This is a genomic window from Streptomyces iakyrus (assembly GCF_000717055.1).
Taxonomy (GTDB): Bacteria; Actinomycetota; Actinomycetes; order Streptomycetales; family Streptomycetaceae; genus Streptomyces; species Streptomyces iakyrus.
Genome location: NZ_JNXI01000019.1, coordinates 1 through 57,288, shown reverse-complemented (window position 1 = coordinate 57,288; position 57,288 = coordinate 1). Strand labels below are relative to the sequence as shown.

General features: G+C 71.6%; 49 protein-coding genes. 30 read left to right on the top strand and 19 right to left on the bottom strand.

Annotation, left to right across the window (positions count from 1 at the left end):
• The first annotated feature begins 224 nt into the window (after positions 1–224).
• From OO68_RS28370 to OO68_RS28360, 3 genes are all read left to right on the top strand, one after another.
• Entirely contained in the window at positions 225–779 is a 555-nt protein-coding gene (locus OO68_RS28370; RefSeq protein WP_033312018.1) for an ATP-binding protein, read from the top strand.
• 251 nt (positions 780–1,030) lie between these two features.
• The gene (locus OO68_RS28365; RefSeq protein WP_033312017.1) at positions 1,031–1,735 is read left to right on the top strand and encodes an LPXTG cell wall anchor domain-containing protein; all 705 of its coding nucleotides are present in this window, start codon (positions 1,031–1,033) and stop codon (positions 1,733–1,735) included.
• Positions 1,736–1,794: 59 nt separating this feature from the next.
• Positions 1,795–2,784, top strand: coding sequence for a hypothetical protein (locus OO68_RS28360; RefSeq protein WP_033312016.1), 990 nt, complete (start codon positions 1,795–1,797; stop codon positions 2,782–2,784).
• 58 nt (positions 2,785–2,842) lie between these two features.
• Here OO68_RS28360 and OO68_RS28355 read toward each other — a convergent pair whose 3' ends face one another.
• Positions 2,843–4,348: a peptide MFS transporter gene (locus tag OO68_RS28355; RefSeq protein ID WP_033312015.1), complete on the bottom strand. Its 1,506-nt coding sequence runs from the start codon at positions 4,346–4,348 to the stop codon at positions 2,843–2,845.
• 513 nt (positions 4,349–4,861) lie between these two features.
• Here OO68_RS28355 and OO68_RS28350 point away from each other — a divergent pair.
• On the top strand, positions 4,862–5,539 hold the full coding sequence (locus tag OO68_RS28350; RefSeq protein WP_033312014.1) for a response regulator transcription factor: 678 nt from the start codon (positions 4,862–4,864) through the stop codon (positions 5,537–5,539).
• A 36-nt stretch (positions 5,540–5,575) separates the two neighbouring features.
• Positions 5,576–6,847 carry a sensor histidine kinase gene (locus tag OO68_RS28345; protein ID WP_033312013.1) on the top strand — a complete coding sequence of 424 codons (1,272 nt, stop codon included), beginning with the start codon at positions 5,576–5,578 and terminating at the stop codon, positions 6,845–6,847.
• A gap of 10 nt (positions 6,848–6,857) precedes the next feature.
• Here the strand turns inward: OO68_RS28345 and OO68_RS28340 are convergent, their stop codons facing one another.
• Positions 6,858–7,370 (bottom strand): GtrA family protein, encoded by a 513-nt coding sequence (locus tag OO68_RS28340; RefSeq protein ID WP_033312012.1) that lies wholly within the window; start codon positions 7,368–7,370, stop codon positions 6,858–6,860.
• 162 nt (positions 7,371–7,532) lie between these two features.
• Between OO68_RS28340 and OO68_RS28335 the strand changes: the two genes are divergently transcribed.
• The 4 genes from OO68_RS28335 (at position 7,533) to OO68_RS28320 (ending at position 11,744) form a co-directional block, all read left to right on the top strand.
• Positions 7,533–8,672, top strand: coding sequence for a 5-(carboxyamino)imidazole ribonucleotide synthase (locus OO68_RS28335; RefSeq protein ID WP_033312011.1), 1,140 nt, complete (start codon positions 7,533–7,535; stop codon positions 8,670–8,672).
• On the top strand, positions 8,669–9,196 hold the full coding sequence (gene purE / locus OO68_RS28330) for a 5-(carboxyamino)imidazole ribonucleotide mutase (protein WP_106974440.1): 528 nt from the start codon (positions 8,669–8,671) through the stop codon (positions 9,194–9,196). The genes OO68_RS28335 and purE overlap by 4 nt, the downstream gene beginning before the upstream one ends.
• A 5-nt stretch (positions 9,197–9,201) precedes the next feature.
• On the top strand, positions 9,202–10,380 hold the full coding sequence (locus OO68_RS28325) for a dipeptidase (protein WP_033312009.1): 1,179 nt from the start codon (positions 9,202–9,204) through the stop codon (positions 10,378–10,380).
• A gap of 227 nt (positions 10,381–10,607) precedes the next feature.
• A complete protein-coding gene (locus tag OO68_RS28320; RefSeq protein WP_033312008.1) occupies positions 10,608–11,744 on the top strand; it encodes a dipeptidase in 1,137 nt (378 codons plus the stop codon).
• A gap of 11 nt (positions 11,745–11,755) precedes the next feature.
• Here OO68_RS28320 and OO68_RS28315 read toward each other — a convergent pair whose 3' ends face one another.
• Together OO68_RS28315 and OO68_RS28310 are read right to left on the bottom strand one after the other, a co-directional pair.
• On the bottom strand, positions 11,756–12,154 hold the full coding sequence (locus tag OO68_RS28315) for a VOC family protein (RefSeq protein ID WP_033312007.1): 399 nt from the start codon (positions 12,152–12,154) through the stop codon (positions 11,756–11,758).
• 14 nt (positions 12,155–12,168) lie between these two features.
• Positions 12,169–12,540 carry a VOC family protein gene (locus OO68_RS28310; RefSeq protein WP_033312006.1) on the bottom strand — a complete coding sequence of 124 codons (372 nt, stop codon included), beginning with the start codon at positions 12,538–12,540 and terminating at the stop codon, positions 12,169–12,171.
• A 116-nt stretch (positions 12,541–12,656) separates the two neighbouring features.
• On the opposite strand from OO68_RS28310, the gene OO68_RS28305 reads away from it, so the two are divergent.
• Positions 12,657–13,169, top strand: coding sequence for a CGNR zinc finger domain-containing protein (locus OO68_RS28305; RefSeq protein WP_033312005.1), 513 nt, complete (start codon positions 12,657–12,659; stop codon positions 13,167–13,169).
• A 122-nt stretch (positions 13,170–13,291) separates the two neighbouring features.
• On the opposite strand, the gene OO68_RS28300 is transcribed toward OO68_RS28305, so the two are convergent.
• A complete protein-coding gene (locus tag OO68_RS28300; RefSeq protein WP_033312004.1) occupies positions 13,292–14,635 on the bottom strand; it encodes a UDP-glucose dehydrogenase family protein in 1,344 nt (447 codons plus the stop codon).
• Positions 14,636–14,823: 188 nt separating this feature from the next.
• Between OO68_RS28300 and OO68_RS28295 the strand changes: the two genes are divergently transcribed.
• The 3 genes from OO68_RS28295 to OO68_RS28285 all read left to right on the top strand — a co-directional run bounded on the left by OO68_RS28295 (position 14,824) and on the right by OO68_RS28285 (position 17,739).
• The gene (locus tag OO68_RS28295) at positions 14,824–15,981 is read left to right on the top strand and encodes an acyl-CoA dehydrogenase family protein (RefSeq protein ID WP_033312003.1); all 1,158 of its coding nucleotides are present in this window, start codon (positions 14,824–14,826) and stop codon (positions 15,979–15,981) included.
• Between the two features lie 194 nt (positions 15,982–16,175).
• Positions 16,176–16,727: a hypothetical protein gene (locus tag OO68_RS28290; RefSeq protein WP_033312002.1), complete on the top strand. Its 552-nt coding sequence runs from the start codon at positions 16,176–16,178 to the stop codon at positions 16,725–16,727.
• Between the two features lie 43 nt (positions 16,728–16,770).
• Positions 16,771–17,739 carry a tyrosine-type recombinase/integrase gene (locus tag OO68_RS28285; protein WP_157852756.1) on the top strand — a complete coding sequence of 323 codons (969 nt, stop codon included), beginning with the start codon at positions 16,771–16,773 and terminating at the stop codon, positions 17,737–17,739.
• Between the two features lie 33 nt (positions 17,740–17,772).
• Here OO68_RS28285 and OO68_RS28280 read toward each other — a convergent pair whose 3' ends face one another.
• Complete coding sequence (locus OO68_RS28280) at positions 17,773–18,978, bottom strand: phospholipase D-like domain-containing protein (RefSeq protein WP_033312001.1); 1,206 nt, start codon at positions 18,976–18,978, stop codon at positions 17,773–17,775.
• A gap of 236 nt (positions 18,979–19,214) precedes the next feature.
• Between OO68_RS28280 and OO68_RS28275 the strand changes: the two genes are divergently transcribed.
• Positions 19,215–19,580 carry a four-helix bundle copper-binding protein gene (locus OO68_RS28275; RefSeq protein WP_033312000.1) on the top strand — a complete coding sequence of 122 codons (366 nt, stop codon included), beginning with the start codon at positions 19,215–19,217 and terminating at the stop codon, positions 19,578–19,580.
• Positions 19,581–19,640: 60 nt separating this feature from the next.
• On the opposite strand, the gene OO68_RS28270 is transcribed toward OO68_RS28275, so the two are convergent.
• Positions 19,641–20,939, bottom strand: coding sequence for an LCP family protein (locus tag OO68_RS28270; RefSeq protein ID WP_078625499.1), 1,299 nt, complete (start codon positions 20,937–20,939; stop codon positions 19,641–19,643).
• Positions 20,940–21,058: 119 nt separating this feature from the next.
• Between OO68_RS28270 and OO68_RS28265 the strand changes: the two genes are divergently transcribed.
• Positions 21,059–21,616 (top strand): acyl-CoA thioesterase, encoded by a 558-nt coding sequence (locus OO68_RS28265; RefSeq protein WP_033311998.1) that lies wholly within the window; start codon positions 21,059–21,061, stop codon positions 21,614–21,616.
• A 7-nt stretch (positions 21,617–21,623) separates the two neighbouring features.
• On the opposite strand, the gene OO68_RS28260 is transcribed toward OO68_RS28265, so the two are convergent.
• Positions 21,624–23,102 (bottom strand): LCP family protein, encoded by a 1,479-nt coding sequence (locus tag OO68_RS28260; RefSeq protein ID WP_078625498.1) that lies wholly within the window; start codon positions 23,100–23,102, stop codon positions 21,624–21,626.
• 126 nt (positions 23,103–23,228) lie between these two features.
• On the opposite strand from OO68_RS28260, the gene OO68_RS28255 reads away from it, so the two are divergent.
• Positions 23,229–24,266 carry a glycosyltransferase family 2 protein gene (locus OO68_RS28255; RefSeq protein ID WP_033311996.1) on the top strand — a complete coding sequence of 346 codons (1,038 nt, stop codon included), beginning with the start codon at positions 23,229–23,231 and terminating at the stop codon, positions 24,264–24,266.
• 150 nt (positions 24,267–24,416) lie between these two features.
• On the opposite strand, the gene OO68_RS28250 is transcribed toward OO68_RS28255, so the two are convergent.
• The 5 genes from OO68_RS28250 to OO68_RS28225 form a co-directional block, all read right to left on the bottom strand.
• A complete protein-coding gene (locus tag OO68_RS28250) occupies positions 24,417–26,078 on the bottom strand; it encodes an LCP family protein (protein WP_078625497.1) in 1,662 nt (553 codons plus the stop codon).
• A 225-nt stretch (positions 26,079–26,303) separates the two neighbouring features.
• Positions 26,304–28,064: an LCP family protein gene (locus tag OO68_RS28240; RefSeq protein WP_033311994.1), complete on the bottom strand. Its 1,761-nt coding sequence runs from the start codon at positions 28,062–28,064 to the stop codon at positions 26,304–26,306.
• Between the two features lie 229 nt (positions 28,065–28,293).
• Positions 28,294–30,036 carry an LCP family protein gene (locus tag OO68_RS28235; protein ID WP_033311993.1) on the bottom strand — a complete coding sequence of 581 codons (1,743 nt, stop codon included), beginning with the start codon at positions 30,034–30,036 and terminating at the stop codon, positions 28,294–28,296.
• 241 nt (positions 30,037–30,277) lie between these two features.
• Positions 30,278–31,381 (bottom strand): LCP family protein, encoded by a 1,104-nt coding sequence (locus OO68_RS28230; RefSeq protein WP_245237204.1) that lies wholly within the window; start codon positions 31,379–31,381, stop codon positions 30,278–30,280.
• Positions 31,382–31,622: 241 nt separating this feature from the next.
• Entirely contained in the window at positions 31,623–32,393 is a 771-nt protein-coding gene (locus tag OO68_RS28225) for a TIGR03089 family protein (protein ID WP_033311991.1), read from the bottom strand.
• Between the two features lie 149 nt (positions 32,394–32,542).
• On the opposite strand from OO68_RS28225, the gene OO68_RS28220 reads away from it, so the two are divergent.
• Both OO68_RS28220 and manB read left to right on the top strand, forming a co-directional pair.
• The gene (locus tag OO68_RS28220; protein ID WP_033312139.1) at positions 32,543–33,973 is read left to right on the top strand and encodes an N-acetylmuramoyl-L-alanine amidase; all 1,431 of its coding nucleotides are present in this window, start codon (positions 32,543–32,545) and stop codon (positions 33,971–33,973) included.
• Between the two features lie 144 nt (positions 33,974–34,117).
• Positions 34,118–35,200, top strand: a complete 1,083-nt coding sequence (gene manB, locus OO68_RS28215; RefSeq protein ID WP_033311990.1) for a mannose-1-phosphate guanylyltransferase — start codon at positions 34,118–34,120, stop codon at positions 35,198–35,200.
• Positions 35,201–35,381: 181 nt separating this feature from the next.
• Here manB and OO68_RS28210 read toward each other — a convergent pair whose 3' ends face one another.
• The 4 genes from OO68_RS28210 to OO68_RS28195 all read right to left on the bottom strand — a co-directional run bounded on the left by OO68_RS28210 (position 35,382) and on the right by OO68_RS28195 (position 39,263).
• Entirely contained in the window at positions 35,382–36,383 is a 1,002-nt protein-coding gene (locus OO68_RS28210; protein ID WP_033311989.1) for a DNA-3-methyladenine glycosylase family protein, read from the bottom strand.
• 62 nt (positions 36,384–36,445) lie between these two features.
• Positions 36,446–37,765, bottom strand: a complete 1,320-nt coding sequence (locus OO68_RS28205; RefSeq protein WP_033311988.1) for a coenzyme F420-0:L-glutamate ligase — start codon at positions 37,763–37,765, stop codon at positions 36,446–36,448.
• Positions 37,762–38,721 carry a 2-phospho-L-lactate transferase gene (cofD, locus tag OO68_RS28200; protein ID WP_033311987.1) on the bottom strand — a complete coding sequence of 320 codons (960 nt, stop codon included), beginning with the start codon at positions 38,719–38,721 and terminating at the stop codon, positions 37,762–37,764. The genes OO68_RS28205 and cofD overlap by 4 nt, the downstream gene beginning before the upstream one ends.
• A gap of 35 nt (positions 38,722–38,756) precedes the next feature.
• Entirely contained in the window at positions 38,757–39,263 is a 507-nt protein-coding gene (locus OO68_RS28195; RefSeq protein WP_033311986.1) for a cysteine dioxygenase, read from the bottom strand.
• 659 nt (positions 39,264–39,922) lie between these two features.
• Here OO68_RS28195 and OO68_RS28190 point away from each other — a divergent pair.
• From OO68_RS28190 to OO68_RS28180, 3 genes are all read left to right on the top strand, one after another.
• Positions 39,923–40,186, top strand: coding sequence for a WhiB family transcriptional regulator (locus OO68_RS28190; protein WP_010034659.1), 264 nt, complete (start codon positions 39,923–39,925; stop codon positions 40,184–40,186).
• Between the two features lie 162 nt (positions 40,187–40,348).
• Positions 40,349–44,017 carry a glycosyltransferase family 2 protein gene (locus OO68_RS28185; protein WP_078625495.1) on the top strand — a complete coding sequence of 1,223 codons (3,669 nt, stop codon included), beginning with the start codon at positions 40,349–40,351 and terminating at the stop codon, positions 44,015–44,017.
• Positions 44,014–45,546, top strand: a complete 1,533-nt coding sequence (locus OO68_RS28180; RefSeq protein ID WP_033311984.1) for a DUF5719 family protein — start codon at positions 44,014–44,016, stop codon at positions 45,544–45,546. Before OO68_RS28185 ends, OO68_RS28180 begins: the two co-directional genes overlap by 4 nt.
• Before the next feature lie 48 nt (positions 45,547–45,594).
• On the opposite strand, the gene OO68_RS28175 is transcribed toward OO68_RS28180, so the two are convergent.
• The gene (locus tag OO68_RS28175; protein WP_106974439.1) at positions 45,595–46,050 is read right to left on the bottom strand and encodes a metallopeptidase family protein; all 456 of its coding nucleotides are present in this window, start codon (positions 46,048–46,050) and stop codon (positions 45,595–45,597) included.
• A 294-nt stretch (positions 46,051–46,344) separates the two neighbouring features.
• Here OO68_RS28175 and OO68_RS28170 point away from each other — a divergent pair, with 294 nt between their 5' ends.
• From OO68_RS28170 to OO68_RS28140, 8 genes are all read left to right on the top strand, one after another.
• Positions 46,345–46,767 carry a DUF3499 domain-containing protein gene (locus OO68_RS28170; RefSeq protein ID WP_031110158.1) on the top strand — a complete coding sequence of 141 codons (423 nt, stop codon included), beginning with the start codon at positions 46,345–46,347 and terminating at the stop codon, positions 46,765–46,767.
• A 212-nt stretch (positions 46,768–46,979) separates the two neighbouring features.
• Positions 46,980–48,344, top strand: coding sequence for a phosphomannomutase/phosphoglucomutase (locus tag OO68_RS28165; RefSeq protein WP_033311982.1), 1,365 nt, complete (start codon positions 46,980–46,982; stop codon positions 48,342–48,344).
• A gap of 70 nt (positions 48,345–48,414) precedes the next feature.
• Entirely contained in the window at positions 48,415–48,585 is a 171-nt protein-coding gene (locus tag OO68_RS44440) for a Trm112 family protein (RefSeq protein WP_078625493.1), read from the top strand.
• Positions 48,586–48,694: 109 nt separating this feature from the next.
• Positions 48,695–49,822, top strand: a complete 1,128-nt coding sequence (locus OO68_RS28160) for an SIS domain-containing protein (RefSeq protein ID WP_033311981.1) — start codon at positions 48,695–48,697, stop codon at positions 49,820–49,822.
• A gap of 54 nt (positions 49,823–49,876) precedes the next feature.
• A complete protein-coding gene (manA, locus tag OO68_RS28155) occupies positions 49,877–51,028 on the top strand; it encodes a mannose-6-phosphate isomerase, class I (RefSeq protein ID WP_033311980.1) in 1,152 nt (383 codons plus the stop codon).
• 152 nt (positions 51,029–51,180) lie between these two features.
• On the top strand, positions 51,181–52,155 hold the full coding sequence (locus OO68_RS28150) for a cation diffusion facilitator family transporter (RefSeq protein ID WP_033311979.1): 975 nt from the start codon (positions 51,181–51,183) through the stop codon (positions 52,153–52,155).
• A gap of 322 nt (positions 52,156–52,477) precedes the next feature.
• A complete protein-coding gene (gene ahcY / locus OO68_RS28145; protein WP_033311978.1) occupies positions 52,478–53,935 on the top strand; it encodes an adenosylhomocysteinase in 1,458 nt (485 codons plus the stop codon).
• A 134-nt stretch (positions 53,936–54,069) separates the two neighbouring features.
• Positions 54,070–54,684 (top strand): hypothetical protein, encoded by a 615-nt coding sequence (locus tag OO68_RS28140; RefSeq protein ID WP_033311977.1) that lies wholly within the window; start codon positions 54,070–54,072, stop codon positions 54,682–54,684.
• Positions 54,685–54,721: 37 nt separating this feature from the next.
• Here OO68_RS28140 and OO68_RS28135 read toward each other — a convergent pair whose 3' ends face one another.
• The gene (locus tag OO68_RS28135; RefSeq protein ID WP_033311976.1) at positions 54,722–55,744 is read right to left on the bottom strand and encodes an RDD family protein; all 1,023 of its coding nucleotides are present in this window, start codon (positions 55,742–55,744) and stop codon (positions 54,722–54,724) included.
• A 128-nt stretch (positions 55,745–55,872) separates the two neighbouring features.
• On the opposite strand from OO68_RS28135, the gene OO68_RS28130 reads away from it, so the two are divergent.
• Entirely contained in the window at positions 55,873–56,880 is a 1,008-nt protein-coding gene (locus tag OO68_RS28130) for a stage II sporulation protein M (protein ID WP_033311975.1), read from the top strand.
• Positions 56,881–57,288: the final 408 nt, after the last annotated feature.

Here is a 57,288-nt window from a genome sequence, read left to right as displayed (position 1 = left end):
CGGCGCCTCGGACATCCCCCTGTGACCGGTGTGTCGGTCCTGTCACGTCATTCGTGCGGAATACATGGGTGTTCCACTCGCCCGCCCGGGCAGGAGACATCCTGAACCTGTCGGTCGCCAGGGATACGGGGGTGCCGCGAAACCGCCGCGCCGCGCGCTGCGTGACCGACCGTGCAGAGAATTTTTTGAATCGTGAACTGGTGAATCGGTGAGGTGAAGCGCTGATGAGCACCACCCGGCCTTACTCGCCGGGCGACCGCGGGCCGGAGCCCGGCGGCGCTTCCGGGGCGTCCGAGGGTGGCGTAGCGGCGGCCGGTGCGTCCGGCGAGGGCGTGGGTGCGTCGTCCGGGGCCGTGGCGCCGCCGGGGGGCCCGCAGGTGCGCCGGCTGAGCTTCGGCGACGAGAGTGGCGTCGTTCCGCTGGCCCGCGACTTCACCCGCCAGGCGCTGTACGCGTGGGGCTGGCTGCCCGCCGCCTCCGCCGATCAGCGGGCCGCCGCCGAGGACGTGCTGCTGGTCGTCTCCGAGCTGGTCACCAACGCCTGCCTGCATGCCGAGGGGCCGGACCAGCTGAACATCACCTGCGACAACAAGGTGATCCGCGTCGAGGTCGCGGACCGGGGAACCGGCCAGCCGGCCCCCCGTACCCCGCACCGCGCTGGCCGCCCGGGCGGACATGGCATGTTCATCGTCCAGCGCCTGTGCCTGGACTGGGGGGTCGTCCGTACGCCGGGCGTCTCCGGCAAGACGGTGTGGGCGGAGCTGGGCGCACCCGCCTGATATCGGGCAGATCTCGCGCTTTCGGGTCCGCTTTCCGGATCCGGATATATCGTCGCGATTTAGTGCGTAGGTGTCTGTCCCTGTGCGCACCTGTCGGATTTTCCGGCCGGTGCGGCGCCCGCCGTGCGGCCGAACGGGTGACCGTGCCGCCGCGGATCCGGTGTGCGCCGTGTCTTCCTTCCTCAGGGCCCCGGGCGTACCTTGACGGCCCTATCTGATGCGCCGTCAGGAACAGGAAGGGGAGCGGCACCGTGTCGTACCGGAAACGAACCGCCGTGCTCGCGTCCGCCGCGGCCCTGGCCGGCTCGGCGGTGTGGATGGCCGCCCCCGTCGCCCGGGCCGAGGTCGTCGACGTCAACTACCAGTGCAAGACGCCGATCGGCGACAAGAGTGCCGTCTCGCCCATCGACATCAAGGGCGTCGAGCGGGGCGACGGCTACCGCATCACCATGTCCTGGCAGAAGGGCGTCTCCTCCAGCCCGGTCGAACTGGGCAAGGGCGCGATGACGCCGAGCGCCACCATCGCCCTGGGCGGCGCCGACAGCGGCACCCTGGCGGTGACCGGCCCCGCCAACGACGCCGCGATCCCGGCCAACACACCCATCAAGATCAGCGACCTGAGCGGCACGTACACGCCGAAGAAGAGCGGCGAGGTCACCTTCACGGCCGGTGTGCTCACCATCAAGGCGCTCGGCACGACGACCACGTGCACCCCGACGAACGACCCGGGCCCCTCCCTCACCCTCGATGTCACGGCCGCGAGCGGCGGCGGCACCACCACCGGCTCCGCCCAGGGCGGCGGCTCCGGCCCGGACAGCGGTGCCGGACTCCCGCAGACCGGGCCCGAGGACTCGGCCGTCGCCCTCGGCACCCTCGGCGGCACGGTCCTGCTCGCCGGAGCGGCAGGTGCCCTGTGGCTGACCCGGCGTCACCGGCAGGCAGGGACGGGCCGTTGAGCGCCGCACACCCTCGCCGGCCGGTGCACCGCTGAGCGCAACGACCGCTGGAGCCGCCGATGCCGCCCGCCGTCCGTCCTACGTATGGGTCACTGCCGGTGCTGCTCGCGCTGCTGATGGTCCTGGCGGGCGCCGGGCCCGCAGGGGCGGCGGAGCGGCCCGTGGTCGAACTGTCCGCGTCCCAGGCCGGGACGGGCGGTTCCGTCACCGTCAGCGGCAGCGGCTGGCGGCCCCGTGCCCTGCTGACGCTGCTCGTGTGCGGGCAGGCCGAGCCGAAGCGGGGGGTGACCGGCGGCACCAACTCCTGCGCCAACGCCGACGGCCGGGCCGTCACCACCGACGCGGAGGGGCGCTTCCGCCGTGCACTGCCCGTCGTCGAGCCGCCGGTGCCGTGCCCCTGCGTGGTGCACGTGGCGACCGTGACGGGGGCGGCGGCCGAGGCCGACGCGGCCCTCCAGGTCGCCGGGCACACCGTCGAACCGCTGCCGGCGGACGCGGCCGGCGGGCGGCTGTCCCTGCTCGCGGACACCAGGCTGCGGGGCTCCGGCGGTCTGCTCACCTGGTTCGGCTCCCCGCCCGCCCGGACGCTCGTGGTCACCGTCGGCAACGTCGGCACGTCCCCCGTGCGCGACCCGGTCTTCCAGGTCGGCACCGCGCACGGCGTGTTCGCCCCCGAGTGGCAGGACCAGCGGTGGCGGGGCTCGATCCGGCCGGGCGGCAAGGCCCGGATCGAGTTGCCCGTGGAGCTCGCGGCCGGGGCGCACGGCGACTACACCGTGACGCTGAAGTACGGCGGCAAGGTGCTCGCCGAACACCCCTGGGGCGTGGGCCGGCCCTGGGGCGTGACGCTGTTCTGGGTCCTCGTCCTGCTGGTCGTCCCCGCGGCGCTGTTCCGGGCCGCACTGGCCGTGGTCGACCGGGTGCACCCGCGCCGCCCCGGCCATGCGGCCCGGCCGGCCCGCCGTCTGCGGCTGCCCGCCGCCCGCAGGTCCGCGGCCCCGCCCTGGTTCGCCCCGGAAGCCGACCGGTCCGAGGCGCGAAACCCATGACGAAGGGCCGCCGCACCACGGGGTGCGGCGGCCCTTCTCCTGCATCAGGTGACCGGCGTCAGCGGACGTCGCCCATCATGGCCTTGACCTTCTTGCGGTACATGTACACCGCGAAGCCGGCGACCACGGCCAGTGCCGCCTCCAGCGCCACGAAGCCCGTCTTGTCGAGGTTGACCCCGCCGACGGCGGGGTTGGACAGCAGCGCGGTGACGGAGTCGCCCGCGGTGACCGCGAGGAACCAGACGCCCATCATCTGCGAGGCGTACTTCGCCGGTGCCATCTTCGTCGTCACGGACAGGCCCACCGGCGACAGGGTCAGCTCACCCACGGTCTGCACGAAGTAGATCGCGACCAGCCACATCGCCGCGGCCTTGTGCCCGCCCTCCGCGATCGACAGCGGGGCGAGGAACAGGAAGAAGGACGCACCCACCAGCACCAGGCCGGAGGCGAACTTCACGATGGTGCTCGGCTCCTTGCCGCGCCGGTTCAGCCACAGCCACAGCCAGGCGAAGACGGGCGCCAGCGCCATGATCAGGACCGGGTTGACCGACTGGTACCAGGAGACCGGGAACTCCCAGCCGAAGATCGTGTTGTCGGCCTTGTCGCTGGCGAACAGCGAGAGGGTGGAGCCGCCCTGGTCGTAGATCATCCAGAAGACGGCGGCGGCGACGAAGAACCAGATGTACGCCGACACCTTGGAGCGCTCGCCGGAGTCCAGGTCCTTGTCGCGCAGGATGCGGGTGATGACCAGGATCGGCACGATCAGGCCGAGCAGCGTCAGCGGGATGAGCGCCCAGTTCAGGGTGAAGTGGCCGGTGCCGCCGACCAGGCCGTAGAAGACCACGGCGACGGCCAGCCAGATCAGGCCCTTGCGCAGGGTGGACGCCTTCTCGGCGGGCGTCAGCGGGGTCGGGACCACGCTGCTCCTGGCGTCCAGGTGGCGGCTGCCGAGCAGGAACTGCACGAGGCCCAGCGCCATGCCGAGCGCGGCCAGCGCGAAGCCCAGGTGCCAGTCGACGCTCTCGCCGACGGTGCCGATGACCAGCGGCGCGATGAAGGCGCCGAGGTTGATGCCGATGTAGAAGACCGTGAAGCCACCGTCGCGGCGGGGGTCCTCGGGGCCGTCGTAGAGGTGGCCGACCATCGTGGAGATGTTGGCCTTCAGCAGACCGGAACCGATGGCGACCAGGCCCAGGCCGACGTAGAAGCTCGCGGCGGCGGGCAGCGCCAGGCACAGGTGGCCGAGCATGATGACCACGCCCGCGACGGCGACCGTCTTGCGGGGGCCGAGCACACGGTCGGCGAACCAGCCGCCGGGCAGGGTGAGCAGGTACACCAGCGACAGGTACACGGCGTAGATCGCCGTCGCCGTGCCCGCGCTGAGGTGCAGGCCACCGGGGGCGACCAGGTACAGCGGGAGCAGGGCCCTCATGCCGTAGTAGGAGAAACGCTCCCACATCTCGGTCATGAACAGAGTGGCCAGTCCGCGGGGGTGGCCGAAGAAGGTCTTCTCGGAACCGGGGGTGCCCGGTCGGGCCGAGTCCTTCGTCAGGCTGGACGCCATGGTCGTTCCTTGCTGCTCGGGACGCGCCCCGCGACAGCGGTGGTGCGCCCGGTGGGGGCTGCCGGCACCGGTGGGCATGGCCGTCCGCCCGACGCCTACGGGGGTCCGCTCCGGGTCACGGAGCGGTGGGCGGTCGCCACCGGGATCCACGCCTCTACGCGCGTCGCCGCACGAGGAGGCCCGGCCACAGGTCGTTTCTCTCGGGGCCGGCGGGAACCGGCCCGCACACAAAAGAGACCTTCAGGGCAAGAGGCCTCCGAAGGTCGCCGTGGTGCTACAGGCGTCGATTCACCATACGGCAGGACACCGCCGCATATGGAAGGACTTGAGACTCGGATCACAGGTGCAAAGGGAACCGTACACACGGAATCCAAGGTCTTTACCCGGATCACACCTGAAAGGCAGAGGTCCGCACACTTACCCCGGCCACGTAAGAAACGGGTATGCCAACGGTAAGAATCAAGGCTTCCGGTCACACCCCAGCTCAGGGCGTCGCAGGTCTACCATCACCTCATGACCCGTGTACTGCTCGCCGAGGACGATGCGTCCATCTCGGAGCCGCTGGCCCGCGCTCTGCGCCGGGAGGGCTACGAGGTCGAGGTCCGCGAGGACGGACCCACCGCTCTCGACGCCGGACTGCAGGGCGGCATCGACCTGGTCGTGCTCGACCTCGGCCTGCCCGGCATGGACGGTCTGGAGGTGGCCCGCCGCCTGCGGGGCGAAGGCCACGCCATCCCGATCCTCATCCTGACCGCGCGCGCCGACGAGGTGGACACCGTCGTCGGGCTCGACGCGGGCGCCGACGACTACGTCACCAAGCCGTTCCGGCTCGCCGAGCTGCTCGCGCGCGTGCGGGCCCTGCTCCGGCGCGGCGCCAGCGAGCCGCAGCAGCCGCCCGCCACCCACGGCGTGCGCATCGACGTCGAATCCCACCGCGCCTGGATGGGCGAGGAGGAGCTCCAGCTCACCGCGAAGGAGTTCGACCTGCTGCGGGTGCTGGTGCGCGACGCGGGCCGGGTCGTCACCCGCGACCAGCTGATGCGGGAGGTCTGGGACACGACCTGGTGGTCGTCGACCAAGACCCTGGACATGCACATCTCCTGGCTGCGCAAGAAGCTCGGCGACGACGCTGCCAACCCGCGCTTCATCGCCACCGTGCGCGGTGTGGGTTTCCGCTTCGAGAAGAGCTGAGCCGCGAGGCAGGCACGGGCGATCGGGTAACAGGACATGCGCCGCCGACTGATCCAGTCCACGCTCGCCGTGGTGCTGGTCGTGATCGCCGTCTTCGGCGTCTCGCTCGTCATCGTCGAGACCCGGACGATCAGCAACAGCGCCCAGGAGCGGGTGGAGTCCGAGGCGGTGCGGCTGGCCAGCATCGTCGACAGCCGGCTCTTCGGGGCGCAGCAGGTCGACGCGGAGGTGCTGCGCGACCAGGTCACGCAGGACCACTACTACGCGGTGATCCGCCTCCCCGGGGAGGCGCCCATCGAGGTCGGCACGAAGCCCGCCGGGGACGTCATCAGCGCGACCGCGCCCGGTGAGGAGGGCGAGACGGTCACCGTCCAGGAGCCGCGCTCCTCGGTGACCCGGGAGGTCGGCCGGACGCTGCTGATCATCGCGCTGGTCGCGCTGCTGGCGGTGGTCGCCGCGGTGCTGCTGGCGGTCCGCCAGGCGAACCGGCTGGCGTCGCCGCTGACCGACCTCGCGGAGACCGCCGAGCGGCTCGGCTCGGGCGATCCGCGCCCCCGGCACAAGCGGTACGGAGTGCCCGAGCTGGACCGCGTGGCCGACGTGCTGGACGGCTCCGCCGAGCGCATCGCCCGCATGCTGACCGCCGAACGCCGGCTGGCCGCGGACGCCTCCCACCAGCTGCGCACCCCGCTCACCGCGCTGTCGATGCGGCTGGAGGAGATCACCCTCACCGACGACCCGGACACCGTGAAGGAAGAGGCGACGATCGCGCTGACGCAGGTCGAGCGGCTGACGGACGTCGTGGAGCGGCTGCTGACGAACTCCCGCGACCCGCGCACCGGCTCCGCCGTCTCCTTCGACCTCGACGAGGTCATCCAGCAGCAGCTCGCCGAATGGCGCCCGGCTTACCGCAGTGCGGGGCGGGCGATCGTCAGCTCCGGCAAACGGCATCTGCGGGCGGTGGGCACGCCCGGTGCGGTCGCGCAAGTCCTGGCCGCACTGATCGAGAACTCCCTCATGCACGGCGGCGGCACGGTGGCCCTGCGCACCCGCGTCACCGGCAACCAGGCGGTCATCGAGGTGACGGACGAGGGCCCCGGGGTCCCCGCCGACCTCGGCGCGCGCATCTTCGAGCGGGCGATCAGCGGCCGCAACTCCACGGGTATCGGCCTGGCGGTGGCCCGTGACCTGGCGGAGGCCGATGGCGGCCGTCTGGAGATGCTCCAGACCAAGCCCCCGGTCTTCGGCCTGTTCCTGTCCCGCACGGCCCTGTCCAAGCCCCAGGACGACGAGCCGATGGTCCGCTAGGCGGCTGGGGCTAGGGGACCTGCTGCCTCGCCTTGCGGGGGCCGGCCGGGTCGTTCTGCGGGACCGAGGCCGGGCCCGGCGCCGCCGGCGCCTCCCGGGCGGGGAGCGCGCGGAAGACCCACGAGCGGTAGGACCAGAAGCGGAACAGGGTCGCGACGCCGATGCCGAGGAACTTGAAGACGTTGTTCTGGAGCGGGGTGTTCCAGCCGAAGCCGTACGTGGCCGCGTAGAGGACGCCGTTCTCGATGACCAGGCCGATCGCGCTGAACAGCAGGAACAGGGTCATCTCACGGGTACGGCGGGTCTTGTCGCGGTCGCGGTACGTGAAGTAGCGGAAGCCGACGTAGTTGAAGACGATCGCGACGACGGTGGCGATGACGCTCGCGCGCACCACCTGGAGGTCGGTGGTGTGCCGCACCAGGTTGAAGACGACGAGGTTGACCAGCACCCCGGCACCGCCCACCGCACCGAATTTGGCGACCTCGTGGACGAGCCGCCGGAGCCGAGAGGCACCATGTCCCATGGCCGTGCAGGCCCCCGTCCGTGTGTCGGCGTCAACCCAGCCATGCTAACCACCCTCCCGCGCGATCTTCCTGTGGATGCCCGGGGACGGCCGGAGACGGTCCGGACGGGCCGGGGGAGGGCGGGAAACCGGCCACCCTGGCGCGGCCGATACCCTGAGGGAGTGACGTTCCCCGTAGTCGGCATGGTCGGCGGTGGCCAGCTCGCTCGTATGACACACGAGGCGGGCATCCCGCTGGGCATCAGGTTCAAGCTCCTCAGTGACACCCCGCAGGACTCCGCTGCGCAGGTTGTGAGCGATGTCGTCGTCGGCGACTATCGCGACCTCGACACGCTGCGCGAGTTCGCCCGTGGGTGCGATGTGATCACCTTCGATCACGAACACGTACCCACCGAGCACCTCCGGGCCCTGGAGGCGGACGGCATCCCCGTGCGCCCCGGCCCCGACGCGCTCGTGCACGCCCAGGACAAGGGGGTGATGCGCGCGAAGCTCGACGCGATCGGCGTCCCCTGCCCCCGGCACCGGATCGTGTCCGACCCGCAGGACGTGGCCGCGTTCGCGGCGGAGGGCGACGGATTCCCGGTCGTCCTCAAGACCGTCCGCGGCGGCTACGACGGCAAGGGCGTGTGGGTCGTGGACTCCGTCGAGGAGGCCGCCGACCCGTTCAGGGCCGGTGTCCCCGTCCTCGCCGAGGAGAAGGTCGACTTCCTGCGCGAGCTCGCCGCCAACGTGGTCCGCTCCCCGCACGGCCAGGCCGTCGCTTACCCGGTGGTGGAGTCGCAGCAGGTGAACGGCGTCTGCGACACGGTCATCGCCCCGGCGCCCGACCTCGACGAGGGCCTCGCCGTCCGCGCTTCGGAGATGGCGCTGAACATCGCCAAGGAGCTCGGCGTCGTCGGGCACCTCGCCGTCGAGCTGTTCCAGACCCGCGACGGACGCATCCTCGTCAACGAGCTCGCGATGCGCCCGCACAACTCCGGCCACTGGTCGATGGACGGCGCCGTCACCAGCCAGTTCGCCAACCACGTCCGCGCGGTCCTCGACCTGCCCCTCGGCGACCCGCGCCCGCGTGCCCCGTGGACGGTCATGGTCAACGTCCTCGGCGGCGACTACCCGGACATGTACTCCGCGTACCTGCACTGCATGGCCCGCGACCCCCAGCTCAAGATCCACATGTACGGCAAGGACGTGAAGCCCGGCCGCAAGGTCGGTCACGTCAACACCTACGGCGACGACCTCGACGACGTGCTGGAGCGCGCCCGTCACGCAGCCGGCTACCTGAGAGGCACCATCACCGAATGAGCCCTGTTGTTGGCATCGTCATGGGGTCGGACTCCGACTGGCCCGTCATGGAGGCCGCCGCCAAGGCCCTCGACGAGTTCGAGATCGCCTACGAGGTCGACGTCGTCTCCGCGCACCGCATGCCGCGCGAGATGGTCGCCTACGGCGAGCAGGCCGACGCCCGCGGGCTCAAGGTGATCATCGCCGGGGCGGGCGGCGCCGCCCACCTGCCCGGCATGCTCGCCTCCGTGACCCCGCTGCCGGTCATCGGCGTGCCCGTGCCGCTGAAGTACCTCGACGGCATGGACAGCCTGCTGTCCATCGTGCAGATGCCGGCCGGTGTGCCCGTCGCCACGGTCTCCGTCGCCGGGGCCCGCAACGCCGGTCTGCTCGCCGCCCGCATCCTCGCCGCGCACGACGAGGAACTGCGCGGCCGCATGCGCGAGTTCCAGCAGGAGCTCAACGACCAGGCCACCGAGAAGGGCAAGCGCCTGCGCTCCAAGGTCGAGGGCGCCGGCGGATTCGGCTTCGGCGCCGGGAAGTGACGACGATGCCCTCCCTGGAGGCGGCCCGGGAACTCCTGAGCGAGTTCCCGGTCGTCGACGGCCACAACGACCTGCCCTGGGCACTGCGCGCACAGGTCCGCTACGACCTCGACGCGCGGGACATCGCCACTGACCAGAGCGCCCACCTGCACACCGACATCCCCCGGCTGCGCGCGGGCGGGGTCGGCGCGCAGTACTGGTCGGTGTACGTCCGCACGGACTCGCCCGACCCGGTCGCCGCGACGCTCGAACAGGTCGACTGCGTGCGGCAGCTGCTGGCCCGTCACCCCGGCGACCTGCGCCCCGCGCTCACCGCCGCCGACATGGAGGCAGCGCGCGGGGAGGGCCGCATCGCCTCGCTCATGGGGGCGGAGGGCGGCCACTCCATCGCCAACTCCCTGGGTACCCTGCGCGGTCTGTACGGCCTCGGCGTGCGGTACATGACCCTCACCCACAACGACAACGTCGACTGGGCGGACTCCGCGACCGACGAGCCGAAGGCCGGCGGCCTCACCGCGTTCGGCCGCGAGGTCGTCCGGGAGATGAACCGGCTCGGCATGCTCGTCGACCTCTCGCACGTGGCGGCGACGACGATGCGGGACGCGCTCGACGCGAGTTCGGCCCCGGTGATCTTCTCCCACTCCTCCGCACGGGCCGTGTGCGACCACCCGCGCAACGTCCCCGACGACGTCCTGGAGCGGCTCCCCGCCAACGGCGGCATGGCGATGGTGACGTTCGTGCCGAAGTTCGTGCTCCAGGCGGCCGTGGACTGGACGGCCGCGGCCGACGAGAACATGCGCGCCCACGGCTTCCACCCCCTCGACACCACCGCGGAGGCCATGAAGGTCCACCGCGCCTTCGAGGAGCGCCGGCCGCGCCCGGTCGCGACGGTGGCGACGGTCGCCGACCACCTGGACCACATGCGCGAGGCGGCCGGCATCGACCACGTCGGCATCGGCGGCGACTATGACGGCACGGCCTTCACCCCCGACGGCCTCGCCGACGTCTCCGGCTACCCGAACCTCCTCGCGGAACTGCTCGACCGCGGCTGGTCCAAAGCCGATCTGGCCAAACTGACCTGGAAGAACGCGGTCCGGGTCCTGGACGCGGCACAGGACGTGGCCCGGGCGCTTCAGCCGACGCGGCCGCCGTCCAACGCCACGATCGAGTCACTGGACGGCTGAGTGCCGAGGGCGGGGTAGTCGGTTTAGCCGGTCGCCCCGCCCGTGTCCGCATGCACGTCGGGGCGGGTGGCACGTGCGGATCGGTGAACTGGCCCGGCGCACCAACGCGACTGGTCACCGAACTCACCGCCGAGCGCAGCCGTACTCCGAACGCCCCGCCCACCAGGAACCACTTCCCGCTCCGTGCGACGGTGACCGTACCTCACGAACGACCGTACGGAGCCGCCATGGCAGACCTCCAGGACGACCTGCGCCCCACCGCCGCGGCCGCAGGAGAGTTCGACGAGCCGGCCGAGCCGTACCCGGACGAGGGCATCGTCACGGCGGAGTCCTACGAACCCGTCTCCGACCCGGACGACGCGCCCATGACCCGGGCCCGCGCCATCCTCGCCGCGCACCCCGTCGCCGACGGCTACAACGGACTGCCCTGGGCGCTCAAGCGCCTGTCCTGGTACGACCTGGAGGACGGCGAGAGCACCGTCGACACGGATGTGCCCCGGCTGCGCAGCGGCCATGTGGGCGCTCTCTTCTGGTCGTTGCACCTGCCCGAGGGCCTCGACGGCGACCGGGCCGTCGGCGCCACCCTGGAGCAGCTGGACCTGGCCAAGACCGTCGTACGGACCTGTGAGGAGGGACTGCGGCCGGCCTGCACGGCCGGGCAGGTCGCGGACGTGCGCAACTGTGGCCGCGTCGCCGTGCTCCTCGGCCCCGCCGGGGCGCCGGCCCTGGGCGACTCGCTCGGCATCCTGCGCCAGCTGCACCTGCTCGGTCTGCGCGTCCTCACGCTGACCGGGGTGTCCTGGGCGAGCGAGGCGGGGCTGACCCGGTTCGGCGAGGAGGTCGTGCGCGAGATGAACCGCCTCGGCGTGATCGCGGACCTCTCCGGCGCCTCCGCCCCGACCCTGCGCCGCGTCCTGAGCCTGTCCCGGGCGCCCGTGCTGTGCAGTCGCTCCGCCGCCCGCACCCTGCGCCCCCACCCGGCCAACCTCCCCGACGACCTGCTGGCGGAGCTGGGCGCGGCCAGGGGACTGTGCCTGGTGCCGCTGACCGCCGAGCAGACCGGCCCGGCCGTCCGCGATGTCGCCGACCACCTCGACCACATCCGCACCGTGGCAGGGGCGCAGTGCGTCGGGCTGTCCGGCACCTACGACTCCGGAGCCGCCCACCCGCAGGAGCTCGGCGACACCTCCTGCTATCCGCGGCTGATCGCCGAGCTGCTGCGACGCGGCTGGGAGGAAGCCGATGTGGCCCTGCTGACCTGGGGCAACGTGCAGCGCGTGCTGCGCGGCGCCGACTTCACGGCCCGCGCCGCACAGCAGCGACGCGAACCGTCGACGGCGACGATCTCGGAGCTGGACGCCTAAGGGGCTTCTGATCAGCCGGACTCGATCCGGCACAGGCAGAACGGGTGCCCCGCCGGGTCGGCGTAGACGCGGAAGTCCTTCTTCACGTCGTCCTCCTTGTCCAGCACCCGCGCGCCCAGCGCCAGCACCCGCTTCTCGGCCGCGTCGATCTCGTCCCAGGTGGACCCGGCGTCGAAGTCCAGGTGGAACTGCTGGGCGTTGCGGTCCGCCCGCGGCCACTCCGGCGGGGTGTGGCCGGGGGAGCGCTGGAAGGCGAGCCGGGGCCCGCCGGGAACGCGCAGCACAACCCAGTCGGGGTCGTCGTCCTCCTGCTCCGGCGTGCCGCCGACGACCTCGGCGTAGAAGCGGGCCAGCGCGTCGGGGTCGGGGCAGTCGACGACCACGGAACGGAAACGTGCCACGGCGGACATGGGACCTCCGGGGGTCAGCAGGCGCAGAGGCAGAACGGGTGCCCGGCCGGGTCGGCGTAAACCCGGAAGGTCCGCTCCCGGTCCTCGGCGTCCAGCGGCTTCGCCCCGAGGGCCAGCACGCCCTTCTCGGCCGCGTCCAGGTCGTCCACCACGAGATCGAGGTGGAACTGCTGCGCCCCGTCGGGGGACGGCCACGTCGGAGGCACGTACCCGGGGGATGCCTGGAAGGCCAGCGGTGTACCGCCCGGCACCTTCAGGTCGACCCATTCCTCCTCCCCGTCGGTCTCCACCGTCGGCGTGCCGCCCAGCACCTCGGCGTAGAAGCCGGCCAGTGCGCGCGGGTCGGGACAGTCCAGGACGACGACACCCAGCTTGGCGAGAGTCATGGCTTCCTCCTCGAAGTGGCCGTTACCCGCAGAGCAAGGTAACCGGTAACCGTTACTGCATGCTCCCCCATGGGCGGTAACATCGCAAGGGGAATCGCGAGAGGTACGGTCCAGCCATGACGGAGAGATCGCCCGCGCCCGGCGGCCTGGCCCTGGTCGAGGCCCTGGTGAACACGCTGGACATCGAGTCCGGCGCCGACGCGCTGGACACCCCCGAGGGCCGGGCGCGCCTCGGCATCACCGCGGAGGGCACGGACCGGGCCCGCACCCTGCGCGAATCCCTGCGCGCGACCCTCCTCGCCCACGCCGGCCACCCGCCGCACCGCGAGGTCACCCCCCTCGGCACGCTGCTGGCCGAGGCCCCGCTCCTCGTCACGGTCGACGCGGCGGACGGCTCGGCCGCCCTCACCCCCGCCGACGACCGCTCGCTGCACGCGCGCGTGGCCGCCGCCGTCGCGGAGGCCCTGGTCGCCGGCACCTGGATCCGCCTCAAGGCATGCGAGGCCGCCGACTGTCACTGGGCCTACTACGACCGCAGCCCGGCCGGCCGGGGCCGCTGGTGCTCCATGCAGGTCTGCGGAGCCCGCGCCAAGATGCGCCGCTACCGGGCCAAGGAGGCAGAGGGATAGGGACCCCGCCGCACTGCCGGGTGGTGCAGAATGCACGAAGACGCCGGTTCGGCCGACTGAGCCTCGGCCGAACCGGCGTCACCTGTCTCCGCGTGTCGTGTTTTCCGCGTCCGCTCGCGCGCTCAGGCCTTCGGACGCCCCATCGCCCGGTACGTCCAGCCGGCCTTGCGCCAGCGCTCCGGGTCCAGGGCGTTGCGCCCGTCCAGGACGAGGCGGGTCGCCGCGACCTCGCCGAGCGCCTCGGTGTCCAGCTCGCGGAACTCCCGCCACTCCGTCAGGTGCAGCACGATGTCGGCGCCGCGCACGGCCTCCAGCGCCGAGTCGGCGTAGCCGAGGGTCGGGAACACCCCGCGGGCGTTGTCCATGCCCTTCGGGTCGTACACCGTGACCTGGCCGCCCTGGAGGTGGATCTGCCCGGCGACGTTCAGCGCGGGGGAGTCCCGCACGTCGTCCGAGTCGGGCTTGAACGTCGCGCCCAGCACCGCCACCCGCTTGCCCAGGAACGGCCCGCCGCCCAGCGCCTGCCGGGCCAGCTCCACCATCTGCCCGCGCTGGCGCATGTTGATCGAGTCGATCTCCCGCAGGAACGTCAGCGCCTGGTCCGCGCCCAGCTCACCGGCGCGCGCCATGAACGCCCGGATGTCCTTCGGCAGACACCCGCCGCCGAAGCCGATCCCGGCCCGCAGGAACTTCTTCCCGATCCGGTCGTCGTAGCCGATGGCCTCCGCCAGCTTCGCGACGTCACCGCCCGCGGCCTCGCACACCTCCGCCATCGCGTTGATGAAGGAGATCTTCGTGGCGAGGAAGGAGTTCGCGGAGGTCTTCACCAGCTCCGAGGTCGGGAAGTCCGTGACCACGAACGGCGAGCCCTCGGCGATGGGCGTCGCGTACACCTCCCGCAGCAGCTTCTCGGCCCGCTCGCTGCGCACGCCCACCACGAGACGGTCGGGGTGCAGCGTGTCGTTGACGGCGAAACCCTCGCGCAGGAACTCCGGGTTCCAGGCCAGCTCGGCGTCCTCGCCGGCGGGCGCGTGCGCGGCCAGGTAGGACGCGAGGCGGTCCGCGGAGCCGACCGGCACGGTCGACTTGCCGACGACCAGCGCCGGACCGTGCAGGTGCGGGGCCAGCGAGGCGATCGCGGAGTCGACGTAGCTCATGTCGCAGGCGTACTCGCCGTGCCGCTGCGGGGTGTTCACACAGACGAAGTGCACATCGCCGAAGGCGCCGATCTCGGCCCAGTCCTGGGTGAAGCGCAGCCGGCCGCTGGAGCCGTCGATGCCGGCGACGTGCTTGCGCAGCAGCTCCTCAAGCCCCGGCTCGTACATCGGGGCCTCGGCCCGCTCCAGCTTCTCGATCTTCTCGCGCACGACGTCGAGGGCGAGCACTTCGAAGCCCAGCTCGGCCATGGCCGCCGCGTGTGTCGCGCCGAGATAACCGGTGCCGATCACGGTGATCTTCAGGGCCATGGGTGCTCCAGGGGTCTACGGCATGCGGTGCGCGCCCGAGCATAGCCGGGGCATGGCAGCGCGCTTCACTGGGCAACTTCTCCGCTGTCGCCTAGCTCACGTATCACTCGGGTGGGCGACCCCATAAACTTTTGATTACTTAACGGTAGTTAGCGTCAGCATCGCAGCGTTTTGGAGCGTGAGAGACCTTGGCCGGATCGGCTGACTTCGACCTGTACCGCCCGTCCGAGGAGCACGACATGCTCCGTGACGCCGTCCGCTCCCTGGCCGAGGCGAAGATCGCGCCGCACGCCGCCGCGGTGGACGAGGAGGCCCGCTTCCCGCACGAGGCCCTCCAGGCGCTGGTCGCGAACGACCTGCACGCCGTGCACGTGCCCGAGGAGTACGGCGGCTCCGGCGCCGACGCGCTGGCCACCGTCATAGTGATCGAGGAGGTCGCGCGGGTCTGCGCCTCGTCCTCCCTCATCCCGGCCGTCAACAAGCTGGGCTCCCTGCCGGTGATCCTCTCCGGCTCCGAGGACCTGAAGAAGAAGTACATGACCCCGCTCGCCAAGGGCGACGGCATGTTCTCCTACTGCCTCTCCGAGCCGGACGCCGGCTCCGACGCCGCCGGCATGAAGACCAAGGCCGTCCGCGACGGCGACTTCTGGGTCCTCAACGGCGTGAAGCGCTGGATCACCAACGCGGGTGAGTCCGAGTACTACACGGTGATGGCCGTCACCGACCCCACCAAGCGCTCCAAGGGCATCTCCGCCTTCGTCGTCGAGAAGTCCGACGAGGGCGTCTCCTTCGGCGCCCCCGAGAAGAAGCTCGGCATCAAGGGCTCCCCGACCCGCGAGGTCTACCTCGACAACGTCCGCATCCCCGCCGACCGCATGATCGGCGAGGAGGGCACCGGCTTCGCCACGGCGATGAAGACCCTCGACCACACCCGCATCACCATCGCCGCCCAGGCCCTCGGCATCGCCCAGGGCGCCCTCGACTACGCCAAGGGCTATGTCCAGGAGCGCAAGCAGTTCGGCAAGCCGATCGCCGACTTCCAGGGCATCCAGTTCATGCTCGCCGACATGGCGATGAAGATCTCGGCCGCCCGCGCCCTGACCTACCAGGCCGCAGCCGCCTCCCAGCGCGTCGACGCCGACCTCACCTACCTGGGCGCCGCCGCCAAGTGCTTCGCCTCGGACGTGGCGATGGAGGTCACGACGGACGCGGTCCAGCTCCTCGGCGGATACGGCTACACCCGGGACTACCCGGTGGAGCGCATGATGCGCGACGCCAAGATCACACAAATATACGAAGGTACAAACCAGGTCCAGCGAATCGTGATGGCACGCAATCTGCCGTAACACCTCGTTCACTTCGCGACTGAAGGGCGCCCGGCGACAGGGCGCCCTTCACTCTTTACGGTGAGTCGATACACGGAACATGGCAGAGCCCGTGTTTCACCTCTTACCTTTTCGTGTGCCGGGGACTTCCCGGTACACGGCGGCCGTAGCCGCGCTACTTTCGACCCGTGATCGCAGCACATTCACATGGGGCAATGCCCAAGGGCTGGCGGCTGGACGGCGAACAGCTCGTGCACGAAGCTGAATTGCACGGCTGGAAACTGACCGTCGTCATGCTGCTCAGCGCCCCATGGGACGGCCCGACGAGCCTCCGCATCGATCCGCCCGACGACCCCCGCGCCGAGGTCGACACTGACGGCATCACGGCGGAGCTCATGCGATCGATCTCCCTGGCGGAGATCCGCAGGACCGCGAAGCAACTATGGGGTCGCCTCGGCCGGTCGGCTGATAAGGCCGTCACTGCCGCGGTGCTCGATCGGGTCGAGACGGAGCGTGAGTACGCGCTGATGGCCCGTGAGTACGTGCACCTGGTCCACCAGGGTTATCGAAGTCCCGTAACACGGCTGGCGACCGCCTGGGGACTCAGCCGGAACACCATCAGCGGTCGTATCCGGCGAGCTCGTGCCATGGGCTTCCTCGACGGGCCGCCGGGCAGGCCGGCGGACCGCCTGACCGAGAAGGCCAGACGGCATTTGGAGGGGGACGACGCGCGTGTTGCGGAGCGGGGCCGGACCGACGGGGGGTAAGCCGCTTGCGGCGGTCTTCGAGCAGTGGGCGACCACGAGAGGGGTGGAGAACAGCAGCATCAAGCAGTATCGGACGATTCTCGCCAGGTCCGTGGAACCCTTTTTCGGTATCGATGGCATCGAGGGCATCACCCCGGCCCAGATCGAGAAGTGGGTCGAGTGGATGATCCATCAGCGCGGGTACAAGCCGTCCACCCTTCGATTCCGATTCAATGTCCTCAGGTCTGTTTTCGACTGGGCGATGGAAAATGGGCTGACCAGCACCAACCCATGCAGGTCAGTGCAACTCCCCGTCAGCCGTTCGCGGACACATCGGGACCAGCGAGCGGACGTTTACGTTCCCGGCAACGGCAGGGTGCTCTCCGTTACCGCGGCTGCGCCGGAGCGGTACCGCTGCATGTTCTGGCTCATGGCCGGCTGTGGGCTGCGGCTCGGGGAGGCCATGGGACTTGGTCGTGATCGCATCTCCTTCGCCGACCGGCTGATCACCGTCGATCGGCAGGTCGCGTGCGACCGTGACACCGGATCGGGGCGGTACGGGAGCTTGCGGCTGCGACACGTCAAGTGGCGTGAGGAAGGCGAGCAGGGGCGTCGGGTGCCGCTCCCGGACGTAGTGGCTCTGGCACTGCCCCGCCACCTCCGGGACCACGGCACCTGGGGCGAGGAGGAGCTGCTGTTCCCCAACGCGACAGGCACCGGCTTGCTGTATCCGTACTACTGGTACGGGAGGATCTGGCGTCCCGCACTCGCCGCTGCCGCCGTCGACTACTTCAAGCCCCACAGCCTCCGGCACTTCTACGCTGCGTCGCTTCTGAGCCAAGGTGTGGCGGTCTCAGAAATTTCGGCGTGGCTGGGGCACAGCTCGGTGAGCTTCACAGAGCGGTACTACGCAGATCTGCTGCCGGACGCGCCGGACCGGGCCCGGCTGGCGATCGATGGCGCCTTGGGAGCCACCAGAGAGCAGTCGACCGCCCGGACCACGGTGCCCGGCGGTCAGGTGGCTTCCGCCTAGGTGGCCATCCTGCGGAGTACCCAACACCCGCACTCACAGGAAGCGCCGGATCGGGGTCACCGCGGTCTCCGCGAGGCGCATGGGCAGGGGCCGCCGCTTCCAGCGGCGGGGGTCGATCGGCTCGCTCCGCTGCCGGTCGGCCTCGAAGTCGGCGTCGAGTTCCGCCGTGAAGTCCTCGTCCAGGACGGCCAGGACGACCTCCTCGTCGTGCTCCATGGAACGGCGGTTGAAGTTGGTGGAGCCGATGAGGGAGCAGACCCCGTCCACGGTCATGATCTTCGTGTGGAGCATCGTCGGCTGGTACTCCCGCACCTCCACACCGGCGTCCACGAGCGTCTGGTAGTGCTGCCGCCCGGCCAGCAGGCACGCCCGCTGGTCGGTGTGCGGGCCGGGAAGCAGGATCTCGACTCGCACACCGCGGCGGGCCGCCGCGGCCAGCAGGTCGATGAAGTAGGTGTCGGGGGCGAAGTAGGCGGTGGCCAGCCGCAGGCGCTCCTGCGCGGAGGTGATCAGGACCCGCAGGACCGTCTGCATGTCCTGCCACCCGAAGGAGGCCGACCCCCGTACGACCTGGACCGTGGCCCGCCCCGGCTGCGCCTGGGCGGTGAAGCGGTCGTGGTCGTCGTAGAGGTCGTCGTGGCACTCGGCCCAGTTCTGTGCGAAGGCCGCGGCGATGCCGTCCACGGCGGGGCCGCGGACCTGTACATGGGTGTCGCGCCACTCGTCCGGGTTCCGGGCGTCACCGCACCACTCCTCCGCGATGCCCACGCCTCCGGTGAAGGCCGTGTGCTCGTCGGTGACCAGCACCTTGCGGTGACAGCGGTGGTTCTGCCGCATCGGCGACAGGCGCGTGGGTCTGCGGAACCAGGCGACCTGGACGCCTGCCTCGTCCATGGCGTCCAGCAGGTCCCGCTCTATCTCCTTGGCCCCGAAGCCGTCCAGCAGCAGCCGCACCCGGACACCCGCGCGGGCCCGCTCGGCCAGGGCGGCGGCGAACTCGTGGGCGACCTCGCCGCGCCAGTACACGAACGTCATCATGTCGACGGTGTGCTCGGCGGCCCGGATGGCGGCCAGCATCGCGGGGAAGATCTCGTCCCCGTTCCGCAGCGGCACCAGCTCGTTGCCCTCGGTCGCGGCGATGCCGATCAGCCGCTCCAGCCGTCTGCGCAGCCGCTGCTTCTGCGCCTCCGCGCCGTCGGCACCCGAGGTCCGCGGTTCGTCGTACATCTGCTGTGTCATGTGTGGGTCTCCCCCCTGCACGGTTTCCTGCCACCCCGCCCTCGCCGCGCCCCGGCGCGCCTGCAACCCCTTTTTGCCGCTGCCGGAGCTTTCACACAGAGGCCGCTGAGTCGTGCCTCACAAACGGAGCGGGGCACACTCGGGCGGCTCCGCCCTGTGGTGCTCATGGGGCCGGAGGCGTAGGACGAGAGGAGCGGGCGCCGATCCGCGGCTCCCGCCACCCCTGGGAGGACGTCATGACCCAGCAACCCGCCACCGCCACCCCGCTGAGCAAGGAGATGCAGGACTGCGTCCAGGCGTGCATGACCTGCCACAGCGTGTGCGAGGAGACCATGAGCTCCTGTCTGCAGATGGGCGGTCCGGCCCAGATGCAGATCATGCGCACGGTCATGGACTGTGCCGAGATGACGCGCATGTGCGCCGACATGATGATGCGCCGCTCGCCCCTCATGGCCGAGATGTGCGCGATGTGCGCCCGCGCCTGTGACATGTGCGCCGAGGCGTGTATGTCCATGCCGGAGGACGCGCAGATGATGCGCTGCGCCGAGGCCTGTCGCCGCTGTGCCGAGATGTGCCGCTCGATGTCGGCCGCCTCGATGTGAGCACCGCCTCACGACGAAGGGGGCACCCGCCCGGGTGCCCCCTTCGCGCTGTCTGCCCGCTCAGTTGCCCGAGACGGTGACCGGGTCGTCGTTCTTCAGCTCGTTCACCAGGGTCTTCACCTTCGCGGTGTTCCACTGGAGGTTGCCGTTGGGGCTGTTGCCCGCGATCGGCATGTTCATCGACTTGCCCTCGCCGCCGCTGACGCCCTTCATCGCCCAGAACATCGACGCCAGGTCGAACAGGCTCATGTCCTTGTCGACCACGAGGGTGTCCAGGCCGGCGCTCATGGTCGGGTACAGCTTGAACGGGTTGAGGACCGTGCCCGGCGTGGCGACCTGGTTGGCCAGCGCCGACAGGAACTTCTGCTGGTTCTTCGTGCGGTCCAGGTCGGAGCCCCTGAGGGCGTAGCGGGTGCGGACGAAGGCGAGGGCCTGCTCGCCGTCGAGGGTCTGCGTGCCCTTCTTGAGGTCCGCGCCGGACTTGGTGTCCTTGATGTCCTGCGGGATGTTCATCTCGACACCGCCGACCGCGTCCACGATGTTCGCGAAGCCGGCGAAGCCGATCTCCACGTAGTGGTCGATGTGCAGGCCCGTGTTGGCCTCCACGGTGCGGACCAGCAGCTCCGGGCCGTCCTCGGCGTAGGCCGCGTTCAGCTTCGTCTGGCGGCCGGTGGACGGGTAGAACTTGCCGGAGTCGGAGCCCTTGAACGACGGGATGGTCACGTTCGAGTCGCGCGGGAGCGAGATCAGGGTCGGGGCGCCGCCGCCGGTGTGCAGGATCATCATCGAGTCCGTGCGCTTGCCCTCGGCGGACCCGGTGTGCAGCTTCTTCTTCTCCTCGGCCGACATGCCCTTGCGGCTGTCGGAGCCGACGATCAGGTAGTTCGTGCCCTCGCCCGCCTCCGGACGGTCGATGACCTTCGACAGGTCGACCTCGCGGTTGAGCTTGGAGTCGGCCCAGAAGTACGTGCCGACGCTCGTCACGACCAGCAGCGTCACCAGCGTGATGGCCGTCACCTTGATGCGGCGGCGCCAGTTCGGCGCGGGGCGCGGCTCGTAGAGGCCGTCACCCGGGCCGCCGGGGCCCCTGCCGCCGGGAGAGCCGTAGACCTGGCCGGTGTTGTAGCCGCTGTCGTATGCGTCGGGGCCGTGGCCGCCGCCGTCGACGTAGGACGGCTGCGGGGGCACTCCGCCGCCGTACGCCGGGGCGCCGCCGTATCCCGCCTGCCCGGGCGATGCCGCCGGACCGCGGCGGACCTGTCGCATGACACGGGCGCTCTCGGGCTGCGCGCTCGAGCTGCCGCGTCCGTATCGGCTGCCGCGGTTGTCGCCGGAAAATCCCTCGGGCCAGTCATTCATGCGCCCCAGTGTGCAGGTCCCCGTAGTGCGCCATACAAGAGTCGTCGGAAAATCAGAGCACGGCTGTGGCGAAGCTGACACAAATCCCCCACGTGCGGCCTCGGCTTAAGGTAGAGGCCATGACAGACCAGGCCCCAGCTGCGGATTCCGGCAGTCCGGATATCCCGGGCAAGCCGACCTCGGCGTCCCGCACCACCCTCAGCCACATCATGACCCACAACGACACGAACCTTCTGGGGACCGTGCACGGCGGGGTGATCATGAAGCTGGTCGACGACGCGGCGGGAGCCGTGGCCGGACGGCACTCCGGCGGGCCGGCGGTCACCGCGTCCATGGACGAGATGGCGTTCCTGGAGCCGGTCCGCGTCGGTGACCTGGTGCACGTCAAGGCGCAGGTGAACTGGACCGGCCGTACCTCCATGGAGGTCGGCGTCCGGGTCCTGGCCGAACGCTGGAACGAGTCCGCCCCGGCCACGCAGGTCGGTTCCGCCTACCTCGTCTTCGCCGCGGTCGACGCCGACGGCAAGCCCCGCCGGGTCCCGCAGGTCCTCCCGGAGACCGAGCGCGACAAGCGCCGCTACCAGGAGGCCCAGATCCGCCGCACCCACCGCCTGGCCCGCCGCCGGGCGATCATGGACCTGCGGGAGAAGCGGGCGGCCGAGGGCTTCGAGGACTGACGCGCGCCTACGAGCACGCTACCTCGTCGCCCCGCACCACCCCGAACTCGCCCTGCCCCGGGTCCTCGGCCCGCACCTTCCGCACGCGTTCGAAGTCCGCGCCGGCGATCACCTTCAGGGTCGGGCCGAGGCCGTTGACCGCCCGGAGCTCACTGCCCGGCAGAGCCGCCGCGAGGGACTGGGCGGAGCGGTCCCAGCGGGGGTCGTGGACGATGATCGTGCGCCGGACGTCGCGGGTGGCGGAGTTCACCGGAGCCTTGGTCGTGCGGAAGCCGGTCGAGGCCAGGGCCGCGTCCACCCGGCGGCCCAGGCCGGCTGTGCGGGTGCCGTTCTCCACCTGGACGCGGATCTGCTGCGGGGCGACCGGGACGATCCGGGCCGCGCCGCGCGACTGGTGCACCGACAGCGGCTGGTCCTGGCGCAGGGCGTGGAAGAGCCGCTCGGACTTCTCGGCGTCCCACTTCAGCGTGGATCCGACGCCCTTCACGGCGAAGGCCATCCGCTCGATCGGGACGGTCGTGAACTCGGAGGAGGAGGGGGAGAAGTTCCGCATGGCGCGGGCCAGGTCCAGCATCTCGTCCGTGCCGAAGCTCTTGTCGGCCCGGACCGAGCCGAGCACCGCCCGCGTCACGTCCCGGAACTTCATCGGGTTGAGGAGGATCCCGGACGAGGTGAGCCGCTCCACGAGAGCCGCCATGAAGCGCTGCTGGCGCTTCATCCGGCCGAGGTCGGACGCCCCGTCGACGTGGCGGGCGCGGACGAACTGGAGCGCCTGCCCACCGGCGAGTGTGTGCCGCCCGGCCGGCAGGTTCAGACCGGTGTAGCTGTCCCGCAGGGGCTCAGCGGTGCAGATCGGCACGCCCCCGACCACGTCCACCGTCTTCATGAAGCTGGTGAAGTCGACCTCCAGGTAGTGGTCGATCTTCACCTTGGTCATGCTCTCGACCGTGCGCACGGTCAGCTGCGGTCCGCCCTCGGCGTACGCGGCGTTCAGCTTGACGGGATGGCCGTTGTGCCGCTTGCCCGACACCCGGTCGACGTGCGCCGGCGTCACCGCGTACGAGTCGCGCGGCAGGCTCACCACGCTCGCCCGTTCCCGGTCCTCGGAGATGTGCACGATCATGATCGTGTCGGTGCAGTGGCAGGGGGCGCCGCCCAGCCGGTACTTCTGGCGCTCCTCCCTGCTGATCTTCTCGCGGCCGTCGGTGCCGACCATCAGGATGTTCATGCCGTGGCCCGCCTGCGGGCGGTTCTTCATGTCCCTGAAGGGGTCGACCCGGGTGATGTCCGCGTCCAGGCTGGTCATCACCGCGTGTCCGATGCCGGCGGAGGCGAGGACCACCACGGACAGCGTGGTGACCGCCCGCATGCCCCAGCGCGGCCGCCGCGCGGGCGGTGCCGGCCGGTGCGGAGCGCGGCGGGGGGCGGCGGGCTGGGGGCGGCTGGGAGCGGCGCTGGACCGAGGGGACCGCGGCGGCGTGGGCATGGGGCACCTCCGGACGACGGCCGTACGTGGGATCCGTGAAACCGTAGGCCGATACGATCTGCGGCCCGCGCCACCGCCCCGGCGGCGCGCAAGGGTGTCCCCCGTTCGCGGTAACGTGAGCCCCCTATGAACGCCAATCCCGACGTGCGGCACCCCGCCGTTTCCGTGATCATGCCCGTCCTCAACGAGGAGCGGCATCTGCGGGGAGCAGTCCAAGCGATCCTCGCGCAGGAGTACGCCGGCGAGATGGAGGTCGTGATCGCCCTCGGTCCGTCCACGGACCGCACGGACGAGATCGCCGCCGAGCTCGTGGCCGAAGACGCGCGTATCCACACCGTCCCCAACCCCACCGGCCGTACGCCCGCTGCGCTGAACGCGGCGATCAACGCCTCCCGGCATCCGATCGTCGTCCGCGTCGACGGGCACGGCATGCTCTCGCCGAACTACATCGCGACCGCCGTACGGCTCCTGGAGGAGACCGGCGCGCAGAACGTCGGCGGCATCATGCACGCCGAGGGCGAGAATGACTGGGAGCACGCGGTCGCCGCCGCGATGACCTCGAAGATAGGGGTCGGCAACGCCGCCTTCCACACCGGTGGTCAGGCGGGCCCGGCCGAGACCGTCTACCTGGGTGTGTTCCGGCGCGAGGCGCTGGAGCGGCAGGGCGGTTACAACGTGGAGTTCATCCGCGCCCAGGACTGGGAGCTGAACTTCCGCATCCGTGAGGCCGGCGGGCTGATCTGGTTCTCGCCCGAGCTGAAGGTGTCGTACCGGCCTCGGCCGAGCGTGAAGGCGCTGGCCAAGCAGTACAAGGACTACGGCCGCTGGCGGCACGTGGTGGCCCGCTACCACGAGGGCTCGATCAACCTGCGCTACCTCGCCCCGCCGACCGCCGTGTGCGCGATCGGGGCCGGCATCCTGGTGGGCGCCCTGCTGACGCCCTGGGGCTTCGTGGTGCCCGGCGGCTACCTCGCGGCGATCCTGCTCGGTTCGGTTCCGGCGGGCAAGGGCCTGCCCCTGAAGGCGCGGCTGCAGATCCCCGTGGCGCTGGCCACGATGCACATGTCGTGGGGCTGGGGCTTCCTGACCAGCCCGCGGGCGCTGGCGAAGAAGGTCATCGCCTCCCGGCGCCCCGCGGTGCGCGCCGACGCCGCCGCGAGCTGACCCGACGCGGCCACGGGCCCCCTTCCCGGACGGGGAGGGGGCCCGCGGTCTGCGCGGACGGGATCCTGCGCGGCAGCGTCCCGTCCGGCCTGAACCAGCCCTTCACGCCACCGGCCGGACGGCGCGCTCGGCTCACTCAGACCGCGGGGTTCACCACTGGTAGGGCTTGTACACGTCCATGCACTCCGTCTTGTCCGCGCTCAGCGCGTCCGCGGAGTCGGGCAGATCGCCCGCCTCGGGCGCCTTCTGCTTCGGGTAGGCCGTGCCCTCCCGCCAGTCGCTGCCGATCGTCAGCGTGGTGGTGACGTCGTCCGTGGCCCGCACCTGGCTGCTCGGGATGCCGACCGCCTTCGCCACCGACAGCGCGTTGGCACGGCCCTGCTCGCCCGTGCTCTTCGGGTACGTCACCTGGGTCCGGGCGTGCGGGTCCTGCCGGCTCGCGGCGACGGCCTGGGTGAAGCCCTCCTGCTGCAACGCCGCCACGATCGCGGCGGCCCGATGCGGAACGGCGCGCAGCTCGTCGCTCGCCGTCCCGTTGACGACCGTGACCGACAGCCCGGCGGCAGGCGCCGCGGCCGGACCCGTGGCCTGCACCGACGCCGGGGACGGACCCGAGGCCGTGGCCGCGCGGGCCTTTCCGGCCTTGTCGAAGGAGACGTCGTCGCGGAGCATCGCCCACATCTTGTCGGCGTCCTCCGGCTTGGGCACCAGGTGGTTGCGGTTCAGGGGGTCCTCGATCCACGGCATCGTCGTCATCGTGATGCGGTTGGTCGGGACCGACTTCAGCTGCATGCCGACGTCGTACAGCTCCTTGACCGTGCCGATCTCCTCGGACACCGTCAGCGCCTTCGTGCCCGCCTCGGCCAGGCCCATCAGACGGCCGGTGTCGGTGAAGACGTTCTGCTCCTTCAGCGTCCGGATCATCGCGTTCATGTACATGTGCTGTGCCTTGGCGCGCAGCGGGTCACTGCCCCAGGCGTGGCGGGTGCGCAGCCACTGCAGCGCCTCCTTGCCCTGCACCTTGTGCGTGCCGGCCTTGAGCTTCAGTCCGGAGCCGCCGCGCTGGCCGGACAGCGGCCGGTCCCACACGTTCTGGTTGACGCAGACCGGGACACCGCCGACGGCGTCCGCCATGTCCACCACTCCGGCGAAGTCGACCATCATCCAGTGGTCGATGTACACGCCGGTGAGGTTCTGCCAGGTGGCCAGGGTGCAGCCCGGGCCGCCGCGCTGGAGCGTCTCGTTGATGATCGTGTTTTTGGCCGGGTAGGTCTCCCCGGTGTCCGGGTCGACGCACTTGGGGATGTCCACCCGGGTGTCCCGCGGGATGCTCACCACGGACGCGCTCTCGCGGTCGGCCGAGACGTGCAGGAGCATCTGCACGTCCGCCAGGGGCTTGCTGCCGACGTTGTCCCTGCTGCCGCCGAGCTTGACGTTCTCCGCGGAGTTCCGGCTGTCGGAGCCGATCAGCAGGATGTTGAGCGGGGTCTGGCCCGCCGCGTTGGGCCCGGTCTTTTTGACGTCGGACTCGCCGCTGTTGCGTTTGCCCTTGTCGATGTTGCCGTTGAGATGGCGGTAGTAGAGGTATCCGGCGCCGGCCGTCCCGAGTATCAGTACGGACAGCACGAGCGCGAACCAGCGCACTATCCGGCGTCCGCCGCCGCGTCGCCGGCCATGCCGACGGCCCTGGCCGCCCCCTCCCTCCGCGCCCCCGCCCGCGGCGGACGCCGCCGTCCCCGGACGTTCGTCCTGGGCCAGGCCGCCGCCCGACTCACGCCGGGTGCCGCCTCCGCGCACGTCACTCTGCGCCATGCCCCTGCCTCCCCACCCCTACGGCCGACCCACGGGTCCGCCCCGCGTCGTTCGGATCGCGGGCGCCCCGTGCCCGCCCCGGACCACGGGTTCCCCCGGTGTTCCGCGGCGCACGGCCGTCCCCGCTACTGGTTGGACCACTGACATGCCCGGTCGGATGTACACCCGGCCGATTCGTCCGGGCATGCTCCGTCCGCCTGTTAGACGCAGGACGGGACGGTCAGGTCACTTCGCGCACTCGACCTTGTCGGCCGTGGCCTTCTGGACGTCCTCCGGAACCTTCGCCGGAGTGGTGAGGGGCACGCCCGCCCCTTCGAAGTCCTTGCCGAGGGTCAGTGTCATCGCGGGCACGCCCTGGGAGTTGGTCACGCTCTTGCCCGGCTTGAGCGCGGCCCCGGACAGGCCCATGATCTCCGCAAGCCGGCGTGCCTGGTCCGCTTCGTCGGGTCCGTACTCCAGCGTCGTCCGGGCCAGGGGCTGTTCGGCGTTGCCCGCGTTCTCGGACTTCGTCACGCCCTCCTGGACCTGCAGCCAGCTGAGGGTCTCCTGGGCGCTGCCGGCGACGGCACCGCCGTTGAGGATCCGCACCCGCACCTCGGAGGCCGGGGCCTTGCTGCCCTTCAGCCGGGCGGCCTCGGCGGCCTTCTCCTTCTTCTTCTGCTGCTTCACGTCGGTCAGCGACACGTCGTCCCGGACCATCGCGAAGAGCTGCTGGGCCTGCGGCTCCTTCAGGACCACCGTGGCCTTGACCTTCTCCGCGGGGTTGTCGACGACGGGCACCGTGGCGAACGTGAGGTTCTTGGTGTCGAACTTCCCCAGCTCGGCCCCGAGATCGGCCAGCTTCTTGATCGTGCTGATCTGGGAGTCGACGGTCAGCGCCTTGGTGCCCGCCTCGGCCAGCTTGATCATCTTCGACGGGCTGGTGAGGGTGTCGTTGGACTTCAGCTTGCGCAGCATCGAGCCCAGGAACTGCTGTTGCAGCTCGATCCGGCTCAGGTCACCGCCGAAGCCCACGGAGTGCCGGGTGCGGACGAAGGCCAGCGCCTGCTCGCCCTCGATCGTGTGCTCGCCCTTGGGCAGGTCGAGCTTGGAGTCCTTGTCCTTGATGTCCTTGGCCAGGCACACGTCGACCCCGCCCACGGCGCTGGTCAGCGTCTTGACCGCGTTGAAGTCGGCCACCATGAAGTGGTCCATCTTCAGCCCGGTGAGCTCGGTGATCGTGCGCATGGTGCAGCTCGGGGTGCGGTCCTCCTGCCCGAGGCTGTTGTTGAAGCGCGTGCGCTGCTGGCCCGGGATGATCTTCTCGGTGCCGTCCTCCTGGGTCGTCGGACAGTCCGGGATGTCGGTGATCAGGTCCCGCGGGATGCTCAGCACGGTCGCGTTCGAGCGGTCCTTGGCGACGTGCAGCACCAGTGTGGTGTCCGCGTGCCCGGCGCTGTCCTTGTCGCCGTAGCCCTCGTTGCCCTTGCCGGTGCGCTTGTCGGTGCCGATCAGCAGGATGTTGATCGCGCGGTCCTTGCTGAAGCCGCCGGTGCCGGCGCCGTCGTCGGAGACGGACGTGATGTTGTTGTTGAGGTGCTCGTAGTAGAGGTAGGCAGCCCCGCTCGCCCCGATCAGGACGAAGGCCAGTGAACCGCCGGTCCACATCAGGACCTTCTTGCCCTTCGCCTTCTTCGGAACCGGGCGGCGCCCGCGCCGTCCCGCGGCCGCCTCGGCCGGGGCGCCGGTGCGTCTGCGCGGGGAGGGAGCGTCATCAGCGGGTGCCGCGGCCCCGGGACGCCGGGCGGGGGCGGTCCGGCGGGCGCCTGGCGCACCGGCCGCTCCGGTCGGGCCACGGCCTCGGCCGCCGGCACCGCGGGGGCCGGGCACGGACGACTGCGCTGCGGAAGGGGCCAGTCGCAGTTCGTATTCGCCGGTGTTCGGGTTGAGCACCCATTGGTCTGCGGGGTCGATGTCGTCCGCCCGCCCACGGCCTTGCGCGTCCACGTGCCTGATTCCTCCGTCGGGCCACGCGGCGCCCTCCCCCGGAAGGCGCACGGTGCTGGTCGAGCAGTGCACGCCCCAGGACGGACCTCATGGGTGAGAGCACTGGATCGCACACACTATCCGCACACTTCGGCGTCAAGCGACGTGGGTGACAAATTCCACGTCTCACAACTGGGCAATCCCGCCCATTTGTTTGAAGGAAGTCCGGTGAACGTGACGGCGTGACGCGTCACTTGGCGCACTCCACCTTGTCGGCGGTGGACTTCTGCACCCCTTCCGGTGCCTTGGCGGGCGCGGTGAGGGAGACGCCCGCCCCTTCGAAGTCCTTGCCCAGGGTCAGCGTCATCGCGGGCAGCCCCTGGTCGTTGGTCACGCTCTCGCCCGGCTTCATCGCGGACCCGGACAGACCCATGATGTCCGCGAGGCGGCGGGCCTGGTCGGCCTGGTCGGGCGCGTACTCCAGGGTCGTCTTCGCCAGCGGGGCGGGCGCGTTGCCGGCGTTCTCCGACTTGGTCACGCCCTCCTCGTTCTGCAGCCAGCTGAGGGTCTCCTGGGCGCTGCCGGCGACGGCACCGCCGTTGAGGATCCGCACCCGCACCTCGGAGGCCGGGGCCTTGGTGCCCTTCAGCCGGGCGGCGACCGCGGCGGCCTCCTTCTTCTTCCGCTCCTTGACGGCGGTGAAGGAGACGTCGTTCCTGATCATGTCGAAGACCTGCGGAGCCGTCGACTCGTTGAGCACGACCGTGGCCTTGACCTTCTCCGTCGGGTTGTCGATCACCGGGACGGTGGTGAAGGTCAGGTTCTTGGTGTTGAGCTTGCCCAGCTCCAGACCGAGGTCCTTCAGCTTGCCGATGCTGTCCAGCTGCGAGTCGACGGTCAGCGCCTTCGTGCCCGCCTCGGCCAGGTCGAGCATCTTCGACGGGCTGGTGAGGGTGTCGTTGGACTTCAGCTTGCGCATGAGCGCGCTCAGGAACTGCTGCTGGAGGCCGATCCGGCTCAGGTCGCCGCCGAAACCGACGGCGTGCCGGGTGCGGACGAAGGCCAGCGCCTGCTCGCCCTCGATGGTGTGCACGCCTTTGGACAGCTTGAGGTGCGAGTCCGGGTCGTCGAGGTCCTTGCCCACACAGACCTCGACCCCGCCCACTGCGCTGGTCAGCGTCTTGACCGCGTTGAAGTCCGCCACCATGAAGTTGTCCGGCTTGACCCCGGTCAGCTCGGTCACGGTACGCGCCGTGCAGCTGGGCGTACGGCCGTCCTGGCCGAGGCTCGTGTTGAAGCGGACCTGCTGCGTGCCAGGGATGATCTTCTGGGTGCCGTCCTCCTGTGTCGTCGGACAGTCCGGCACGTCGACGATCAGGTCACGCGGGATGCTCAGCGCGGTGGCGTTCGAACGGTCCTTGGAGACGTGCAGCAGGATCGTGGTGTCGGCGTGCCCGACACTGCCCGCGTCGCCGTAGCTGCCGTTGCCCTTGCCGGTGCGCTTGTCGGTGCCGATCAGCAGGATGTTGATCGCCTTGTCCTTGCTGAAGCCACCGGTGCTCGCGCCGTCGTCGGAGACCGACGCGATGTTGTCGTTCAGGTGCTCGATGTAGAAGTACGCGGCACCCGCGCCGGCGACCAGGACGAACGCCATCGCGCCGCCGGTCCACAGCAGGACCTTCCTGCTCTTCGAGGCCTTCTTCGCCGGACGCCGTCCACGCCGCCCCGGCAGCGGCTCCTCCGGCGCCCCGCGGCGCCTGCGCGGCTGCGGCACCGCGCGTCCGGGCGTCTCGGGCCGCGACCGGCCGGGCGCCTCCGTGCGGGTCCGGGCCGGCGGGGCCGCCTCGGAGGACCGTGGTTTGCGGGGCGAGGGGACGCCCGACTGCGGTGCGGACGGCCCCAGTCGCAGTTCGTATTCACCGGTGTTCGGGTTGAGCACCCACTGATCTGCGGGATCGATGTCGTCCGCCCGCCCACGGCCTTGCGCGTCCACGGTTGCCTGTTTCCTCCGTCGGGGCACGCGGCGCCTTCCCCTCCAAGGCGCCCGGGTCTCGGTCACACAGTGCGCGACCTCGGGACCTTCCCTCAGGGCCGGGCGCACCGGATCGCTCACACTAACCGCCCCTTTCGCCGCCGGGCGACGACGGTGACCCATTCCACGTCCCTACAGCTGGGCAATTCGCCCATTTCCAAGGTGAGGGGCTCATTGCCTTGGAGCGGCCTTGGTGCCCGCTTTACTCGCAGGTGTCCTCGGCTGCCGTGTTCCCCCGAAACGTCGGTGGAGGAGAAACGGTGACGGCGGGATCGCGAAAGGGACCCGGATGCGAATCCCCGTACGACCCGTCACGTGGGCCGTTGTCCTCCACCACCACCGGTGTGTCCGTACGCAGCCGCTCGAACAGCCGCTTTGCCGCGGGCTCCACGAGTTGGTCGCGATTGGCGTCGTAGGCGTACGACTCCCGGGGGACGGTCAGGAATTGCACTTGTTCCATGGGGATGTCGCGCAGGCCGCGCACGAGTGCGTACAAACCACGCAAGCTCGCCAGTTCCGGGTCGGTGGTGAGGGACGACGTGGCGGCGTCCAGCACGGGATACAGCTTCGCCGGATTCAGCAGGACGTCATTGCTGCGCACCTTGTTGACGAGTGCCCCGAGGAAATGCTGCTGACGCTCCATCCGCTCGGTGTCGCTGCCGTCGCCCAGGGTCTTGCGGGCGCGCACGTAGCCGAGGGCCTGCTCGCCGTCGAGCGTCACGCGCCCGGCGGGCAGCCGCAGCTTGGCGGCCCGGTCGTCGATCGGCTGCCGCAGGCACACCTCGACGCCGTCGACCGCGTCGACCATCTTCTTGAAGCCGTGGAAGTCGACAACGACGTGGTGGTCGACGCGGATGTCGGTCAGCTTCTCCACGGTCCGGATGGTGCAGGCCGAGCCGCCGAGCTGGAAGGCCTGGTTGAACATGGCGAACCGGGGCGCGCTGCGGGACCCGTTCGGACGCCGGCAGCCCGGCAGGTTCACCATCAGGTCCCGGGGGATGGAGACGGCGGTGGCGTTGTCCCGGCCGGCGGACAGGTGCAGCAGGATCGTGGTGTCGGACCGCTCGGTGCCGGAGTCCCGCCCGTAGCGGGCGTTGTCACCCCCCTCGCGCGAGTCCGACCCGATCAGCAGGATGTTGCGGGCGTCCTTGACCAGGGAGGTGGGCCGCTCCCGGTCGTAGCGCGCGAGCTCGGCGGCGGCCGCCTCGTCAGGGGTGATGTTCCCGCTGAGCTTCGCGTACACGGCCCAGCCGATCCCCCCGGCGGCCACGAGGAGACCTGTGACCCCGAACGCCGTGATCCGCACCCACCGCCGCCGGCGCCGCCGCACGAGCCCCCGCCCGCTGGCGGACGCCCCCGTGCCCGGACCGACCCTGTAGCCCACGGCAGCAACCACCCCTCCTGACGTAGGAACGCCCCGCGCGCACTGCTCCTACGACCATGACGCGGATGGCGGGCGGGGGGTGGGTGGGGATGGTCCGTACGGGGGAGGGGCGCGTACCGGAGAGGGGTCGTACGGGAGAGGGGCCGTACGGCAGAGGGCCCGGCTACCGGCCCGCGGTGCCGCGGGCGATCGTCGTGACCCGCTCGCTCTCCACCCGCTTGTCCAGCACGCCGTCCCCGGCCTGGTCCAGATGCCGGCACAGCACCACGGAGCCTCCCGTGGCCAGGGGCCCGTACAGCCCCGCGTTCAGCCCGTCCCACGTGTCGTACGGCAGCCCCGACAGGATCCGCGACCCCGGCCCGGTCAGGCCCAGCGCCGTCGCCTCGGCCCGGGCCCGCTCGACCACCTGGGCCCCGCTGAACTCCCGCCCGGCCACGACCAGCGCGGGCCCCTCCGGATCCACGGGTGCGTACGGCACGAACCGGTCGCCCTGCCCCGGGACTTCCACCGCGTAGTCGGTGAACCCCTCGGGCGCCTGCGGAAACCGCCCGCCGAGCGGCCGCAGCGCCATCGCGATCCGCGCGCCGGAGCAGGCCCGGGCCTCCTCCAGCCGGTCCGGGCCGCTCACCACGACATCGGCCGCCCGGGCATCCCCGGACACGTCCGCCACGACGCCCACCGACGCACACGCCAGCAGCCACACCGCCGTCTGCCAGTGCGCGGGCAGCAGCAGCGCCACCCGGTCGCCGGGCTCGACGGACAGCTCATCCTGGAGGAGGTTGGCGGTCTTCGCCACCCAATTGGCGAAGGTGGCCACGGACAGTTCGACACGTTCGCCCGTGGCGTCGTCGTAGAAGGTCACCAGGGGACGTCCCGGGTCCGCGGCGAGCGCGGAACCCAGCAGGTCGGCGGGGGTGCGATCGGTGGCGTTCATCCGCGCAAGCGTACGCGGCGCGCGCCCCTGCGCCCAGCGGCCCGGCCACCGCCCCGCCGGGCATCCGCCACCGGTTCGGCCGAACCCGGCCGACGGCCCGTCACATCCCAAATGGACAGACTTGTATGACTATGTCCAAGATCAGGGGCATGCGTGGATTCCTTGCTTCCTCGATCGGTGTCACCTGTGCGGCCGCTCTGGCCCTTCCCCTCACCCCTCCCGCTCTCGCGGCGACGGCGAGACCGGTGCCGGCCACGGGAGCCGCGACGACGGCGAGACCCGCGCCCCACGCGGGGACCTCGGCCACGACCCCGGCCGGCAGCACCCAGTCCCTCCCCCTCGAACCCCTCACCCGCGACCGCGCCACTCCCTCCGCCCCCTCCTCCGCCGAACAGGGCCTGCCCCGCCGGGCCGTACGTCACTTCTCCCTCCTCGGCGTCGTCTGGGACGACCCGGACGCCGAACTGCACGGCCGCGTCCGGGTCCGCACCCGCGCCGCCGGCACCGGCGTCTGGTCGGGCTGGCAGGACGTGGAGACCCACGCCGACCACGCCGCCGACCCGGGCACCCCCGAGCGGGCCTCGGGCCGCGTCCGCGGTGCCACGGCCCCGCTGTGGGTGGGCGACTCCGACGGCGTCGAACTCCGGGTCCGCTCCGAGCCCGACCGCTCGGCGGAGCAGTCCCGGGACGCTCGCCGTCTGCCCGCGGCACCCCCGTTGCCCTCCGGCCTCCGCCTCGAACTCGTCGACCCCGGCGAGGACGACGCCACCTCCCTCGGCGCGGAGGAAGGCCCCCGCACCGCCGGCGCCCCGAACGCCGAGACCTCCGCCCTCACCGAAGCCGCCGCCGCCAACGCCGACCTCGCCCCCCTCGGCGCCACCGAGATCGCGGCACTGAGCCGCACCCGGACCGAGCAGCAGTACCTCGCCCTCAACCCCGGCGGGCTGACGGAACAGCAGCGGCAGGCCAAGCCGTACGTCGGGCCGCGCCCGGGTATCGTCACGCGGCGCGGCTGGGGGGCGAACGAGGGGTTGCGGGAGAGCGGCCTCCGGTACACGAAGAAGGTCAAGGCGGCCTTCGTGCACCACACGGCGAGCGGCAACAAGTACCGCTGCTCGCAGGTCCCGTCACTCATCCGCAGTATCTACCGCTACCACGTCAAGAGCATGGGGTGGCGGGACATCGGCTACAACTTCCTCATCGACAAGTGCGGAAAGATCTACGAGGGCCGTGCCGGAGGCGTGGCGAAACCGGTCCTCGGCGCGCACACCCTGGGTTTCAACAGCAACAGCATGGGGATCGCCGTCCTCGGGTCGTACGGTGCCACGAAGCCGTCGAAGTCGGCGGTCAAGGCCATCGCCCGGCTGACCGCCTGGAAGCTGGGGCTGTACCGGATGAACCCGAAGGGGAAGACGTACCTGAAGTCGGCCGGCAGCAATCTCCACCGGAAGGGTAAGAAGGTACGGCTGAACGTGATCTCGGGGCACCGGGACGGTTTCAAGACCGCGTGCCCGGGACGCAAGCTCTACGGGAAGCTCGGCTCGGCCCGCTCCAAGGCGGCCCGCTACCAGGGCCGCTGAGTACACGTTCGACCGCCGTCGGGGGGCATGCGGGGACATGGGACGTAATGCCGCACGGCCAGCGAAGGCGCCACGGAACGGTCTGCATACACTGACCGGCCGAAAGACAGTTCGGCCGGTCCCGGCAGGAAGCAGAGACGACACGTGACAGAAGCGATCCTCCTGGTCGGCGGCAAGGGCACGCGGCTGCGCCCGCTCACGGTGCACACGCCCAAGCCCATGGTCCCGGCGGCCGGGGTGCCCTTCCTCACGCACCAGCTGGCGAGAGCGAGAGCGGCAGGCGTCGAGCACATCGTCCTGGCCACGTCCTATCTGGCCGAAGTCTTCGAGCCGTACTTCGGTGACGGCTCCGCGCTGGGGCTCCACCTCGAGTACGTCACCGAGGAGGAGCCGCTCGGCACGGGCGGCGCCATCCGCAACGTGGCCTCACGGCTGCACTCCGGCCCCGACGACCCGGTCCTGATCTTCAACGGGGACATCCTGACGGGCCTCGACATCCGGGCCCTGGTCGACACCCACGCGTCGTCGGGCGCGGACGTCTCCCTGCACCTGACGAAGGTCACGGACCCGCGCGCGTACGGTCTGGTCCCCACCGACGACACGGGCAGGGTGCTGGCGTTCCTGGAGAAGCCGCAGACCCCCGAGGAGATCGTCACCGACCAGATCAACGCGGGGGCCTACGTCTTCCGCCGCTCGGTCATCGACTCCATCCCGCTCGGCAGGCCGGTGTCGGTGGAACGCGAGACCTTCCCGCATCTGCTGTCGGCCGGTGCCCACCTCCAGGGCATGGTCGACTCGACGTACTGGCTGGACCTCGGCACCCCGGCGGCCTTCGTCCGGGGTTCGGCGGACCTGGTCCTGGGCCGGGCTCCGTCGCCCGCCGTGCCCGGCCGCTGCGGCGACCGCCTGGTCCTGCCGACGGCCCGGGTCGCCTCCGACGCCAAGCTGTCGGGCGGCACGGTGGTGGGCGAGGGCGCATTCGTCGCGGAGGGCGCGCGGATCTTCGGCAGCACGATCCTGCCCGGCGCGGTCATCGAACCGGGCGCGGTCATCACCGACTCCCTCATCGGCACCCGGGCCCGCGTCGGCCAACGCTCGGTCCTCACTGGCACGGTCATAGGCGACGGCGCGGTGATCGGCCCCGACAACGAACTCCTGGAGGGCGCCCGCATATGGTGCGACGCCCGCATCCCAGCAGGAGCGGTCCGCTTCTCGTCGGACCAGTAGGACACGGGCTCCCGCTGCGGGCATGCGTGCCGCTAGGGGCGATGGGGGTCCCCCCTGCTCGAGCGAAGCCGAGAGCTCGGGGGAGGGTGGGCGCAGCGGCACCTCGTCGCGCCGAGCTGCGCACCCACCCGCCCTTGGCACCAACGCCGAGCACCAGAGCCCGGCAGTTCACAACCGCCCGCTACAACCGCCCGATATCCCACCGAGGCATCTTCGGCGCCCGCCGCGCCGGCACCCTCCCGCTCAGCAGAATCAACCGAGCCGCCCGATGCCGCTGCCCCGCATACGGCTCCAGCAGCTCCAGCATCGCCGTATCATCCGCATCCCGGTCCCCGGCCAGCGCCCACCCCACGATCCCGGGCAGATGCAGATCCCCCACCGTCACCTCGTCGGCCGCCCCGTGACTGCGCTGCACCGTCTCCGCGGAGGTCCACGGCCCGACCCCCGGCACCAGTTCCAGCCGCGCCCGAGCCGCCCCGGGCTCCATCCCCACCGCCTGCTCCAGCCGCGCGGCGACCCGCACGGCGCGCAGGATCGTCGACGCCCGCTTGTTGTCGACCCCGGCCCGATGCCACTCCCACGACGGAATCAGCGCCCACGTCCGCGGCTCCGGCATCACGTACATCCGCGCGGGCGCGGGGCCCGGCGCAGGTTCCCCGTACTTCCGCACCAGCAGCCGCCACGCCCGGTACGCCTCGTCGGTCGTGACCTTCTGCTCCAGGATCGACGGGATCAACGACTCCAGCACGAGCCCGCTCCGGGTCAGCCGCAATCCCGGCCGCCGGTGCCGGGCCGACGCCAGCAGCCGGTGCCGCGGCACGAACGCCGACGGGTCGTCCGCGGCCCCGAGCAGCTCCGGCAGCCCCTCCAGCAGCCACTCCGCCCCGGGCCCCCAGGCCTCCCCGCGCACCCCACCGCCGTACGCGCACACCCGCAGCGTCCCGGGCCCGGCCGGAGTGAGACTGGTCCGCCACACGGACCCGTCCGGCGTCGCCCGGAACGTCGGGTCGCCGGGCCCGCGCCGCAACGGCCCGAGCACCAGGCCGAGATCCAGCGGCCCGTCCGGCGCCCACGCGCGTACCCGCCCCGGCCCCGTCGCCTGCCGCGGCACGCCCGGGGGCACGGCGACATGCCCGCCGCGCACCGTGGTACGCGTGGGCCGCTGAGCGAACCGTCCTGCCATGAATGACGTCCCTGGGATCCTGAAGGAGCAGCCCTACGAGCGTAGGCGCCGCCCGGCACCTGTCACCGCACCTCGATGAACGCCTCCCCGTCCCGCCCGGGCCGCGGCCGCGGTTCCCCGGCCGGATGCCCGACCGCCACCGCCCCCATCGGGTCCCAGTCCGCGGGCAGCTCCAGCACCTCGCGCACCACGTCACGGCAGAACATCGTCGACGACACCCAGGCCGACCCCAGCCGCTCCCCGGCCAGCGCGACCAGGAAGTTCTGCACCCCGGCGCCGGCGGCGACCACGAACATCTCCCGCTCGGCGCCGTCCCGCCGCGGGTCGCCGTACGTGTGGGAGCCGTCCATGACCAGGCAGGGGACGACGAGGTAGGGCGCGTTGCGCAGCACGTCCCCGCGCCGGACCCGCTTGGCGATGGACTCCTCGCTCTTGCCGTCCCGCCGCAGATCGGCGATCCAGGCGTCCCGCATGGCGTCGAGCAGCCGGGTGCGCGACTCCTCCGACTCCAGCAGCACGAACCGCCACGGTGTGGTGTGGTGCGGCGCCGGGGCGGTCACCGCAGCGGTCACGGCCCGCCGTACGGCACCCGCGTCGACGGGCTCGTCGGTGAAGGACCGGACCGTGCGCCGCTGGGTCACGGCCTGCCGGACCGCCTCCGAGGTGCCGAGGCGGAACATGTCGTCTCGCGCGCCGCGGACCATGGCCCGCGCTCCCTCGCCGTCCCCGCCCTGTGCCACCAGGTGCGGAAGCCCGCGCACCACCGCGACGGGCCGCCCCGCGGCCTTGCCCTTGACCAGGTCGCCCGCGGCGGCGAGCTCGTCGGCCGTGGCGACGACGGTGGCGCTGAGCGGATTGCCGTACGTGTCCGTGCCGCCCCGCAGATCGTCGAGCACGCGCACTCCGGCGGCCCCGATCGCGACGTCGGTGAGCCCGGCGCGCCAGGGCCGGCCGAAGGTGTCGGTGACGACGACGCCGACGTCGACGCCGAGGGCGTCACGCAGTCCGTCACGGATGGCACGGGCGGAGGCGTCCGGGTCCTCGGGCAGCAACAGCACCGTCCCGGACGGGGTGTTGGACGCGTCGACACCGGCCGCGGCCATGATCAGGCCCTGCCGGTTCTCCACGATCCGCAGGGTGCCCCGCCGGGCCACCACGCGAACCGTCTCCGCGTCGATCGCGGCCTCCCGGTCGGCAGCCCGCACGACCCGGCCCTCCGCCTTGGACACGATCTTCGAGGTGACGAGCAGCACGTCCCCGTCGGCCAGGCCGGGCTCGGCGCCCGCGATCAGCTTGGCCAGGTCGTCCCCGGCCGTGACCTCCGGTATCCCGCCCAGGGCCCACACCCGGTACCCGGCGGCTCCTTGCGTCTCGCCGCTCACGCCCCCCGCACCTCCTCGGCCAGGGCCAGTGCCTCCCGGGCCATCCGCGCGGTCGCGTCGGCGTCGCTCATCATCAGCGGCACGGCCCGGCAGCGGATCCCGGCCGCCTCGACCCGGCCCACCGCTGCGGCGTCCACCGAGTCCACGAGCCAGCCGTCCAGCAGGCCCGAGCCGTAGTGCTCGGCCACCGCCGTCGCGGTCGACTCGACGCCCACGGCGGCGAGCACCTTGTCGGCCATGCCCCGCACGGGCGCGTCGCCGACGATGGGGGAGAGGCCGACGACCGGCACCCCGGCGTCGGCGATCGCCTCCCGGATGCCCGGCACGGCGAGGATCGTGCCGATCGACACGACCGGGTTGGACGGCGGGAAGAGGATCACGTCCGCCTCGGCGATGGCCTCCAGGACGCCCGGCGCGGGCTTCGCCTGGTCGGCGCCGACCGGCACGACGGCCCGGGCGGGCACCGAGGCGCGCAGCCGCACCCAGTACTCCTGGAAGTGGATCGCCTTGGTCTCGCCGTCGATCTCGACGGCCACATGCGTCTCGACGCGGTCGTCGGACATGGGGATCAGCCGGACGCCCGGCTTCCAGCGGTCGCACAACGCCTGCGTCACCGCGCTCAGCGGATATCCGGCGCCGATCATCTGCGTCCGCACGATGTGGGTGGCGAAGTCCCGGTCGCCGAGACCGAACCACTCGGGCCCGACGCCGTACGCCGCGAGCTCCTCCTTGAGGTGGAAGGTCTCGTCGGCGCGCCCCCAGCCCTGCTCCTCGTTGATGCCGCCGCCGAGCGTGTACATCACCGTGTCGAGGTCCGGGCAGACCTTCAGCCCGAAGAGGTGGATGTCGTCCCCGGTGTTGCCGATGACCGTGATGTCCGCGTCCGGGACGGCCCGCTTCAGACCACGCAGGAACCGGGCACCGCCGATGCCGCCTGCCAGAACCACAATGCGCATGGGCGACAGTCTTGCAGGCGGCTACGACATCCGGGTCAGGCAGTCACGGCACCCGGCAGGGCTCGCGCCTCGCAGTGCGGGGCGGTGTGCATCGGCATCTCGGTGAGGCCCGGGTAGTAGACGTGCAGGCTCACCGCCGGCTCCAGCGCGTCGTTGACCACTTCGTGCACGTACCCCGGCGCGAACACGCGCTGCGCGCCCGCCCGCAAGGCGCGCGTGCCCCGCTCCGTGCGCTCGGTCAGCGTGCCGTCCAGCACGGTCAGCACGCCGGAGGAGCGGCCGTGGTCGTGCGGCCCGCTGCCCTGCCCGGGGACCCAGGACAGCAGCCACACCTCGTAGCCGGGGCCGGTGCGCAGCCGGTGGTACCAGCGGGTGGTGGCGTCGTAGCGGACGAGGTGCTCCCACTGGGAGCGGTCCTCGGCGAGGGAACGGGCCAGGCCGACGAACTCGGCGACCGTGGCCGGGTGCTCGCGGGGGGTCTGGAGGAGGTGCGTGACTTCGAGGATGTCGCCGGCGATCTGGAGGTCGCTGTCGCTGTTCATGGGGTGCCTGGTTCCTCAGTGAAAGAAGGTCAGAGGGAACGGAGCCGAGGCACGGGTGGTGGCTCGGCCTTCAGCTGGAGCGGGTGTGGCTCAACAGCTGGGACAGCAACAGCTACAGCGAGCGCGGGCAGCACCGTGGGACCCGGCGGTGCGGGTCGAGGTGAGTGCCGAGTTCGCGAGCATGCCCACAAGGACACCGGTTCACACCTCCACTGTCAACTCGACACCCGGTATGTGGGATGTGGTTCACCTCATCCGGTCGATCGCTCAGATGAAAGGTTTGTTCATGGCCCGCCCGGGACACATGGCGTCCAACCGGGCGCGCAAACCCCGTTGCGTAGTCGTGATCCGACTGTGATCCGTTTCGCTTCGACGTGCGTGTCGGAACGAGATCGAACTCCTGGGCGTCCTTCTCCGTAGAGGTCTGCGAGGGGTCCGGCGGAACGTGTGGGCCCTCGTGGGCTCCACCCGTGTGTCAGGTTTTATGGTGATTTGAACACTTTCCGCATGGGCTTGGTTCCGCAGAGTGAATAAGGGGCTCAATAGCAGATCTCGGCTTGACTCGCCCGGAGCAGCACACTTGTAATTTCACTCGTGTCGTTCAGCCGGAATCGGTAACGGCTAGATCACGGGGACGCGAAGACAGACGAGGGGCGCACATGACCGAGACGGTGCAGCAACTGCTGGTCGACGACGCGGACGAGGAACTCGGCTGGCAGGAGCGCGCGCTGTGCGCCCAGACCGACCCCGAGTCCTTCTTCCCCGAGAAGGGCGGCTCGACCAGGGAGGCCAAGAAGGTCTGCCTCGCCTGTGAGGTCCGCTCCGAGTGCCTCGAGTACGCCCTCGCCAACGACGAGCGGTTCGGCATCTGGGGCGGCCTGTCCGAGCGGGAGCGCCGCCGGCTGAAGAAGGCGGCCGTCTGACCCCCACCCCTCTGCGTGAACGGCCCGTCGCCCGTGGGTTATCCACAGGCGGCGGGCCGTCTTCCGTGCAGCCGATAGTGTGGTCGCTCGTCCGAGACGCCCCACCGCCCCCTGAGGGCGCGGGCGTCCACCGCAGTCCACCGAACCGGGGCCCGTACCTCGATGTCCGTGCACAGCCACTCGGCAGCCCATCACGACGCCGCTGCCACACCTGAGTTCCCGCGTCATGTGGTGACCGCGGTCCTCGTCTCCCACGACGGCGCCCGCTGGCTGCCCGACGCGCTCGCCGGGCTGCTCGGCCAGGAGCGCCCCGTCCAGTACGCGATGGGCGCCGACACCGGCAGCGCGGACGCCTCCGCCCAGCTGGTCACCGACGCCCTCGGCGCCGACCGCGTGCTGCACCTCGCCCGCCGCACCGGCTTCGGCCAGGCCGTCGAGGAGTGCGGCCGCACCGCCCCGGTCCTCACCCCGGACGAGCTGCCGTACCTGAAGCGCCCCAGCGGCTGGGACCCCGTCACGCGCTCGTGGCGCGACGACGCCTACGACCTGCCCGAACTGCCGCACGGCGAGCCGGTGCAGTGGCTGTGGCTGCTGCACGACGACTGCGCCCCGGACCCGGACGCCCTGGCCCAGCTGCTGCGGGTCGTGGAGAACGAGTACGAGCTGGGCCGCGAGGACGTCGCCGTGGTGGGCCCCAAGCTCCGCGGCTGGTACGACCGGCGGCAGCTGCTGGAGGTCGGCGTCTCCATCGCCAACTCGGGCCGCCGCTGGACCGGCCTCGACCGCCGCGAACAGGACCAGGGCCAGCACGACCACGTCCGGACCGTGCTCTCGGTGTCGACCGCCGGCATGCTCGTGCGCCGCGACGTCTTCGAGCAGCTCGGCGGATTCGACCGCCACCTGCCCCTCATGCGCGACGACGTCGACCTGTGCTGGCGCGCGCACGCGGCCGGTTACCGCGTCCTGGTCGCCCCCGAGGCGGTCGTCCGCCACGCCGAGGCGTCCAGCCGCGAGCGCCGCACGGTCGACTGCATGGGCCGTACGGCCGCCTCCCCGCACAAGGTCGACAAGGCCGGCGCGGTCTACACCCTGCTCGTCAACTCGCGTACGGCCGTCCTCCCCTGGGTGATGCTGCGGATCGTGCTCGGCACCCTGCTGCGGACCGTGGCCTACCTGGTCGGCAAGGTCCCAGGGCAGGCCGTCGACGAGATCCGCGGCCTGCTGGGCACGCTGCTCCGGCCCGAGCGGATCCTCGCCGGGCGGCGCGGCAGAGGCGCACCCCGGATCGACAAGGGCGAGCTGCGGGCGCTGTTCCCGCCGCCCGGCGCGACCGTCCGCGTCACCGTCGAGCAGGTCGCGAGCAGCCTCGTCGGCCGCTCCGACCCGGAGGTCGCCGCCGGCGCGGGACGGCACGGCGGTGCCGTCGAGTCGGGCCCCGGCGGCGACGACGCCGACTTCCTGGAGATCGAGCAGTTCGCCCGGCTCAAGCGCATCGCGCGCAAGCCCGGCCCGGTCCTCTTCCTGGTACTGCTGCTCGTCTCCCTGGCCGCCTGCCGTCAGCTCCTGGGCGGCGGTGCCCTCGCGGGCGGCGCCCTGCTGCCCGCCCCGGCCGATTCCGCCGAGCTGTGGTCGCGCTACCTGGACGCCTGGCATCCGGTCGGCGCCGGCGGCACCTCGTCCGCGCCGCCGTACATCGCGCTCGTGGCGATGCTGGCGTCCCTGCTGTTCGGTTCGACCGGCCTGGCCGTCACGGTCCTGCTCGTCGGCTCGGTGCCCCTGGCCGGCGTCGCCGCCTACTTCGCCTCCCGCCCGCTCGTCGAGTCCCGTCTGCTGCGCGCCTGGGCGGCCGTCGTCTACGCCTTCCTGCCCGCCGCCACCGGCGCCCTCGCCGGCGGCCGCATCGGCACCGCCGTCCTGGCCGTGCTGCTGCCGCTCATCGCCCGCGCGGGCATCGCGGCCGGCGGCCTGACGAACTCCGCCGGGGCCCGCGGCAGCTGGCGCGCCACCTGGGCGTACGCGCTGCTGCTGACCATCACCACCGCCTTCACGCCGATCGTGTGGCCCATCGCGCTGCTGCTCGGCATCGGGCTGCTGGTGCTGCGCCGGAGCGACATCACGGCCTACGGGCTGCGGTTCCTCGCCCAGCTCGGTACCCCCCTGCTGCTCCTCGCGCCCTGGTCGCTGACGCTGCTCCCGTTCGGCTTCCTGAAGGAAGCGGGCCTCGACTACGGCCCCTCGGCCGCCTCCGCCCTCGACCTGCTCGGCGCCAGCCCGGGCGGCCCCGGCACCGTCAGCGGCCTCATGCTCATCGGCATCGTGCTCGCCGCCCTCGCCGCCCTGGTCCGCTCGGAACGCCAGTCGGGCATCTGGACGGCCTGGGCGGTCGCCCTGACCGGCTTCGTCTTCGCGGTCCTGGCCAACGGCTCCACCTGGGCCGGCCCGGCGACCCTCGTCTACGGCATCGCCCTGCTGGCCGCCGCCGCGCTCGGCGCCGACGGCGCCCGCGCGCGGGTGGCCGAGCAGAGCTTCGGCTGGCGCCAGCCGGTCGCCGTCCTGATCGCCTTCGCCTCGGCCGCGGGCCCGCTGCTCATCGCCGCCGGCTGGATGATCCGGGGCGCCGACGGCCCGCTGGAGCGGCGCGACCCGACCCAGGTCCCGGCGTTCGTCGCCGAGGAGAGCGGCACCCGCGACCAGGCCCGCACCCTCGTCCTCGACAGCGACTCCGGCGCCCATGTCGGCTACATGCTGGTCCGCGGCTCGGGCGCCCGCCTGGGCGACGGCGAGATCGCCGCCGCCGACGGGGAGAACAGCAGGCTCGACAAGGTCGTCGCCAACCTGGTCGCCGGTTCCGGCGCGGACCAGGCCGGCCAGCTCGGCGGCTTCGCCGTGCGCTACGTCCTCGTCCACCAGGGCGCGCCCCGCGAGGTCACCCGCGTCCTCGACGCCACGCCCGGCCTGACCCGCCTCAGCCAGCAGGACGGCGGCGCCCTGTGGCGCGTCAACCGTGAGGTCGCGCGCGCCACCATCGCCCCCGCCTCCGGATCCGCCGGTACCCCGCAGCCCGTCGCCGCCGGACCCGTCGACATCCACACGACGATCCCGACCGGCGCGGACGGACGCGTGCTGCGCCTCGCCGACTCCGCCTCCGACGGCTGGTCCGCCACGCTCGACGGCAAGCCGCTGACCCCCACCACGGTCGACGGCTGGGCCCAGGGCTTCGAACTGCCCGCCACCGGCGGCAGGCTGGACGTCACCTACGACGACCCGATCGGCCACACGGCCTGGCTGTGGGCCCAGGGCCTGCTCGCCGTCGTCCTGGTAGTGCTCGCCCTGCCAGGCCGGCGCCGCGACATCGACGACGACCTCCCCGAGGAGCCGGCCGTCCCGGCCCAGGCCGTCGCCGGCGAGGGCCGCCGTGCCCGGCGCCTGCGCGCCCAGGCGGAGGCCGAGTCCGAGGCCGAGGAGACCGCGGGCCCCGAGGAGTTCCCGCCCCCGCAGCCGCAGCAGCCGCCGGTGGCCGTGCCCCCGCAGCAGAACCACGCCGAGTGGGAGAACACCGCCTACCAGGGCGGCCAGTACGCGAACTACGGCGACCAGTACCAGAACACCCCGTACCCGGCGGACGCCTACGGGCAGCAGTACCAGCCGGACCCCTATCAGGGCGGCCAGTACGACCCGTACGCGTACGGGGGGCAGGGCCAGAACCCGCCGTACGACCAGCAGGGCTACGACCAGGCCTACCAGCAGGGCTACGGCACGCCGTACGACCCGGCGCAGCAGCACCACCCCCACGGCACGGGCAGTGAGCGTCCCGACGGGAGCCAGCAGTGAACCGCACCACCCTGTCCCTGATCGCCGGCACGACCGCGCTCGCCGCCGTCACCGGCTTCGCCGCGCTGTCGGCTCCGGACGCCCCGGGCACGGACACCGCCGCCAAGGCGGCCGCCCAACTGCCCGTGGAGCGCACGAGTCTGCTGTGCCCGGCGCCCAGCACGTCCGACCTCGCCGAGACGTCCTACACGTCCTTCACGCCCGTCACGAAGGGCACCGGGAGCGGCGGCAAGGCCGAACTGCGGGCGGCCACCGAGGAGTCGGCGGACGCCCCGGCCGACAGCAAGGAAGAAGGCACGGGCAAGGACGACGGGAAGTCCGGCAAGGACAAGCCCGCGGAACCGGTGCTGACGCCCAAGGAGCCCGGCAAGCCGGTCACCGGCGACAGCTCCGGCGGCGACGCGCCCGCCCTCGTCGGGACCGCGGACGGCAGGTTCGCGCCCGGCTGGACCGTCCAGGAGACGACCGAGGTCGCCGCGGGGACCGGCCGGGGCCTGCAGGGCGTCAACTGCACCGCTCCGGACACCGACTTCTGGTTCCCCGGAGCCGGCACGGACGCCGACCGCACCGACTACGTCCACCTGACCAACCCCGACGACTCGGCCGCCGTGGTCGACATCGAGCTCTACGGCAAGGACGGCGCCCTGAAGTCCGCGGTGGGGGAGGGCATCACGGTCCCGCCGCACTCCAGCGAGCCGGTCCTGTTGTCCACCCTCACCGACGAGCGGCAGACCGACCTCACCGTGCACGTCAACGTCCGCAGCGGACGCGTGGGCGCCGCCGTGCAGGCCCTGGACGACAAGCTCGGCGGTGACTGGCTGGCCGCGTCCGCCGACCCGTCGGGCAGCCTGGTCCTGCCCGGCATCCCCAAGGACGCCACCTCCGTGCGCCTGGTCGCCTTCACCCCCGCCGACGCGGACGCGGACCTGAAGGTGCGGCTGGCCTCCCCCTCCGGGCTGATCACGCCGGCCGGTCACGAGACCGTGCACGTCAAGGGCGGCATGACGACCGCCGTCGACCTCGGCGACGTCACCCGCGGTGAGGCGGGCTCCCTGGTCCTGACGCCGGCGGACCGGTCCGTGCCGGTCGTGGCGGCCCTGCGGGTGGTACGCGGCAAGGGCGACAAGCAGGAGACGGCGTTCATCCCGGCGAGCCGTCCCGTCGGCACGCGCGCGACGTCCGCGGGCAACAGCGGCAAGGACAGCACCCTGTCCCTGACGGCCCCCAACGCCGCCGCCACGGTCAAGGTCACCGCCTCGGCCGGCAGCGAGGGCGGGACCCCGGTGTCGAAGACGTACACGCTCAAGGCCGGCACCACCCAGGACATCGCACCCCCGGTCCCCGGCGGCCTGAAGGGCACCTACGCGATCACGGTCGAGCCGGTCTCCGGCGGCCCGGTCTACGGAGCCCGCACCCTGGCGGCGACCGAGGGCGGCGTCCCCGCCTTCACCGTGCAGACCCTGCCGGACGACCGCGGCACGGTGGCCGTCCCGGAGGCGGACGAGGACCTGTCGGTGCTCCAGAAGTAGGTCTGCCGGTGCCTCAGAAGCAGGTCTGCCGCGCCGGGAACCGGCGGCTCAGCCCTGGTCCTCGCCGTAACGCGGATCGACCGTCTCCGGCGTCAGCCCGAGGAGTTCGGCGACCTGCTCGACGACGACCTCGTGCACCAGCGCCGCCCGCTCGTCGCGCCCCTTGGTGCGGATCTCGACCGGCCGCCGGTAGACGACCACGCGCGCGGGGCGGCCCTCGCGGGCGCTGATCGTGCCGCCGAGCGGAACCGCCTCGTCGTTCCAGGCCTGGCCCGGCCCGTCGAGCCGTGGCACCTCCAGGACGAGGAAGTCGATGTCGGCGAGCTGCGGCCACCGGCGCTCCAGGCGCTCCACGGAGTCCTGCACCAGATCGGCGAACGCCTCCGCGCGGCTCGCGGCCAGCGGCACCTGCGGCGGTGCGATGGGGCCGCGCATGCCCCGTCCGTGTCGATCACGACGGCGGGGCCCGGGGGCGGCGGCACGGGGCGGTACGGGCTTGTCCATCACTGGTGAAGGGTAGTCCCCGCCGCGCCCCCGCGCCCGGCACCGCACGGCGGCACGGGCGGCTTCCGGCCGCGCCGCACGGCATGTCGTTACATGACCATTCAAGCCAAGGTTGGGCTCAAATCCGTATCCCGCCGAGACCGGCGACCTCATGGCAATTGAGGGTTTTGTGATGACTATTGACCGCTTGCGGCACCGTCCGGCACTCCGGACAGCGATGTCCCGGCAGGTCAGCGCGGTGTGCCCGAAGGGGTGTGTGGGGCGTTTCACAGCACGACACGGTGGGGTGACCTGGTGGAGAGTCGTCGCGGCCCGCTCAAGAGTGCGGTACCGTCCAACGTCGTGAGCCCTGTACGTCGCTGTTCGCGCACCGCCTGCGGCCGTCCCGCCGTCGCGACGCTGACGTACGTCTACGCCGACTCGACCGCGGTCCTCGGCCCGCTCGCCACCTACGCCGAACCCCACTGCTACGACCTGTGCGCCGAGCACTCCGAGCGCCTCACCGCCCCGCGCGGCTGGGAGGTCGTCCGGCTCCTCGACGGCTCGGCCCCGGCCCGCCCCAGCGGCGACGACCTGGAAGCGCTTGCGAACGCCGTGCGCGAGGCCGCCCGTCCCCAGGAGCGGGCGGCCGAGGCCGGCGGCGGAGGCCGCGGGGCCGACCCGAGGGAAGTCGCGCGACGCGGCCACCTGCGGGTTCTGCGGTCGCCCGACAACTGACCCACCCTGGTTCGGCGTCGCCGTACCGGCTCGGACACTTCCGCCGGCGTCCTCGGCAAGATGATCTCCTCGCAGAACCTCACCGGTCCCGGGCGGGATGCCGCCCTGACCTGAAGTTACGGCTGGGAGTCCTCTCGACGACCGCCCGGCGCGCTGTCGGTGGGCGAGGGTAGTTTGGGCGGACCGACAGTACTTTTTCAGGAAGGTTGGCCGTGGCTGCTGATCTGTCGCAGGTCGTGAAGGCGTACGACGTACGCGGAGTCGTCCCCGACCAGTGGGACGAGTCCCTGGCCGAGCTCTTCGGAGCCGCCTTCGTGCGGGTCACCGGCGCGAGCGCCATCACGACCGGGCACGACATGCGGCCCTCCTCACCGGGCCTGTCGCGTGCCTTCGCGCGCGGGGCGGCCGCACTGGGCGCCGACGTGACCGAGATCGGCCTCTGCTCGACGGACCAGCTGTACTACGCCTCGGGCGCGCTGAACCTGCCCGGCGCCATGTTCACCGCCTCCCACAACCCGGCCCAGTACAACGGCATCAAGATGTGCCGCTCGGGCGCCGCCCCGGTCGGCCAGGACACCGGCCTGACGGAGATCCGCGAACTGGTGGAGGCCTGGAGCGAGTCGGGCGCCCCGGAGCCGGCCGCGAAGGCGGGCACGATCACCGGCCGCGACACGTTGTCGGACTACGCGGCCCATCTGCGCTCCCTGGTCGACCTGACCTCCATCCGCCCCCTGAAGGTCGTCGTCGACGCGGGCAACGGCATGGGCGGGCACACCGTCCCCGAGGTCTTCGCCGGCCTGCCCCTGACACTGGTCCCGATGTACTTCGAGCTCGACGGCACCTTCCCCAACCACGAGGCCAACCCCCTCGACCCGGCCAACCTCGTCGACCTGCAGAAGCGGGTCCGCGAGGAGGGCGCCGACCTGGGCCTCGCCTTCGACGGCGACGCCGACCGCTGCTTCGTCGTCGACGAGCGCGGCGAACCGGTCTCCCCGTCGGCGATCACCGCCCTCGTCGCCTCCCGCGAACTGGCCCGGCACGGCGGCAAGGGCACCGTCATCCACAACCTGATCACGTCCTGGTCGGTCCCCGAGGTCGTCGAGGAGAACGGCGGCAGCCCCGTCCGCACCCGCGTCGGCCACTCCTTCATCAAGGCCGAGATGGCCCGCACCGGCGCGATCTTCGGCGGCGAGCACTCCGCGCACTACTACTTCCGCGACTTCTGGAACGCCGACACGGGCATGCTGGCCGCCCTTCACGTCCTGGCGGCCCTCGGCGGCCAGGACGGCACCCTCTCCGCCCTCGTGGCCCAGTACGACCGCTACGCCGGCTCCGGCGAGATCAACTCCACCGTCGCCGACCAGCAGGCCAGCCTCGCCGCTATCCGCTCCGCGTACGGCACCCGCGAGGGCGTCACCCTCGACGAGCTCGACGGCCTCACGGTCTCCGCCGCCGACTGGTGGTTCAACGTCCGCCCGTCCAACACGGAACCGCTGCTGCGCCTGAACGCGGAGGCGAGGGACGCCGGGACGATGGCCCGGGTGCGCGACGAGGTGCTGGGGATCATCAGGAGCTGAGGCGCCACCCCCACCGGCGGTAACCTGACCAGGCACGACCTCACGCGCTCGCACCTCGGAGGAACCCCTCATGCCCCTCGAATCCGGCCTCCTCGACATCCTCGCCTGCCCGGCCTGCCACGCCCCCCTCAAGGAGCAGGAAGCCGAACTGATCTGCACCGACGGCAGCTGCGGCCTGGCCTACCCCGTCCGCGACGGCATCCCCGTCCTCCTCGTCGACGAGGCCCGCCGCCCCGCGTGACCGGCGCGGGCGCACGCACCCGCGACACCGCGGTGCACATAGCCCCCGGCACAGCGGGCACGATCAGGACACCCCGACAACGGACCCCGGCGATGGGAAGCTGCCGCCCATGCTCGACGAATCGCTGCTCGACTCCCCGGAGGGCCTCGCCGAGGCCGACCACCGCGGACTGCTCCGCGGCGCCGCAGAAGCCGGCGCCCGCGTCCGCACCGCCGCCCGCCACGCCGCCGAGGCGGGCGTGGGCGACCTCAAGCCGGACGGCCGCCCCCGCGCGGTCCTCATCGCCGGCCCGGGTGCCGCTGCCACCCACGCCGCCGACCTCATCGGCACCCTCGCCGGCGCCGGCAGTCCGGTCACCCGCCTCGCCCCCACCGGCGTCGCTCCCGCCGCCGGCGCCCTGCGCTGGGAACTGCCCGGCTGGGTCGGCTCCGTGGACCTCCTGCTGATCACCACCCCGGACGGCACCGAACCCGGCCTGTCCCTCCTCGCCGAGCAGGCCTACCGCCGGGGCTGCACCGTCGCCGCCGTGGCCCCCGCCCGCACCCCGCTCGCCGATGCCGTCGCCGGCGTGCACGGCCTGTTCGTCCCCATGGCCACCGCCCCGTACGACCAGGACGAGCCCCTCGCCGCGTCCGCCCCCGGCGTTCTGTGGGCCCTGCTCACCCCGCTGCTCGCACTCCTGGACCGCACCGGCGTGCTCGCCGCCCCGCCGGACGCCCTCGGCAAGGTCGCCGACCGCCTCGACCGCGTCGCCGAACGCTGCGGCCCGGCCATCGCCACGTACAGCAACGCCGCCAAGACCCTCGCCGCCGAACTGGCCGACGCGCTCCCGATCGTCTGGACCGAGGGCATCTCGGCCGGCCCGGCCGGCCGCCGCTTCGCCGCCGCCCTCGCCGAACTGTCCGGAACCCCCGCGGTCGTCGCCGAACTCCCCGAGGCGCTCGCCGCCCACGGCGCCCTGCTCGCCGGACCGCTGGCCGCCAGCGCCGACCCCGACGACTTCTTCCGCGACCGCGTCGAGGAACCACCCGCCCTGCACGCGCGCGTGGTCCTGCTCCGCGACCGCCCCATCGGCGGCCTCACCGCCGCCCCCGGCGCCCGCGACCTCGCCCTCAGCCACGACACACCGATCAGCGAGCTGGAACCGGAGGCCGGCGGCGAGCTGGAGACCCTCGCGGAACTGATCGCCATCACGGATTTCGCCGCGGTTTACCTGGCGCTCGCTTCGAGGGCCTGATCTTGCCCGGGACACCCTGAAGCGCCCGCACCCCGCACCCCCAGAGAGAACCCCATGGACCGCCTCGACAACACCATCCGCCCCTACGCCTGGGGTTCCCCGACCGCCATACCGCAGCTGCTCGGCGTCGAACCGACCGGCGAACCGCAGGCGGAGATGTGGATGGGCGCCCACCCCGGCGCGCCCTCGCGCACCGACCGGGGCACACTCGTCGAGGTCGTCGGCACCGACCCCGAGAAGGAACTCGGCCCCGCCGCCGTCGCCAAGTTCGGCCCCCGGCTGCCCTTCCTCCTCAAGCTCCTCGCCGCCGGCGCCCCGCTCTCCCTCCAGGTCCACCCCGACCTCGCCCAGGCGAAGGAGGGCTACGCGGACGAGGAACGCCGCGGCATCCCCGCGGACGCCCCGCACCGCAACTACAAGGACGCCAACCACAAGCCCGAACTGATCTGCGCCCTCACCGAGTTCGACGGCCTGTGCGGCTTCCGCGCCCCGCTGGAGGCCGCGGCCCTCCTCGACGACCTCGGAGTCGACTCCCTCAAGCCCTACGTCGACCTGCTGCACGCCCACCCCGAGGACGCCGCCCTGCGCGAGGTCCTCACGGCGATCCTCACCGCCGACCCCGACGAGATGTCCCGCACCGTCGCGGAAGCGGCCGCCGCCTGCGACCGCCTCGGCGGCGCCTACGCCCCCTACGCCGACATCGCCCACCACTACCCGGGCGACCCCGGCGTCATCGCCGCGATGCTGCTGAACCACGTCCGGCTCCAGCCCGGCGAGGCCCTCTACCTCGGCGCCGGCATCCCGCACGCCTACCTGAACGGCCTCGGCGTGGAGATCATGGCCAATTCCGACAACGTCCTGCGCTGCGGCCTGACCCCCAAGCACGTCGACGTCCCCGAACTCCTGCGCATCGTCCGCTTCCGCCCCAGCGACCCCGGCGTCCTGCGCCCCGAGGCCTCCCCGGACGGCGAGGAGGTCTACGAGACCCCCATCGACGAGTTCCGCCTGTCCCGCTACGTCCTGGCCGAAGCCGGCACCGCCCACGACCTCACCCGCCCCACCCCGCAGATCCTGCTCTGCACCGCCGGCACGGTCCGCGTCGGCGAACACGACCTGACTCCCGGGGCGTCCGTCTTCGTCCCGGCCGGCGAAAGGGCCGAAGTGTCCGGAACGGGAACGCTTTTCCGGGCCACCGTCATCGCCTGACCGTTTCGGCGGCCACGTGCTGGTGACCTGACTCACCGCTGTCTCGGCGGGCTGCAACAATGGCCCACCGTCAAGCACGGGCAAAGCCACGGGCGCGCACCAAGGCGGGCGCCCGGGCCCTGGAACGGCGTACGAAGGGACAACGCGAACCTATGAGCGCGTCAGGTGGAACCAAGGCGATCGTGGCGGCATTGGCCGCCAACCTCGCCATCGCGGTAGCGAAGTTCGTGGCGTTCCTCTTCAGCGGCTCGTCATCGATGCTCGCCGAGTCCGTCCACTCACTCGCCGACTCCGGCAACCAGGCCCTGCTCCTGGTCGGCGGAAAGAAGGCCAAGCGCGAGGCCACCCCGCAACACCCCTTCGGCTACGGCCGCGAGCGCTACATCTACGCCTTCCTCGTCTCCATCGTCCTCTTCTCGGTCGGCGGCATGTTCGCCCTGTACGAGGGCTACGAGAAGATCAAGCACCCGCACGAGCTGACCCACTGGTACTGGCCCGTCGGCGTCCTGGTCTTCGCGATCATCGCCGAGACGTTCTCCTTCCGCACGGCCATCAAGGAGTCCAACGTCCTGCGCGGCAAGCGCTCCTGGAAGGAGTTCGTCCGCCACGCCAAGGCCCCTGAGCTCCCGGTCGTCCTCCTGGAGGACCTCGGCGCCCTCGTCGGCCTGATCCTCGCCCTCGGCGGCGTCGGCCTCGCCCTGCTCACCGGCGACGCGGTCTGGGACGGCATCGGCACCCTCTGCATCGGCATCCTGCTCATCCTGATCGCCCTGGTCCTCGCCGCCGAGACCAAGTCGCTGCTGCTCGGCGAGTCCGCCGGCACCGAGGAGACCCAGAAGATCGAGGCCGCTCTCGTCGACGGCGACACGGTCACCCGCATCATCCACATGCGCACGCTCCACCTCGGCCCCGACGAACTCCTCGTCGCCGCCAAGATCGCCGTCCAGCACGACGACACGGCGACCGAGATCGCCTCCGCCATCGACGCCGCCGAGTCCCGCATCCGAGACGCCGTCCCGATCGCCCGCGTGATCTACCTCGAACCGGACATCTACAGCGAGGCCGAGGCGGCCAAGGGCCCCGACCCCGAGGCCTCCCCCGGAGGCCCGGCGCCCGCGGCCCACTGACCTCTCCCGCCCGCGCCCACGGGGCCCGCCGGACCGACCGGCGGGCCCCGTCGCCGTCCCCGGACCCGCCGGTGATCGCCCTGGGGATTCACGGGCGGGCTGGGGTTCGCCCCCGCCCCCGGTGTAGCTTGGGACGGAGCCAGACGTCGCTGCTGATGGCGGTCGGGCGGTCCGATGCGGACCGGCCGAGGGAGAGAGGGCCTCCGACGGACTGCGCTGCGCGTACGCGGGCATGCCTGTGTCCTCTTTCGGGCACTCCTGTGTCCGCCGCCGCGCAGACCAGCCGTACCCACCTCGCCCCAACTCCGAGGAGCAGCTCGCAATGACGACTGTCGAGAACCGACAGGACTTCAAGGTCGCCGACCTCTCCCTGGCCGCATTCGGCCGCAAGGAGATCACCCTCGCCGAGCACGAGATGCCGGGCCTGATGGCGATCCGCAAGGAGTACGCCGAGGCACAGCCCCTGGCCGGCGCCCGCGTCACCGGCTCCCTGCACATGACCGTCCAGACCGCCGTGCTCATCGAGACCCTGGTCGCCCTCGGCGCGCAGGTCCGCTGGGCCTCCTGCAACATCTTCTCCACCCAGGACCACGCGGCCGCCGCCATCGCCGTCGGCCCGAACGGCACCGTGGACAACCCCCAGGGCGTCCCGGTCTTCGCCTGGAAGGGCGAGACCCTGGAGGAGTACTGGTGGTGCACCGAGCAGGCGCTGACCTGGCCGGACAGCCCCACCGGCGGCCCCAACATGATCCTGGACGACGGCGGCGACGCCACCCTCCTCGTCCACAAGGGCGTCGAGTACGAGAAGGACGGCAAGGTCCCCTCGCCCGACACCGCCGAGTCCGACGAGCACCGCGTCATCCTCGAACTGCTGAACCGCACCATCACGGACGGCTCGCAGAAGTGGACCCAGCTGGCCTCCGAGATCCGCGGTGTCACCGAGGAGACCACGACCGGCGTCCACCGCCTGTACGAGATGCAGCGCGACGGCACCCTCCTGTTCCCGGCGATCAACGTCAACGACGCCGTCACCAAGTCGAAGTTCGACAACAAGTACGGCTGCCGCCACTCCCTCATCGACGGCATCAACCGCGCCACCGACGTCCTCATCGGCGGCAAGACCGCGGTCGTCTTCGGCTACGGCGACGTGGGCAAGGGCTGCGCGGAGTCCCTGCGCGGACAGGGCGCCCGCGTGATCGTCACCGAGATCGACCCCATCTGCGCCCTCCAGGCCGCGATGGACGGCTACCAGGTCGCGACCCTCGAGGACGTCGTCGACAAGGCCGACATCTTCATCACCACGACCGGCAACAAGGACATCATCATGGCCTCGGACATGGCCAAGATGAAGCACCAGGCGATCGTCGGCAACATCGGCCACTTCGACAACGAGATCGACATGGCCGGCCTCGCCAAGATCCCCGGCATCGTCAAGGACGAGGTCAAGCCGCAGGTCCACACCTGGACCTTCCCCGACGGCAAGGTGATCATCGTCCTGTCCGAGGGCCGCCTGCTGAACCTGGGCAACGCCACCGGCCACCCGTCGTTCGTGATGTCCAACTCCTTCGCGGACCAGACCCTGGCCCAGATCGAGCTGTTCACCAAGCCCGACGAGTACCCGACCGGCGTCTACGTGCTCCCCAAGCACCTCGACGAGAAGGTCGCCCGCCTCCACCTCGACGCGCTCGGCGTGAAGCTCACGACGCTGCGCCCCGAGCAGGCCGAGTACATCGGCGTGAAGGTCGAGGGCCCGTTCAAGCCGGACCACTACCGCTACTGAGCCGAGCAGCACCGCTGCCGGCCAGCCGGCAGCCGGTTCAGATCTCCGAGGCAGGCCCCCGCACCCCCGTGCCGGGGGCCTGCCCCGTTTGACGGACCGGCGACCGGCCCAGCCCGTCAAGACCCAGGACCCCCATGCCCCGCGGCCGATATTCGCTCCACGATCCGCACGATCACACCCCCCTCGCGGAAGAGCACTTCCAGTGCGCCCCCGGCCCCTCCGGCTGGCGCTACGTCTCCCAGCTGACCACCCCCGCCGGCGATCACCACGGCTCCGTCGACCTCACCCTCGACGAACTGGGCCGCCCCCTCCGTCTGGAACTCCACGCCGCCGCCTGGCAGGTCCGCGGAGCCGCCCTCGACGGCGTGACCTGGGTCCGCACCGACCCCACCGGGACCGAGGCCACCGAAGGCAATGTGCGCGCCCACGCCTTCACCGGCACGTCCCCGGCATTTCTCGTCGCCACCGCCCGCCTCCTGCGCCTCACCCCCTCCGCGACCGCCACCCGCGTACGCCTCGTCGCCTTCACGGACCCGGTCCTCGCACCCCGCACCGTGGACCAGTCCTGGGCCTTGGTGAAGAGCGAAGCACACGCCACTGACAACGGCCCCCTGACCGTGGACGAATACCAGGTCACAGCGTTGGACACGGGCGAGCAGCACACCGTGCACATCGCCGGGGACGTGGTGCTCGCGGCCCCCGGCATCGAGCTCGAAGACCTGGAGTCACCGCCGTCGGCGTTCACCTGAGCAGACACGCAGCCCGGCCGGAGGCCGCCGCACTCCACTACGCCGGCGGGACGAACCCGGTGCCGGGCCTCTCGCCGGCCGAGACACCCGGTGACTCGGTCGGCCGCCGCTCCCCGCCGGACGGCTCGGACACCACCTCGGACGCCCCCACCGGCCGCGCAGCGGCAGCCGGTGCCGAGCCCGCGGTCGGGGTGTTGCCGGCTGTTGGTGTCCGGCCCGTACCCGCAGAGCCGTCAGCCGCCGGAGCCGCAGAGGATGCTGATGCAGACGCAGACGCAGACGCAGACGCCGATGCGGTCGGCTGGGCCGCGTCGTTTCCGAAGGCCCGCCGTGCCTCCCGCGCCTGCCGTTCCTGCACGACCGCGGCCAGATAGGCAGCCGGCGGCACGTCCTGGGGCACCGGAGCGCCCGTCCGCTCGGCGAGATCCGACGCCAGCCGCTCCGCCATCGACCAGCCCACCTGCGGGTCCAGCTGCTGCATGCGCGTCAGGTACTGCCGGACGGCGAGCCACAGCCCGTCGGGCACCGCGGACAGATCGAGCTCCGAGAACCGCCCCGCCAGCCAGGGCGGCGGGGGCGGCACGAAGCCGGTCCGCGTGACCGGAATCCGCTCCCGCACGACGAGCGTCCCCGCGAACACATCCCCCAGCCGCCTCCCGCGCGCCGACACGAACGAGGAGATGCAGGCGACGATCCCAAAGGTCATGAGGATCTCGATCACGCCGATCAAGCCCCTCACCAGCGCATGCCGGAACCGGATCGGGCCCCCGTCGTCCCGCACCACGCGCAGCCCGCACGCCATCTTCCCGAGCGACCGCCCGTGACTGAGCGTCTCCACCGCGATCGGCCCGCCCACCAGCACGAGGACGAACGTGGCGATCGACAGCGCCGTCTGCGCCGCTTCGTCGAGCGAGGCCGTGGAAACGACCAGCGCGATGGTCACCGCGACGTAGAGCGCCATGGCCGCCACGAGATCGAGCAGTACGGCCAGCGCCCTGCTGGGCAGCCTCGCGGGGCGCAGCTCCAACGCCACAGCCTCGCCTGTCACCAGCTCACTCACGCCTGCCGTCCTTCCCCTGCCCTGCCCCCGACAGGGCCAGTCTGCCAAGCTGAGGGCGCATCGCACCGTAGTACGACAAGCTGATCCACGACGAGCCTCCGACGACCAGCCGAGGAGCAGGCACCCCGATGGACCTCGACGTCTTCGTCTCCGCCCACCGAGCGGAGTGGGACCGCCTCGAAGCTTTGCTCCGCCGCCAGCGCCGCCTCAACGGCACGGAAGCCGACGAACTCGTCACTCTCTACCAACGCACGGCGACGCACCTCTCCCTGATCCAGTCCAGCGCCCCCGACCCCCAGCTGACCGGTCGGCTCAGCCAGCTCGTGGCACGCGCGCGTAGTGCCGTGACAGGCACCCGACGCGCCTCCTGGCGCGACGTCACACGCTTCCTGGCCCACGGTTTCCCGGCCGCCGTCTACACAACGCGCCACTGGTGGGTGCCCACGGCCCTCTTGTCCACGGCTGTCGCGGCCCTCCTGGGCTGGTGGATCGGTACCCACCCCGAAGTGCAGGCCTCCATCGCGGCCCCCAGCGAACTCCGCGAGCTGACCCGCCCTGGCGGCCAGTACGAGACGTACTACTCCAGCCACCCGGCGGCGAGCTTCGCCGCCCAGGTCTGGACGAACAACGCCTGGGCCGCCGCCCTGTGCCTCATCCTCGGCGTCTTCCTGGGACTCCCGGTCCTGTGGATCCTGTTCCAGAACATGCTCAACCTCGGCATCGGCGTAGGCCTGATGTCCTCGGCCGGCCGTCTCGACACGTTCCTGGGCCTGGTCCTCCCGCACGGGCTCCTCGAACTGACCGCGGTCTTCGTCGCGGCCGGCACCGGCCTGCGCCTGGGCTGGACCCTCATCGACCCCGGCCCCAGGACGCGGCGGACGGCGCTCGCGGAAGAAGGCCGAGCCGCCATAGGCATGGCCATCGGTCTGGCCCTCGTCCTCTTCGTCTCCGGCGCCATCGAAGGCTTCGTCACCCCGTCCGGCCTGCCCACCTGGGCCCGCATCACCATCGGGATCGTCGCCGAAGTGGCCTTCCTGGCCTACGTCTACGTCCTGGGCGGCCGTGCCGCCCGTGCTGGAGAGACAGGTGACGTCGAGGCAGCGGAACGCAGCGCGACCGTCCCCACGGCAGCCTGATCGTCCCGCCCACCGCCGGATGTGCGACCACCTCTGTTCAGCTGCTAGTCTCCTCTTCGCCCCACAGGAGCCGTTGACACGGCGAGTGAGGGGAGGTAGATTCGAACAGTTGCCTGGAGATGGGCTCTAGCCCTGGACCAGCCACAGTGAACATCTACCTGCTTCTTGAAACTCTGATTTCATTGAAGCCTCTCCCGTCGAATCGGAAATGAGCGGCCGGTCAGTTCGGCCCAAAACTTCTGATAAAGTCGGAACCGCCGGAAAGGGAAACGCGGAAGCGGGAACCTGGAAAGCACCGAGGAAATCGGATCGGAAAGATCTGATAGAGTCGGAAACGCAAGACCGAAGGGAAGCGCCCGGAGGAAAGCCCGAGAGGGTGAGTACAAAGGAAGCGACCGTTCCTTGAGA

Bases quoted from the DNA above. Each gene is read 5' to 3' on its own strand.
- OO68_RS28255 (WP_033311996.1), top strand. From the start codon at position 23,229: ATGAACGCCAATCCCGACGTGCGGCACCCCGCCGTTTCCGTGATCATG.
- OO68_RS28315 (WP_033312007.1), bottom strand. From the start codon at position 12,154: ATGTCCGCCGTGGCACGTTTCCGTTCCGTGGTCGTCGACTGCCCCGAC.
- OO68_RS28210 (WP_033311989.1), bottom strand. From the start codon at position 36,383: ATGGCAGGACGGTTCGCTCAGCGGCCCACGCGTACCACGGTGCGCGGC.
- OO68_RS28195 (WP_033311986.1), bottom strand. From the start codon at position 39,263: ATGAACAGCGACAGCGACCTCCAGATCGCCGGCGACATCCTCGAAGTC.
- purE (WP_106974440.1), top strand. From the start codon at position 8,669: ATGAGCCCTGTTGTTGGCATCGTCATGGGGTCGGACTCCGACTGGCCC.
- OO68_RS28130 (WP_033311975.1), top strand. From the start codon at position 55,873: ATGGACCTCGACGTCTTCGTCTCCGCCCACCGAGCGGAGTGGGACCGC.
- OO68_RS28175 (WP_106974439.1), bottom strand. From the start codon at position 46,050: ATGGACAAGCCCGTACCGCCCCGTGCCGCCGCCCCCGGGCCCCGCCGT.
- OO68_RS28260 (WP_078625498.1), bottom strand. From the start codon at position 23,102: ATGCCCACGCCGCCGCGGTCCCCTCGGTCCAGCGCCGCTCCCAGCCGC.
- OO68_RS28320 (WP_033312008.1), top strand. From the start codon at position 10,608: ATGGCAGACCTCCAGGACGACCTGCGCCCCACCGCCGCGGCCGCAGGA.
- OO68_RS28275 (WP_033312000.1), top strand. From the start codon at position 19,215: ATGACCCAGCAACCCGCCACCGCCACCCCGCTGAGCAAGGAGATGCAG.
- OO68_RS28150 (WP_033311979.1), top strand. From the start codon at position 51,181: ATGAGCGCGTCAGGTGGAACCAAGGCGATCGTGGCGGCATTGGCCGCC.
- OO68_RS28350 (WP_033312014.1), top strand. From the start codon at position 4,862: ATGACCCGTGTACTGCTCGCCGAGGACGATGCGTCCATCTCGGAGCCG.
- OO68_RS28160 (WP_033311981.1), top strand. From the start codon at position 48,695: ATGCTCGACGAATCGCTGCTCGACTCCCCGGAGGGCCTCGCCGAGGCC.
- OO68_RS28270 (WP_078625499.1), bottom strand. From the start codon at position 20,939: ATGAATGACTGGCCCGAGGGATTTTCCGGCGACAACCGCGGCAGCCGA.
- OO68_RS28220 (WP_033312139.1), top strand. From the start codon at position 32,543: ATGCGTGGATTCCTTGCTTCCTCGATCGGTGTCACCTGTGCGGCCGCT.
- OO68_RS28340 (WP_033312012.1), bottom strand. From the start codon at position 7,370: ATGGGACATGGTGCCTCTCGGCTCCGGCGGCTCGTCCACGAGGTCGCC.
- manA (WP_033311980.1), top strand. From the start codon at position 49,877: ATGGACCGCCTCGACAACACCATCCGCCCCTACGCCTGGGGTTCCCCG.
- OO68_RS28225 (WP_033311991.1), bottom strand. From the start codon at position 32,393: ATGAACGCCACCGATCGCACCCCCGCCGACCTGCTGGGTTCCGCGCTC.
- OO68_RS28345 (WP_033312013.1), top strand. From the start codon at position 5,576: ATGCGCCGCCGACTGATCCAGTCCACGCTCGCCGTGGTGCTGGTCGTG.
- OO68_RS28265 (WP_033311998.1), top strand. From the start codon at position 21,059: ATGACAGACCAGGCCCCAGCTGCGGATTCCGGCAGTCCGGATATCCCG.
- OO68_RS28185 (WP_078625495.1), top strand. From the start codon at position 40,349: ATGTCCGTGCACAGCCACTCGGCAGCCCATCACGACGCCGCTGCCACA.
- OO68_RS28140 (WP_033311977.1), top strand. From the start codon at position 54,070: ATGCCCCGCGGCCGATATTCGCTCCACGATCCGCACGATCACACCCCC.
- OO68_RS28300 (WP_033312004.1), bottom strand. From the start codon at position 14,635: ATGGCCCTGAAGATCACCGTGATCGGCACCGGTTATCTCGGCGCGACA.
- OO68_RS28290 (WP_033312002.1), top strand. From the start codon at position 16,176: ATGCCCAAGGGCTGGCGGCTGGACGGCGAACAGCTCGTGCACGAAGCT.
- OO68_RS44440 (WP_078625493.1), top strand. From the start codon at position 48,415: ATGCCCCTCGAATCCGGCCTCCTCGACATCCTCGCCTGCCCGGCCTGC.
- OO68_RS28325 (WP_033312009.1), top strand. From the start codon at position 9,202: ATGCCCTCCCTGGAGGCGGCCCGGGAACTCCTGAGCGAGTTCCCGGTC.
- OO68_RS28360 (WP_033312016.1), top strand. From the start codon at position 1,795: ATGCCGCCCGCCGTCCGTCCTACGTATGGGTCACTGCCGGTGCTGCTC.
- cofD (WP_033311987.1), bottom strand. From the start codon at position 38,721: ATGCGCATTGTGGTTCTGGCAGGCGGCATCGGCGGTGCCCGGTTCCTG.
- OO68_RS28305 (WP_033312005.1), top strand. From the start codon at position 12,657: ATGACGGAGAGATCGCCCGCGCCCGGCGGCCTGGCCCTGGTCGAGGCC.
- ahcY (WP_033311978.1), top strand. From the start codon at position 52,478: ATGACGACTGTCGAGAACCGACAGGACTTCAAGGTCGCCGACCTCTCC.
- OO68_RS28310 (WP_033312006.1), bottom strand. From the start codon at position 12,540: ATGACTCTCGCCAAGCTGGGTGTCGTCGTCCTGGACTGTCCCGACCCG.
- OO68_RS28190 (WP_010034659.1), top strand. From the start codon at position 39,923: ATGACCGAGACGGTGCAGCAACTGCTGGTCGACGACGCGGACGAGGAA.
- OO68_RS28280 (WP_033312001.1), bottom strand. From the start codon at position 18,978: ATGACACAGCAGATGTACGACGAACCGCGGACCTCGGGTGCCGACGGC.
- OO68_RS28370 (WP_033312018.1), top strand. From the start codon at position 225: ATGAGCACCACCCGGCCTTACTCGCCGGGCGACCGCGGGCCGGAGCCC.
- OO68_RS28355 (WP_033312015.1), bottom strand. From the start codon at position 4,348: ATGGCGTCCAGCCTGACGAAGGACTCGGCCCGACCGGGCACCCCCGGT.
- OO68_RS28250 (WP_078625497.1), bottom strand. From the start codon at position 26,078: ATGGCGCAGAGTGACGTGCGCGGAGGCGGCACCCGGCGTGAGTCGGGC.